The sequence below is a fragment of the Acidovorax sp. YS12 genome (assembly GCA_021496925.1).
In the GTDB taxonomy this organism is placed as follows: Bacteria; Pseudomonadota; Gammaproteobacteria; order Burkholderiales; family Burkholderiaceae_C; genus Paenacidovorax.
On the sequence record CP053915.1, the window covers coordinates 2,210,285 to 2,266,413 of the forward strand.

Here is a 56,129-nt window from a genome sequence, read left to right on the forward strand (position 1 = left end):
GGTGGCTGTTCTCGCCGTAGCGCAGGTCCTGGATCTTGGTGAAGATGCCGTTGCTCTGCGCCGGAAACAGGGTGCGCGCGGGCACATAGGTTTCGGACAGTTTCTCGGCCTCGAACTGGAGGGAGGACAGGTAGTCGCTGATGGCGCCGTCGTACTGCGCGATGCGGTTGAACGCCGCCACCGACAACGCGAAGCGCAGCTTGTCGGAGAGCTTGCCGCCGCGTTGCAGTTCGGCCAGCACGGCCTCGTACTGGTCGGCCGAGGTGATGACGCCCACATCTTTCCAGTTCTTCGCGGCGCTGCGCACCATGGCGGGGCCGCCGATGTCGATGTTCTCGATGGCATCGGCCAGCGTGCAGCCGGCCTTGGCCACGGTGGCCTCGAACGGGTAGAGGTTCACCACCAGCAGGTCGATGGTGTCGATGCCGTGCTCCTTCAAGGCCGCCATGTGCGCGGGCAGGTCGCGGCGCGCCAGCAGGCCGCCGTGCACCTTGGGGTGCAGCGTCTTCACGCGGCCATCGAGCATCTCGGGGAACTGCGTGACCTCGGCCACCTCCGTGACGGGCAAGCCCTCCTTGGCCAGCAGCTGGGCGGTGCCGCCCGTGGACAGCAGGCGGATGCCCAGGGCGTGCAGCGCGCGAGCGAACTCGACGATGCCGGTTTTGTCGGAGACGGAGATCAGTGCATTCATGGCGGTGGTGGCTTCTGGTTTCAAATAAAATCGCGCTCCAGCGCCCGCCCAGCAAGCGCCAGAAGCTATCAAACAAATAGCATCAAAGCAGGTTGTGCAGCGTCAGCTTCTTGCGCAGCGTGTTGCGGTTCAGGCCCAGCCACTCGGCCGCGCGCGACTGGTTGTTGTCGGCCTGGCGCATCACCACTTCGAGCAGCGGTTTTTCGACCAGGCGCACCAGCATGTCGTACATGCCATCGGGCGTCTCGCCGTCCAGGTCCTGGAAGTAGCGCAGCAGGCTTTCGCGCACGCATTCTTCGACGTTGATGTGGTTGGCGCTCATGCGCAGAGTCCCTCTTGTTCTTCGTGAAGCGCTGCGGCCGCCGTGGCCGGCAGCCGGTCCATGCGCTGCCCCAGGCCGGCAAAGTAGGCCTGCACGGCCTGCCACTGGGCGCCGCAGTCTTCGATGGTGTTGATGTGCTGGCGCAAGGCCTCGCCGCCCGGCAGGGCGCGCACGTACCAGGCGATGTGCTTGCGCGCGCTGCGCACGCCCGTGGCTTCGCCATAGAGCTGGTAGTGGTCCTGCAGGTGATCGAGCAGCAGGCGCTGCACCTCGGCCACCAGCGGCGGCGCCAGGTGCTCGCCCGTGGCCAGGAAGTGGCCGATCTCGCGGAAGATCCAGGGCCGCCCCTGCGCGGCACGGCCCACCATCAGCGCGTCGGCGCCGGTGGCGGCCAGCACCGCGCGGGCCTTTTCCGGGCTGGTGATGTCGCCGTTGGCCACCACCGGCACGCGCACAGCGGCCTTCACGGCGGCGATGGTGTCGTACTCGGCCTCGCCCCGGTAGCCCTGCTCGCGCGTGCGGCCATGTACGGTGAGCATCTGGATGCCCACGGCCTCGAAGCGGCGCGCCAGTGGCACGGCGTTCTTGTGCTGCTGGCACCAGCCGGTGCGCATCTTCAGCGTGACGGGCACGTTGCGCGGCGCGCAGGCGGCCACCACGGCCTCGGCGATCTGCACCGCCAGGGCCTCGTTCTGCATCAGGGCGGAGCCGGCCCACTTGTTGCAGACCTTCTTGGCCGGGCAACCCATGTTGATGTCGATGATCTCGGCACCGCGGTCCACGTTGTAGAGCGCGGCCTCGGCCATCATGGCGGCGTCGGTGCCGGCGATCTGCACGGCGATGGGGCCGCTCTCGCCCTCGTGGTTGGCACGGCGCGAGGTCTTGAGGCTGGCCCACAGGTCCTTGCGCGAGGTGACCATCTCGCTGACCGCGTAGCCCGCGCCGAGCTGCTTGCACAACTGGCGGAACGGCCGGTCCGTCACGCCCGCCATGGGGGCGACGAACAGGCGGTTCGCCAACGGGATATGGCCAATGTGCAGGGCGGGCATGTGGGGCGGGCAGGCAGGGGAGGCGGGATTGTACCTGCCCAAAATTTCAGCAACTGAAATCGGCGCGCCGCAGGCCGCGAGCGCCGCGCGCGGCCGCTTCACCGCACCGGCAGATCGAAATAGCGGTCGGGGTAGGGTTCGTCGCGCAGCGTGAAGTGCCACCACTCCTCGGGCAGATTGCGCCAGCCGTGGCGCTCCATCAGCGCACGCAGCCAGCGGCGGTTGCGCTGCACGTCGGGGGACTGGTCGGCGTCGTCGGTGTGCGAGTGCGCGTCGAACAGGTCGAACGGCGTGCCCATGTCCACCTCGGCGCCATCGGCCAGCGGCCCGAGCAGCACCTGGCGCGCGCGCAGTCCGTCGGCCACCACCAGCGTCAGGTCCACCGTGCTGCCCCGGCTGTGCCCCGAACGCGCGGCGATGTAGCCACGCTGGAACAGCTCCTCCTTCGGCACGCGCGGGTAGTAGGCGGGCTTGGTGCGCTGGTCGGCCAGGTCGTTGCCCCAGCGCACGAAATCGTCCACGGCCTGCTGCGGGCGGTAGCAGTCGAACACCTTGAGCCGCAGCCCCAGGGGCTCCAGCTCCTGCTGCACGGCCCGCAAGGCCTGCGCGGCGGGCCGCGCGAGCCAGCAGGCCGGCGCCGCATAGCCGGCGACGGGGCGGCCCATGAAGTTGTCCACCCCGTGGTAGCGCATGTCCTGCTGCACCCCCGGGGCCACGGCGGAGAGCGGCACCAGATCGGGCGCCTCGGGACCGCGCGTCGCGCAGCCCGCCAAGGCCAGCGCCAGCACGGCAGCGGCGGCGCGCGGCAGGGCCCGGGTTGCAAAGGGGGGGTTGCGCATGGTTCGCCTCCTGTGTGTTGTGATGCCAGCGCGCACCATACAAGAAGAAACGCCGCCGCGCCCCTAAACTTGCGCCCCTATGGAACTGTGGATGCACCAACTGCTGCACTGGCTGGCCCTGCCGCAATTCGGGCTGGGCACGGTGTTCGTGGTGTCGTTCATTTCGGCCACGCTGCTGCCGCTGGGCTCCGAGCCGGCCGTGTTCGGGCTCATCAAGCTCAACCCCGGGCTGTTCTGGCCCGCCATCCTGGTGGCCACCGCGGGCAACACGCTGGGCGGCGCCGTGAGCTGGTGGATGGGCCTGGGCACGCACAAGGTGGTGGACCGCGCCGCCGGCCACCCGACGGAGCTGCGCGCCCTGGCCTGGCTGCGCCGCTTCGGCCCCAGGGCCTGCCTGCTGAGCTGGCTGCCCCTCGTGGGCGATCCGCTGTGCGCCGTGGCCGGCTGGCTCAGGCTGCCCTTCTGGCCCTGCGTGGCCTACATGGCCGTGGGCAAGTTCCTGCGTTACCTGGTGATGACGACGGCGCTGCTGTATGTGTGGCCGGGTGCGGTGGCGTAGCGAATTTGATAGCTACCAGCGCTTGGCTGGCAAGGGCTGGAGGGCTTTTTGCCCCCAAACGTGCAGCAGCCGGATGGTGAATGAATGGTAGGCCGTGCTGGGCTCGAACCAGCGACCAAAGGATTCAAGTTTGCGCGGGTTTCCCCGCTCCTTGGACTATCTCACCGCCCACAGCCGGACTGTTGGGGCGCCGGGCGCTCGCGGGACGCTTATCGGAGGGGCTCCTCACGTCCTAGTCTCTGCACCTTCCCGCCTACCGGTCTTGCGACCTGCCCTTCGGCGGGCTTGGCTCAAGGTTGCCGTGGCTTGCGCTGTAGGGTTCCTTGAATTCACCCGGTTTTCCGATGGGGCTCTCGCCCCATGGTCACCATTTTGATGAGTCCTCTGCTCTAACCAACTGAGCTAACGGCCCATTCATACCAAAGCTGCGGATTGTACGTGCAAGGGAACCTCTGCACGAATCGCCGCGCCGCGTGCATCTGCGGGCTCGGGCGGTCTGCCGCGTTGCAAATCCTCGCCATAGCTACCGCTATGGCTGTGGTTTGCGCCTTGCAGCCCATCCCGATCCGCAGCGCACGCTTGCCGCGCGATACATGCAGAAGTTCCCTAGCGCCTGTGGCTCAGGGCATTGGTGACCAGCTTGGACGTGATATCGACGATCTCGATCATCCGGTCGTAGGGCATGCGCGTGGGCCCGATGACGCCCAGCGTGCCGACGACCTGGCCATCCACCTCGTAGGGCGCGCTGACGACCGAGAGGTCCTCGAACGGAACCACCTGGCTCTCGCCGCCGATGAAAATGCGCACGCCCTCGGCCTGGCTCGACACATCGAGCAGGCGCAGCAACTGCGTCTTCTGCTCGAACAGGTCGAACGCGCGCCGCAGGTTGTGCATGTCGCCCGCGAAATCGCTCACCGACAGCAGGTTGCGCTCACCCGAGATCACCACCTCGTCCTGCGCCTGCGACAAGGCCTCGGAGCCCACGCTGACGGCCGCCTGCATGAGCGCCGCCACTTCGCCGCGCAGGCGCTCGACCTCCGTCTTGAGCCGCTCGCGCACCTGCTCCATGGCCAGCCCGGCGTAGTGCGCGTTCAGGACGTTGGCGGCTTCCACCAACTGGCCCGGCGCGTAGTCCACATCCGTGAAGATGACGCGGTTCTGCACGTCGCCCTCGGGCGAGACGATGATGACCAGCAGGCGCCGCTCGGACAGCCGCAGGAACTCGATGTGCCGGAACACCGAGGTGCGCCTGGGCGCCATGACCACGCCGACGAACTGCGAAAGGCTCGACAGCAGCTGCGCCGCGTTCGCGATCACTTTCTGCGGCTGCTCGGGCGCCAGTTCGGGCGCGACCAGCTGGTTGCGCTGCACCGTCAGCATGGTGTCGACGAACAGCCGGTAGCCCCGGGCCGTGGGCACGCGCCCGGCGGAGGTGTGCGGGCTGACGATCAGCCCCAGATCCTCCAGATCGGCCATCACGTTGCGGATGGTGGCGGGCGACAGCTCCAGGCCGGACGCCTTGGACAGCGTGCGGGAGCCGACCGGCTGCCCATCGGCGATGTAGCGTTCCACAAGCGCTTTGAGCAACAACTTGGCGCGGTCATCCAGCATGTAATGATTTTAATGATGTAATTTCAGCATGATGCCCCGCTTCCACCATGTTGCCCTGATTGGGAAATACCAGACCACCGTGTCTGGCACCGCGGCCAGCAGCTCGCGCGATGTGATGGAGGAAATCGCCCATTTCCTGGAACGCCAGGGCTGCGAGGTTTCGCTGGAAGCCGAAACCGCCGCCAACACCGGCATGGCCCACTACAACGTGCTGGACGCCGACGCCATCGGCGCACGCTGCGACCTGGGCCTGGTCGTCGGCGGCGACGGCACCATGCTGGGCATCGGCCGCCGCCTGGCCCGGCACGGCACCCCGCTGATCGGCATCAACCAGGGCCGCCTGGGCTTCGTCACCGACATCCCGCTGGGCGACTACCAGGCCACCCTCACCCCCATGCTGCAGGGCCAGTACGAGGAGGATTCGCGCCCGCTGATGCAGGCGCGCGTGATCCGCGACGGCGACTGCGTGTTCGAGGCCCTGGCCATGAACGACGTGGTGGTGGCCCGTGGCGCAACGGCCGCGATGGTGGAGCTGCGCGTCGAGGTCGATGGCCACTTCGTGGCGAACCAGCGTGCCGATGGCCTCATCGTGGCCTCGCCCACCGGCTCGACGGCCTACTCCCTCTCGGCGGGCGGCCCCATGCTGCACCCCTCCGTGGGCGGCTGGGTGCTGGTGCCGATCGCGCCGCACACGCTGTCGAACCGCCCCATCGTGCTGCCGGACAGCACGGAGATCGCCATCGAGCTGGTGGGGGGCCGCGACATCAGCGCCAACTTCGACATGCAGTCGCTGACCTCGCTGCTGCACGGCGACCGCATCCTGGTGCGGCGCTCGGCGCACTGCGTGCGCTTCCTGCATCCGCGCGGGTGGAACTACTTCGCCACCCTGCGCAAGAAGCTGCGCTGGAACGAAGGGGGATCCTGACCATGGCCCTGCGGCGGATTGCGTTGCGTGACTTCGTGATCGTGCAGGCCCTGGACATCGACCTGCACGCGGGCTTCACGGTGCTGACCGGCGAAACGGGCGCGGGCAAGTCGATCCTGATCGACGCGCTGCAGCTGGCCCTGGGCGCGCGCGCCGACACCGGCGTGGTGCGCGAGGGCGCGCGCCAGGCCGACATCTGCGCCGAATTCGACAGCCCCGGCCACCTGGCGGCATGGCTCGAAGAAGGCGGCTACGAGCAAGGCGACACGCTCCTGCTGCGCCGCGTGATCGACACCCAGGGCAAGAGCCGCGCGTGGATCAACGGCAGCCCCGCCACGGCCACGCAGCTGCGCGCGCTGGGCGAGCACCTGCTCGACATCCATGGGCAGCACGCCTGGCAAAGCCTGACGCGCCCCGAGTCCGTGCGCGCGCTGCTGGACGCCTACGCGGGCGCCGCCACCCACAAAGTCCGCCAATGCTGGTCCGCATGGCGCGCAGCGCAGCAGGCCCTGGCGCAGGCGCGCGCCCAGCAAGGCACGCTGCAGCGCGAACGCGAGCGCCTGCAGTGGCAGATCGGCGAGGTCGAGAAACTCGCGCCCGGCCGCGACGAATGGGAGGAGCTCAACACCCGGCACACGCGGCTGTCGCACGCGCGCGCGCTGGCGGACGCCGCGCAGGAGGCCCTGACGCTGCTGGAGAACGACCACATCGGGGTGCTCGGCAACCTGGGCCGGGCCCACCACCAAATGGCGCAGCATGCGCACATCGACCGGGAATTCCAGGGCATCGCCGAGACGCTCGCCTCCAGCCTGGCGCAGGTCGAGGACGCGCGCCATTCCCTGCACGGCTACGCGCGCCGCACCGAACTGGACCCGCGGCAGCTGGAGGAACTGGACACCCGGCTCGCCCAGTGGCTGGGGCTGGCCCGGCGCTACAAGCGCCCCCCGCAGGAACTGCCCCTGCTGCTGCAGGGCTGGCAGCAGGAACTGCAGCAACTGGACACGGCGGCCGACCTGGAGCAGCTCGAGGCGCAGGAGCAGGCCCGCGCCCAGGCCTACGACGCCGAGGCCCGGCAGCTTTCCAGGCGCCGCGCCAAGGCCGCGCCCCTGCTGTCGCGTGCCATCACCCAGGCCATGCAGGGGCTGGGCATGGCCGGCGGCGTCTTCGCGGTGCAGGTGGAGCGCGCTGCGGAGCCCGCGCCCCACGGCCACGACCAGGTGGGGTTTCTCGTTGCCGGGCACCCCGGCATGACGCCCCGCCCCATCGGCAAGGTCGCCTCGGGCGGCGAGCTGTCGCGCATCTCGCTGGCCATTGCCGTCACCACCAGCCAGTTGGGCGAAGCGCCAACGCTGATCTTCGACGAAGTGGATTCCGGCGTCGGCGGCGCCGTGGCCGAGACCGTGGGACGGCTCATGCAGCAGCTCGGCAGGGACCGGCAGGTGCTGGCCGTGACGCATTTGCCGCAGGTGGCCGCCTGCGCGGACCACCACCTGGTCGTCGCCAAGCAGCGCAGCGCGGCGGGCACTGCCAGCACCGTCACCCCGGTGGAACAGGAAGACCGTGTCCGCGAGGTGGCGCGCATGCTGGGCGGCGAGCGGCTGTCCGGCACCACGCTGGCGCATGCGCGCGAAATGCTCCTGTCCTCCGACACCAACCCGCCGAGGTGATCGCCATGGCCCTTGAAATCGTCCTTCTCACCGGCATGTCGGGCTCGGGCAAATCCGTGGCGCTGCATGCCCTCGAGGATGCCGGCTACTACTGCGTGGACAACCTGCCGCCGGAGCTGCTGTCGCCCTTCGTCGCGCTGGAACACCAGCACCACGGCAACCGCGTCGCCATCGCCATCGACGCGCGCAGCGCCACCGGCCTGCCGCAGTTGCCGCAGCAGATCGCCCAGCTGCGCGGCCAGGGCGTGGTCATCACGCCGCTGTTCCTCGATGCCTCCACCGGCACCCTGGTACGGCGCTTCTCGGAAACCCGGCGGCGCCACCCTCTCACAAAGGACCACGCGCAGTCGGAACGCAAGGCCCTGGTGCAGACCATCGAACTCGAGCGCGAACTGCTGGCCGGCCTGCGCGAGCAGGCGCACGTCATCGACACCAGCACGCTGCGCGCCCCGCAGCTCCAGAGCACCATCAAGAGTCTGGTGGCCACGCAGGCCGGGCAGCTCACCCTGGTGTTCCAGTCCTTCGCGTTCAAGCGCGGGATTCCCATGGATGCGGACTACGTGTTCGACGTGCGGATGCTGCCGAACCCGCACTACGAACCGGCCTTGCGCGCGCTGACGGGGCAGGACGCGCCCGTGGCCGGCTTCCTGCGGCAGCAGCCCGAGGTGCTGCGCATGCAGGAAGACATCGCGCTGTTCCTCGACCGCTGGCTCGACGCGCTGGCGCAGAACCACCGCAGCTACGTCACGGTGGCCATCGGGTGCACGGGCGGCCAGCACCGCTCGGTGTACCTGGTCGAACAGCTGGCGCAGCGCTTCGGGCCGCAATGGACGACGCTGCGCAGGCACCGCGAGCTGGACTGAGCAAAATATGAGGCAAATTGGCCTCCATCCCTTATCCAGCAAGCGCTAGCAGCTATCAAAAAAGAAGCTGAAGATCACAACCCTTCGAGCAGCTTGCGCACGGGCGCGGGCAGGCCCAGCGCCGGCCAGTCCGCGGGCCCGTACCACCCGCCTTGCGCCGGCGGCGTGTCCGTGTCACCAGGCACCAGCACGGGGTGCAGGTGCAGGTCCATGTGCGTCAGCACATGCAGAAATGCGGGCAGGTGGCGCACCCCCGGCCTGCCCTCGGCCCACGCCAGCGCCGCGGCGCTGTCGAACACCGGCGGGCAATACAGGCCCGCCCAGATGCCGGTCATGGGACGGCGCTCCAGCCAGATGGCGCCCGCGGCGTTGCGGCGCAGCAGCAGCCACCATGACTGCGCGCTGCGCCGCAGCTTGCGGGTGCGCACGGGGTACTTTTCCGGGTCGCCGGCGCGCCGCGCGGCGCACACCTCGTCCAGGGGGCAGAGGCCGCAGCGCGGCTTGCGCGGCAGGCACCAGCCGGCGCCCAGGTCCATCAGCCCCTGGGTGTAGCGCGGCATGGCGTCGTCCAGATCGTCCACGGGCAGCAGATCCTGCGCATGCGCCCACAGCAGGCGCTCGTTGCGCGCCGCTGCGAGGTCTTCGCCGAAGGCCAGCACGCGCGTGAGCACGCGGCGCACATTGGCATCCAGGATCGGCACGCGCTGCGAGAAGCAGAACGCCGCGATGGCCCCGGCCGTCGAGCGCCCGATGCCCGGCAGCGTGGCCAGCGCCTCGGCCGTTGCCGGAAACACCCCGCCATGCACGGCCACGACCTGCTGGGCGCAGCGGTGCAGGTTGCGCGCGCGGCTGTAGTAGCCCAGGCCGCTCCACAGCGCCAGCACGTCGTCTAGCGGCGCGGCGGCCAGGGCCGCCACGTCGGGAAAGCGCTGGAGGAAGCGCGGGTAGTAGTCCAGCACCGTGCTCACCTGCGTCTGCTGCAGCATGATCTCGGACAGCCACACGCGGTAGGGGTCGCGCGTTTGCTGCCAGGGCAGGTGGTGGCGCCCATGGGCGGCCTGCCACCGCACCACGCGCGTGGCGATGTCCATCACGGGGCCGGTCATCAGGCGGCGGGCTCTTGCGCGTTCGCCGCGGGCACCGCCAGCAGGCGCTGGGTGAACTCCGCCAGACGCTGCTCCAGCTGGCGCAATGCGTCTTCCGACGCCTCGATTTCACCCAGGCGTTCGTCCAGGCCGCTGGCGGCGTGCTGGATGCGGTCCACCGCCTCGATGCGCCGCGCAAAGCTGCGCTTGCGCTCGCGCAGCTGGGCGTCCAGCTGCGCCGTGGCCGACTTGCTCCACAGCTCCAGGTCGTTGGCAACCGAATCGAACACCGTGCGCAGCCGCATGGACAGCGCGCGCACCAGGCGCTGGGAGAACTCCGGCTGCGCCAGCTTCAGCGCATTGCCCATGCCGAGGTACTGCACATGGCCCTGCTCAATCTTGGCGATGTCCTGCAAGAAGCCGTCCAGCGCGGGCACGTCGGCCACCTGCAAGGAGAAGCCGAACTCCGCGTTGAGCTGCCGGAACGTGCCATCGAGCATGGCCTGGATCTCCGTTCCCGAAGCCTGCGCCTTGGCGATGATCGTGCGCAGGCGCGCGAAGGTTTCCTCGTACACCTTGCGCACGCCCAGCTTGATGCCGCGCTGCTGCAGGGTCTGCGCCAGATCGGCCAGCTCGGCCTTCAGCGCGCGGGCGCCCAGCTGGTGGAACAGGTCGCGCAGCAGCTTGAGGTGCACCGCGCGCACCGCCTGGATCTTCGCCGCGCTGGCGTCGAATTCATGCTGCTCCTGCTCGATGCGGCCGCGCATGGCCCCGATCACCGAGGCGTTCTTGCCGCGCAGGCTGCGCAGCTCCAGCATCTGCTCGTCCAGGTCGCGCCGGCGCACGTTGATCACGCGCTCGGTTTCCGCGCGCAGCCCGGCCACCCCGGTGGCCACGGCCGTGCGCAGAATCGCCTGCCGCTGCCCCATGATGCCCTGCGCCAGCGCCTCTTCCAGCTCTGGCAGGCCGCTGGATTCGAGCAGCAGGTCGTTGCAGGTGATCTTGGCCACCAGGCCCTTCTGCGCCGAAATGGGCACCACCCGCTCGCGCGGCATGGCCAGCATCTCCGCCACCGTGGCGCACTGGCGTTCGAGCTGGGCCTGCACCTGCTCCGCGGAGTTCAGCGCGTCCCACAGGGTGTCGATCTTGTTGAGCACGACCCAGCGGCCTTCGGCCTGCCCTTCGGGCGCGGCCAGGTGCTCGCGCCATATCGACAGGTCGGAACGGGTCACGCCGGTGTCCGCCGCCAGGATGAACACCACGGCATGCGCCTGCGGGATCAGGCTCACGGTCAGTTCCGGCTCGGCGCCGACCGCATTGAGCCCCGGCGTATCGAGGATGACCAGCCCCTGCTTGAGCAGGGGGTGCGGCATGTTGATCAGCGCATGGCGCCACATCGGCACCTCGACCATGCCCTGCGCATCGGCCATGGGGTTTTCCTCGGGCAGCTCGTCGTGCCAGAACCCCAGGGCGCGGGCTTCCTCCTGGGTCACCCGGCGCACCTCGGAGACCTTCTCCAGCGCCTTGCCGACCTGGTCGGCATCGTTCACGTCGAGCGCCAATTGCACCCAGTGCTCGGGGCGCAGGCGCCATTCCGCCAGCCCCTGCGCCTGCAGGCGCGTCTCGATCGGCAAAAGGCGCAGGCAGGGCGCAATCTCGGGGTCGTAGCCCAGCTCCGTCGGGCACATGGTAGTGCGCCCCGCGCTGGCCGGCATGATGCGTCGGCCATAGTCGGCGAAGAAGATGGCGTTGATCAGTTCGGACTTGCCGCGGGAGAACTCCGCGACGAAGGCCACCATCACCTTGTCGCTGCGCACCTGGGCTTCGAGGCGCTGCAGCCGTTCCTCCACGGCGGCATCCATCAGGTCGTTGGCCCGCATCCATTCCGACAGTTGCTTGAGCTGCTGCGCAAACGCACGCCGCCACGCGCCGTGCTGATCGAATTGCTCGTTGAATGAGGGTCCCACTGTGTTCCTGGAGTTAGACGTCCAGGCCAAGGCTGGAGCCGCCAAAATATAGCATCGCCCATGGGCTGCCGGCGCAGCAGCTATGGACGCTGGCAGCGCGGACAAAAAAAGCTGCTGCGCTGCCCCTGCTTGAGGCCGTGGATCGCGCCGCCGCATGCCAGGCAGGGTTCCCCCGCCCGCCCGTACACCCGCGCGGCCAGCTGGAAATGCCCCGGATTGCCAGACGCGCTGGAAAAATTCCGCAGCGTGGAGCCTCCTTGCTCCACCGCCAGCGCCAGCACGTCCCGGATCGCCTGGTGGAGCCGGCGCATGCGCACATCACCAATCGCCGCCGCGGCCACCGTGGGCCGGATGCCCGCGAGGAACAGCACCTCCGACGCATAGATATTGCCCACGCCGACAACCACCTTGCCGCCCAGCAGCACCTGCTTGACGGGCGCGCGGCTGGCCCGCAGCCCGGCGCGCAAGGCCTCGAAGGTGAAGGCGTCGGACAGCGGCTCCAGCCCCAGCCCGCCCAGCAGCTTTTGCGCCACGGCGGCGTCCTCCGATTCGGCGAACACTACGGCGCCGAAGCGGCGCGGGTCGTTCAAGCGCAGGACACCCTGGCTGGTGACCAGATCGAAGTGGTCATGCCTGCCTGCGGGCGGCAGGCCGGGCGCGAAGCGCAGGCTCCCCGACATGCCCAGGTGCACCAGCAGCAGCCCCGCGCTCAGGTCGACCAGCAGGTACTTGCCGCGGCGGCGCACGCCCCGCACCCGCTGCCCCACGAGGTGCGCGGGACTGCAGCCCAACGGCCAGCGCAACGGCTTGCCCGGCACGGCCGCCATGATTTGCGCACCGGTGATCTCCGACGCGAAACTGCGGCGCGTCACTTCGACTTCTGGCAACTCGGGCATGGCGATGGCTTGGGAAAAATGCGGCGGGGCTTGGATTATTATGGGTCGATGCTGCATTTTCTTCGCATCCGGCATCTGTCCTGGGCCCTGTCCCTCTTTCCGCTGGCCGGCTGGGCACAGCCCGCCAGCCCCCCGCCAGCCAGGGCTGCCGGGCTCCCGCAGGCGGTCAGCGAGGCCCTGAACGCCGAGCTGTTCTACGAAGTGCTGCTGGGCGAACTCTCCACGGGTGCCGGAGACCCCGGCACGGGATACGCGCTGATGCTGGAGGCCGCCCGCCGCAGCAACGACAGCGCCCTGTACCGCCGCGCGGTGGAAATCGCCCTGCAGGCGCGCTCCGGAGACTCGGCCCTGGCTGCGGTACGCACCTGGAAAAACGCGCAGCCCCAGTCACGCGACGCCAATCGCTTCCAGTTGCAGATCCTGGTGGCCCTGAACCGCACCGGCGACACGGCGGAGCCGCTGCGCCAGGAACTGGCGCAGACGCCCACGCCGAGCAAGGCCGCCGCACTGCAGTCGATACCGCAGTTCTACGCCAGAACCAGCGACAAGGCCCTGGCGGCATCAGTCGTGGAGCAAGCCCTGCAAGACGAGCTGAACGACCCGGCGCTGAGCTCCATCGCCTGGAGCACCGTGGGCCGCATGCGCCTGGCCGCCAACGACCCCACGGGCGCACTGGCCGCGGCGCAGAAGGCGCAGGCGCTGTCGCCCTCGGCCGACAACCTCGCCCTGCTGGCGCTGGAGCTGGTGGCCGAAGGCGTCAGCGCCGCCGAACCCATCGTGACCCGCTACTTCGAGGGACACACTGCGCCGGAGATGCGCCTGGCCTATGCCCGTTCGCTGATAGGCCAGCAGCGCTACGCCGAGGCCGCGGTGCAGCTGGACATCCTGACCAAGGACAAGCCGGACCTGCCCGATCCCTGGCTGCTGCAAGCCACGCTGCAGGTGCAGGACAACCGCCTGGACGAGGCGCAGGCCTCCTTGCAGCGCTTCACCGCCCTGGCCGAACAACTGCCGCATGAAGAAGCGCGCCAGGCTGGCCTGACCCAGGCCTATTTGCTGCACGCCCAGATCGCCGAGAAGCGCCAGCGGTTCGACGAAGCCGAGGCCTGGCTGGCACGCATCGACAACAGCGACGAACTCTTCAGCGCCCAGGTGCGGCGCGCCTCGCTGCTGGCGCGCCAGGGGCGCCTGTCGCACGCGCGCGCCCTGATCCAGAGCCTGCCCGCCGCGACCCCCGAGGACGAGCGCATGAAGCTCTCCGCCGAAGTGCAACTGCTGCGCAACGCCCAGCAATACCAGGATGCCTATGAGCTGCAAGGCCGGCTGGTGGCGCTGGCCCCGCAGGACAACGACCTGCTCTACGACCAGGCCATGCTGGCCGAGAAGGCCGGCCACCAGGACATGATGGAACAGCTGCTGCGCAAGATCATCGCGCGCCAGCCTGACTACCACCACGCCTACAACGCGCTGGGCTACGTCCTGGCGGATCGCGGCGTGCAACTGGAAGAGGCCAGGCAACTGATCGAGAAAGCCCTGGAATACGCCCCCGGCGACCCCTACATCACCGACAGCCTGGGCTGGGTGCAATTCCGCCTGGGAAACCTGCCGCAGGCCCTGCAACTGCTGGAGACAGCCTACAAGAAGCGGCCCGACGCGGAGATCGCCGCCCACCTGGGCGAAGTGCTGTGGGCCCTGCAACGGCAGGACGACGCACGCAGCATCTGGCGTGAAGGGCTGCGACAGAGCGCCGACAACGAGGTCTTGCAAGGCACGCTGCGGCGCCTCGGGGTCCAGCCTTGAGATGGCTCGCCTGCTGCGCCGTGGCGCTGCTGGTACTGGCCGGCTGCGCCCAGCCGCCCCGGCTGCCCGCCAGCACCCAGGACACCTGGAGCGGCCGCCTGGCGCTGCAGGTGGAAGACCCGTCCGCGCAGTCCTTCAGTGCCAGCTTCGACCTGCGCGGCAGCCCCGAAACCGGCGAGCTGTCCCTCTACAGCCCTTTCGGGTCGATGCTGGCCCGCCTGACGTGGGCGCGCGACATGGCCCGGCTGGAGCAGGACGGCGCGGTGCGCCAATCCCCCTCGCTGGAAGACTTGCTGCAGGAACTCACCGGCAGCCGCCTGCCCGTGGCCGCGTTGTTCGACTGGCTGCAAGGGCGCGCCGCCGCTGCCGAAGGCTGGCACGCCGACCTCGGCGCGGCAAGCCAGGGGCGGGTCGTGGCCCAGCGGCTGCAGCCGCTGCCGCGCGCCACGCTGCGCATCGTTCTCGACCGTTGACCCCATGCAAGCGCTTTACGACCTGCCGGCCCCGGCCAAGCTCAACCTTTTCCTGCACATCACGGGACGGCGCGCCGATGGCTACCACCTGATGCAATCGGTCTTCATGCTCATCGACTGGTGCGACACGCTGCACATCGAGCACAGGGCCGATGGCCGCATCACCCGCGAAGACCTGGGCACAGGCCCCGCCCTGCCGGCGGAGGACCTGATCGTGCGCGCGGCGCGCGCCTTGCAGGCCGCCACGGGCTGCAAGGCGGGCGCCCACATCGGCGTGGCCAAGCGCATTCCCGCCCAGGCGGGCATGGGCGGCGGCTCCTCCGATGCCGCCACCACCCTGCTGGCCTTGAACAGGCTCTGGAACCTGCGGCTCGGCACGGCCCAGCTCCAGGCCATCGGCGTCCGGCTGGGCGCCGACGTGCCGTTCTTCCTGCGCGGCGCGAACGCCTGGGTCGAAGGAATCGGTGACATAATCTCGCCGCTCGAAACACCGCATGGGCTGCCGTCCAGCAGGTTTCTTGTGGTCAAGCCCGAGGCAGGCCTGGATACGAAAACCATTTTTTCGCATCCGGATCTGAAACGCGATTCGGACAGTGCTACAATAGCGAGCTTTGCTGCAGATCACTATGGCTTCGGCCAAAACGTCTTGCAGACCGTAGCACAAGCCCTGTGCCCGGAGATTGGCCAAGCCATCGCATGGCTGGCATCGAAGGGACTGCGGGGCAAGATGACCGGGTCTGGAAGCGCAGTGTTCGCACAAATGCCGCATGCGGTGGATTTGTCCGATGCAGACAGCAAATGGCAAGTCAAAGTATGCGATAATTTGAGGCTTCATCCTTTGGCAGGATGGGCGTCAGATTGAAAGTTTTCGGTGGGCCGTCGCCAGACGGTCAACCAGTGTAGGGGAGTCGCCAAGTTGGTTAAGGCACCGGATTTTGATTCCGGCATGCGAGGGTTCGAGTCCTTCCTCCCCTGCCAAATACCTTTGCGGTCACGCAACATCTCAACGGCGCAGACGAGACGCTCATGCAAGCCACCAATCCCGATTTTCTGGTCTTCACCGGCAACGCAAATCCTGGCTTGGCGGCCGAGATCGCTGCCTATCTGGGCTCGTCCCTGGGCGCCGCTGACGTCGGCCGCTTTTCCGACGGCGAAGTCACCGTCGAGATCAAGCAGAACGTGCGCACGCGCGACGTGTTCGTCGTCCAGTCCACCTGCGCGCCGACCAACGACAACCTGATGGAACTGCTGATCATGGTCGATGCGCTCAAGCGCGCCTCGGCCGAACGCATCAGCGCCGTCATCCCCTACTTTGGCTACGCGCGCCAGGACCGCCGCCCGCGCTCCACGCGCGTGCCGATCTCGGCCAAGGTGGTGGCCAACATGCTGCAGGCCGTGGGCGTGAACCGCGTGCTGACCATGGACCTGCACGCCGACCAGATCCAGGGCTTCTTCGACATTCCCGTGGACAACATCTACGCCTCGCCCGTGCTGCTGGGCGACCTGACGCAGAAGAACTACGAAGACCTGATCGTCGTCAGCCCCGACGTCGGCGGCGTGGTGCGCGCACGCGCGCTGGCCAAGCAGCTCGGCTGCGACCTGGCCATCATCGACAAGCGCCGCCCCAAGGCCAACGTATCGGAAGTCATGCACGTCATCGGCGACATCGAGGGCCGCAACTGCGTGATCATGGACGACATGATCGACACCGCCGGCACGCTGGTGAAGGCCGCCGAGGTGCTCAAGCAGCGCGGTGCCAAGAAGGTCTACGCCTACTGCACGCACCCGATCTTCTCGGGCCCGGCCATCGAGCGCATCGCGCAGGGCTCGGCGCTCGACGAGGTCGTGGTCACCAACACGATTCCCCTGTCCGACACGGCCAAGGGCTGCGGCAAGATCCGCCAGCTCTCCGTGGCGCCGCTGATCGGCGAGACGATCCAGCGCATCGCCTCGGGCGAATCGGTCATGAGTTTGTTCTCGGAATAAGCGCCCCTCCAGGCGCTGTTGCGGGTTCACCGCCCGGGCTTGCTGCCGTGAAGGCGGCAGGCCCTTTTTGTCAAACGGGGACCGGCTGGTCGCGGCCGCCCCAACCAGGAGTTACACCATGAAATTCGTCGCTTTTGAGCGCGCCAAGCAGGGTACGGGTGCGAGCCGCCGTCTGCGCAATGCCGGCAAGACCACCGGCATCGTCTACGGCGGCACCGCCGAGCCCCAGGCCATCGAGCTAGACCACAACGCCCTGTGGCACGCCCTGAAGAAGGAAGCCTTCCACTCCAGCATCCTGGAGATGGAAGTGGCCGGCCAGACCAGCAAGGTCGTTCTGCGCGACGTGCAGTACCACCCCTTCAAGCAGCTCGTGCTGCACGTGGACTTCCAGCGCGTGGACGACAAGACCAAGATCCACCTGAAGGTGCCGCTGCACTTCGAAGGCGCCGAAGGCTCGCAGGCCGTCAAGGTCGAAGGCTGCACGGTCACGCCGCTGCTGCACGAACTGGACGTGGTGTGCATGCCCTCGCAACTGCCCGAGTTCATCACCGTGGACCTGAGCCAGCTGAACTCCAAGTCCACCCTGGGCCTGCAGGCGATCAAGCTGCCCAACGGCGTGAAGGCCGTGGTGCGTGGCTCCAACAAGAACCCTGCGCTGATCTCGATCAAGCTGCCCGAGGTGGTGGTCGAGGCTGCTGCCGCTGCCGCCCCCGCAGCGGCTCCGGCCAAGAAGGGCAAGAAGTAATCTCTGCCCCCGCGCGGCTGCCGGCCACCACGGCCCGGCAGCCCGCACCCGCCAGCGGCCCACCTCGTGTGGGCCGTTTGCTTTGGGAAAATGCCACACCATGATCAAACTGTTTGTCGGACTGGGCAACCCGGGCCCCGAGTACGAGGCCACGCGCCACAACGCGGGCTTCTGGTGGATCGACGCGCTGGCGCGCGAGCTGGGCGCCACCCTGGTGCCCGAGCGCGGCTACTGGGGCCTGGTGGCGCGCACCAGCGTGCAGGGCGAGAGCCGCTGGCTGCTGCAGCCGCAGACGTTCATGAACCTCTCGGGCAAGTCGGTGGCGGCCCTGGCGCGCTTCTTCAAGATCCAGCCGCACGAGATCCTGGTGGCGCACGACGAACTGGACTTCGCCCCCGGCCAGGTCAAGCTCAAGCGCGGCGGCAGCCACGGCGGGCACAACGGCCTGCGCGACATCCACGCCCAGCTCGGCTCGCCCGACTACTGGCGCCTGCGCATCGGCATCGGCCACCCGGGCGCGAAGGCCGAGGTGGTGCACTGGGTGCTGAAGAAGCCAGCCCCCGACCAGCGCGCCCTGATCGAGGACAGCATCGTCCATTCGCTGCAAGCCAAGGACGCGCTACTGGCGGGCGACATGGAAAAAGCCACGCTGCAGATCCACACCACCAAGCCACCGCGCCCCAAGCCACCACGCCCCGCCGGGCAGGATTGAATATTCTTTTGATAGCTGCCAGCGCTTGCCCCATAAGGGCTGGAGGCCAAAAAGACTAAAAAATCACCCTGGCACGCGCTGCAGCCGGTGGAACTTCTGCCACAGCGTCTCGCGGCTTTCCGTGTGCTGCGGATCGACGGGAATGCAGGCCACGGGGCAGATCTGCACGCACTGCGGCTCGTCGAAATGGCCGACGCACTCCGTGCACTTGTGCGGGTCGATGTCGTAGTGCGGCTCGCCCAGGGAGATGGCGTCGTTCGGGCACTCGGGCTCGCACACATCGCAGTTGATGCACTCGTCGGTAATCATCAGCGCCATGGGGTCTCCTGGCACGGGCTCTCGGGCTTCATAGGGGCGCCATTATCCCGCCGTGCCGGCGCCACCGGCCCGGGCATGGTTTTGCCGCTATCCTCGGGCCGCGCCATCCGCCCCGCCCTGCTTGCCCCATGTCCCGGTTCTTCCTGCAACGCCTTGCCACCTTCGCCGCCACGCTGGCGGTGGCGTCGCTCGTGGTCTTCGGCGTGCTCGAAGTGCTGCCCGGCAACGCCGCGCAGACCCTGCTCGGGCCCGACGCCGACCCCGAGGCCGTGGCCGCGCTGGCGGCCCAGCTCGGGCTCGACCAGCCGGCCTGGCAGCGCTACCTGCAGTGGGTGCGCGGCCTGCTCACCGGCGCGCTGGGCGACAGCCACGCCTACGGCAGCCCGGTGGCCGAGCTGATCCTGGAGCGCCTGCAGCTCACCGTGCCGCTGGCCGTGCTGGCCATGCTGCTGGCGGCCGCGCTGGCGCTGGGCGCGGGACTGTACGCCGCCGCGCACCACCGGCGTCCCGGCGACTGGGGCCTGATGGGCCTGGCGCAGATCGGCATCGCCCTGCCCAACTTCTGGTTCGCCATCCTGCTCATCCTGCTGTTCGCGGTGAAGCTGCAATGGTTCCCGGCCGGGGGCTTTCCCGGCTGGCGCGCCGGGGACGGCGGCGGCCTGGGGCCGGCGCTGCACGCGCTGGTGCTGCCGGCGCTGTCGCTGGCCGTGGTGCAGGGCGCGATCCTGGCGCGCGTCACGCGCTCGGCCGTGCTCGACGTGCTGCGCGAGGACTTCGTGCGCACGGCGCGCGCCAAGGGCCTGTCGCCGCGCGCCACGCTGTGGCGCCATGTGCTGCGCAACGCGCTGGTGCCCGTGGTCACCGTCATGGGGCTGCAGTTCGCCAGCCTGCTGGCGGGCACCATCGTGGTGGAGAACGTGTTCTACCTGCCGGGCCTGGGCCGCCTGGTCTTCCAGTCCATCGCCAACCGCGACCTGGCCGTGGTGCGCAACTGCGTCATGCTGCTGGCCGCGCTGGTAGTGGCGGTGAACTTCATCGTCGATGTGCTGACCGCGCTCATCGACCCGCGCATCGCCGAACGGCATGACTGAGCGCGCCACACCCGCCCGCTGGCTACGGCGCCTGCGCGGCCAGCCCTCGCTGCTGCTCGGCGGCCTGCTCACGCTGGCGCTGCTGGCCACGGCCGCCGTGTCGCTGCTGTGGACGCCGCCCGGCGCCTACGCCATCGCCATGGACGCGGCGCTCCAGCCCCCTTCCGCCGCGCACTGGCTGGGCACCGACGCCTACGGGCGCGACGTGGCGGCGTTGCTGCTGGCCGGCGCGCGCAGCACGCTCACCGTCGGCGCCGTGGCGGTGGGCATCGGCCTGGGCGCGGGCGTGGCCCTGGGGCTGCTGGCCGCGGCCCTGCGCGGCTGGGTGGACGAGCTGGTGATGCGGCTGGCGGACTTCACCTTCGCCTTTCCCGCCATCCTCTCGGCCATCATGCTGACGGCAGTCTTCGGGCCGGGCATGGTGAACGCCATCATCGCCATCGGCATCTTCAACGTCCCGACCTTCGCGCGCGTCACGCGCGCCGCGGCGCAGGGCGTGTGGGCGCGCGACTACGTGCGCGCCGCCCGCGCCTGCGGCAAGGGCCGCTGGCGCATCACCTGGGACCATGTGCTGCCCAACATCGCCCCGCTGCTGACCGTGCAGGCCACCATCCAGTTCGCGCTGGCCATCCTGGCCGAGGCGGCGCTGTCGTACCTGGGCCTGGGCACGCAGCCGCCAGAGCCCTCGTGGGGCCGCATGCTCAGCGAGGCGCAGACGCTGATGTACCAGGCGCCGCTGCTGGCGGTGTGGCCCGGCGCCGCCATTGCCCTGGCCGTGCTCGGGCTGAACCTGCTGGGCGACGGCCTGCGCGACCTGCTGGATCCGCGCCTGGAACGCTGACGCATGGTGTAAAAAGACGGCCCGGCGCCGCACGCGGCGCCCTCCGAGACCCCGCAGAAAGAACAACGCATGAAGTGGAACCGCCGCTCCCTCCTGGCTGGCAGCACGCTGGCCGCCGCAGCCGCCACCACCGGCCTCGCGCCGCTGGGCGCCTGGGCCCAGGGCAGGAAAGACACGCTGACGCTGGCCCTGGTGCTGGAGCCCCCGGGGCTGGACCCGACGGCGAGCGCGGCCTCGTCCATCGCCGAGGTGGTGCTCTACAACGTGTTCGAGACCCTCACCAAGATCAACCCCGACGGCAGCGTCTCGCCCCTGCTGGCCGAGAGCTGGGAAGTCTCGCCCGACCTCAAGACCTACACCTTCCGGCTGCGCCGCGGCGTGGCCTTCCACAACGGCGCGCCGTGCAATGCCGCCGCAGTGAAGTTCTCCTTCGAGCGCGCCGGCGGCGACAAGAGCACCAACAAGGACAAACGCACCTTCGCCAACCTGCGCGCCCAGGTGGTGGACGAGCACACCGTGGTGCTCATCAACCAGGACATCGAACCCGACCTGCTGTTCCTGCTCGGCCAGGCCACGGCCATCATCGTCGAGCCCAAGAGCGCCGCCACCAACGCCGCCAGGCCCGTGGGCACCGGCCCCTACCGGCTCGACCACTGGGCCAAGGGCAGCGCGGTCACGCTGGCGCGCTGGGACGGCTACCGCAACCCCGGCGGCGCGCGCATCCGCCGCGCCACCTTCCGCTTCATTCCCGACCCGGCGGCGCAGGTGGCGGCGCTGCTGGCGGGCGACGTGGACGCCTTCCCGCGCGTGACGCCGCGCGGCATCGAGCAGTTCAAGGCGCATCCGCGCTTCCAGGTCATCGTCAGCGGCTCGCGCGCCAAGACCATCCTGGCCATGAACAACGCGCGCAAGCCGCTGCAGGACGTGCGCGTGCGCCGCGCCATCGCCGCCGCCATCGACCGCAAGACCGTCATCCAGGCGGCGGCCGACGGCCTGGGCGTGCCCATCGGCAGCCACTACGTGCCGGGCGCCTTCGGCTACGTGGACACCACCGGCATCAACCCCTACGACCTGGACAAGGCGAAAAAGCTCATCGCCGAGGCCGGCGTCAAGACCCCGCTGCACCTCACCATGACGCTGCCGCCCGCGCCCTACGCGCGCCAGGGCGGCGAGGTCATCGCCGCCGAGCTGGCCAAGATCGGCGTCACCGTGAAGCTGCAGAACGTGGAATGGGCGCAATGGCTCAGCGGCACCTACGGCGCCCGGAACTACGACCTGACGCTGATCTCGCACGTCGAGCCGTTCGACCTGGGCAACTTCGCCAAGCCGGGCTACTACTGGGGCTACCAGTCGGAGCGCTTCAACGCGCTGTTCGAGAAGATCCAGAACACCGCGCGCCCGGCCGACCGCGCCCGCCTGCTGGGCGACGCCCAGCGCCTGCTGGCCGAGGACTGCGTGCACGCCTTCCTGTACCAGCCGCAATGGGTCACCGTCGCGGCCAAGAACCTGCGCGGGCTGTGGAAGGACATGCCGGTGTTCGTCAACGACCTGTCGGCGCTGTCGTGGGGGTGAGGCGCGGCACCGGCTCCGCTATACCTTTAATAGCTTGTAGCGCTTTCCACTCTTGGATTTCAGGTAGAAAACAGCCCCAAACTGCTGCCTGACAAGCGCCACCAGCTATCAACAAAATAGCACCGCTAGCGCTGCACCGTCGCCAGCCGCACCGCCAGCCCGAGGAACACCAGCCCGGCCAGCCGGTTGAGCACCCGCTGCGCGCGCGCCGAGCGCTGCAGCAGCGTGCCGAAGGCGCCCGAGAAACAGGCGATGGCCCCGAACACCAGCAGCGTGGCGAGCATGAACACGCAGCCCAGCACCATGATCTGCTGCGCCACGCCGCCGCGCGCGGGGTCGGCGAACTGCGGCAGGAAGGCCAGGAAGAACACCAGCACCTTGGGGTTCGTCAGGTTCATCACCACGCCGCGCCCCACCATGCGCCAGGCACTGTAGCCCGGCCCGCCCTCGGCCGGGGCCGCTGCGCCGCCGCCCACCGGGGCGCGCAGCGCGCCCCAGGCCAGCCAGGCCAGGTAGGCCGCGCCCACGAACTTGAGCAGCGTGAACGCCAGCGCCGACGCGGCGAACACCGCCGCCAGCCCCAGCGCCACCGCCGTGGTGTGCACCACCAGGCCGCAGCACAGGCCCAGCACCACGCACATGCCGGCGCGCCAGCCGCGCTGCGCGGACTGCATGAGCACGAAGAGGTTGTCCGGCCCGGGAGAGAGGCCCAGCAGGACGGAGACGCCAAAAAAGGCAACCAGGGTTTCGATCGAGGGCATGGAGGACGGCAAGCAGGCAACAGGGCAAAGCGGCATTGTCACCGCATGGGAATCACGTACACCCGTTTGCGCGGCTGGCACCCGGGGCCGTCGAAGGGGCCGCCGTCGCGCTCCCAGCCCTCGCCCGGCGAGACCTGGGCGCAGGTGCGCGCGCCGTCGATCTTGCTGCGCCACCAGTACCAGGGCGCGGGCGCGGCCTGCGCCGCGCCCCAGGCCACGAGCGCCAGCAGCGCCAACGCGCGGGCCAGGGGAAAACGGCGAAGGAGAGGACCGGGGAAAGGTGTCATGGCAGCATCTTCGCATCCACCGCGCGCAGGAAGGCCTCCACCGCCTCGGTATAGGGGCCATCACGCCCCAGGCTGGCGTTGATCTCGCCGTGCGAGAGGTCCTGCCCCAGCACCTGCACGCGCATGCCCAGGGCCCGAGCCTGCGCCGCGAAACCCTCGGCCTGGGCGCACGCCGCGCGGCGCCGCGTGGAGCACACGGCCAGCAGCGGCGCGCCCGCCTGGCGCAGCTGCTGCACGGGCGACACCAGCGCCCACTGCGCCGGGTCGCTGCCGAAGGCAGCGTCGTACAGGCGCAGGTGCGGCCGGTGCATGGCCTCGGCCACGTCGTACACGGCGCTGTCGAGCGCCACGGTGGCGCGCACCGGCCTGGCGCCCTGCGCCTGCCACAGCGCGGGCGCGGCGGCGAGCAGCGCCACCAGGTGCGCCCCGGCCGAATGCCCCATGGCCACGAAGCGCCCGGGCTGCGCGCCCCACTGCGGCGCCAGGCGCTGCGCCTGGGCCAGCGCACGCGCCACGTCGCGCGCCTGCTCCAGCGGCGCGGCCTCGGGCAGCATGCGGTAGTTGACCGACACCAGCACCACGCCCTGCGGCACCCAGCGCGCCACCTTGTTATGCACCACGCTGGCGTGGGCCTTGTCGCCCACGCGCCAGGCCCCGCCGTGCACCATGAACAGCACGGGCGCATCGTGCGCATGCGGCGGCAAGTACACGTCCATGCGCTGGCGCGGGTGCGGGCCGTAGGGCTGGTCGCGCAGCACGCGCACCGACGCGGGCAGGGGCGCGACCGCCACGGCGGCGTCCATGCCATCGTCGCCGTCCAGGGCCGCGCCCAGCGGCCCGGCCTGCGCCACGCCACAGATTGCAACGAGCAGGGCCCAGGCGGCCCCGCGGGTCAAGAAGGAAATGGATGCCATACCCGTGCGGTGGAGTAAGGAAGATGGCGCATTCTGCGGCGCGCCGGTGGCGCTACCCTGCCGCCTTGCACAGCGCAATACCCTTTTCCGGCTAGGCACCTCCCCGATACAGGGAATTTGCGCGCCGATCAACCCTACTTAGCATGGGGCCATGATGAAAACCACGATGACTCCCTTCTCCTGGCTCGCGGGCCTGGCCGCCGTGCTGGGCGCCGGCGCCGCCCTGGCGGCCGACGCCCCCGCCACCGTGCAGCTCGCGGGCCGCCCCGTGCCGGACGTGGCCGCGCTGCCGCCCGGCCACTACAAGGACCTGGTGCAGTACGGCCACGAGCTGACCACGCGCACCTTCGCCCACATCGGCCCCGAGGTGGGCGACGTGCGCAAGCGCTTCGCCGGCAACAACCTGGCCTGCGCCTCGTGCCACCAGCAGGCCGCCACCAAGCCCTTCGCCATGCCGTGGACGGGCGTCGCCGCCACGTTCCCGCAGTACCGCGGGCGCGAGGACGACGTCAGCACCGTCGAGGAGCGCGTCAACGGCTGCATGGAGCGCAGCATGAGCGGCAAGGCGCTGCCGCTCGATTCGCGCGAGATGAAGGCCTTCGTCACCTACATCTCGTTCCTGTCGCGCGGCATCCCGGTGGGCGCCAACGTCGAGGGCGCGGGCATGGTGCAGAGCAAGATGCCCAACCGCCGCGCCAACCTGGAGGCCGGCGCCAAGGTGTACGAGGCCAAGTGCGCCGTGTGCCACGGCCCGGACGGCCAGGGCGTGCGCGCGGGCAAGCCCGGCGACGCGCAGGGCTACGTGTTTCCGCCGCTGTGGGGCCCGGACACCTTCAACAACGGCGCGGGCATGAACCGCCTGGCCATGGCCACGCGCTTCGTCAAGCACAACATGCCGCAGGGCACGAACTTCGACGCGCCGCAGCTCAGCGACGACGAGGCCTACGACGTGTCGGCCTACATGCTGTCCAAGCCCCGGCCCGAGAAGGCCAACCTGGAGGCCGACTTCCCCGCGCGCTGGAACAAGCCGGTGGACTCCGCCTTCCCGCCCTACATGCTGGGCGCGCCGGCGGACCAGCACCGCTTCGGCCCGTTCCCGCCGCTGGCCGAGAAGCAGCGCCAGATGGCCGACAAGATCAAGGCCGAGGTGGCCGCCGAACGCGCCAAGGCGCAGGCCAGGTAACAGCCCTGCGGGGAGCCGCTCTCGAAACAGGAGCTGCCAGCGCTTGACTGGTCTTGCGTTGAGGATTGAATTCCTTCAAAAGCAAGGCGAATCAAGCGCTGGCAGCTCTCTTTTTCGCAGCACTCACCGCCCATGCCAAGGCAGCAGCCAGCGCTCCAGCCAGCGCAGCAGCGCGTCGAGCAGCAGCGCGATGGCGCCGATGACGAAGATGCCCATGACCACGATGTCGGTGCGCAGGAAGTTGGAGGCGTTGAGCACCATCTGCCCCAGCCCCTGCGTGGCGGCCACCATCTCGGCGGCGACCAGCGTGGTCCAGGCGAAGCCCATGGCGATGCGCAGGCCCACCAGGATGTCGGGCAGCGCCGCGGGCACGATGGCGTGGCGCAGCAGCTGCCAGCGCGTGGCGCCGAGCGAGCGCAGCGCGTTCACCTGCTCGGCGCTGGCGTTGCGCGTGCCGGCGCGTGCCGCCAGCGCCATGGGGGCGAAGCAGGCCAGGTAGATGAGCAGCCACTTCGCCGCTTCGTCGATGCCCAGCCAGATCACCACCAGCGGCAGGTAGGCCAGCGGCGGCAGCGGGCGGTAGAACTCCAGCAGCGGGTCGAACACGGCCTGCGCCCAGCGGTTCACACCCATGGCGATGCCCACCGGCACCGCCGTGGCCACGGCCAGCGCGAACGCGCCGAACACGCGCAGGCAGCTCCACTGCGCATGCACCCACAGCGCGTCGCCGCCCTGGATGTCGCCGCGCCAGGCCTGGGCGAAGGCGTTCAGCGCGGCCTCGGGCGCGGGCAGGAAAAGCGGCGGCACCCACTGCAGCGCGGTGGCCAGCCACCACAGCGCCAGCCAGCCGGCCACGCACAGCAGGCTCCACAGGCGCGGCGTGCGCGGGCGGTGCGCGCGGAACGGCGCCACGGCCGGCAGCTCCGCGGGCGGCTGCGCGGTTTCCGGGGCGGGTTCGTGCGGGATGGCGCCATCCATGGCAAGAAATCGGCCTCTGGCCCTTATGGGGTAAGCGCTAACAGCTCTCATTTTGATAGTCAATGATGCGGATTCACGCGGGAACCAGCGAGGCTTCGGAGATGGCGGCCATGAGCTGCTCGCGCATGGCGATGAAGGCGGGCAGCGACTTGACGGCGCGCGCCGGCGCGCCCGCCAGGTAGCGGCGCCCGAAATCGACCGCCAGGCTCTCGGTGATGCGCCCGGGGCGCGGGCTCATGACGATGATGCGCGAGGCCAGGAACAGCGCCTCCTCCACGTCGTGGGTGATGAAGAACACCGTGCGCCGTGTGGCGCGCGGCGCGGCCCACAGGCGCAGCACCAGTTCCTGCAGCGCCTCGCGCGTGAACACGTCGAGCGCGCCCATGGGCTCGTCCATCAGCAGCAGGTCGGCGTCGCCCGCCAGCGCGCGCGCGATGCCCACGCGCTGCTGCATGCCGCCCGAGAGCTGCCACGGGTAGGCCTGGGCGCGCTCGGCCAGGCCCACGCGGGCGAGCTGCTCCAGCGCGATGCGCTGGCGCTCGGCGCGCCCCAGGCCGCGCAGACGCAGGCCCAGGGCCACGTTGTCCAGCACGTTGAGCCAGGGCATGAGGGCGTGCTTCTGGAACACCACGCCGCGCTCGGCGCCCGCGTCCCGCACGGGCGCGCCGTTCCAGGCGATGTGCCCGGCCGACGGCGCGGTGAAGCCGGCGATGGTGTTCAGCAGCGTGGTCTTGCCGCAGCCCGAGGCGCCCACGGCGACGACGAACTCGCCCGGGGCGATGTCCAGGTCCACGCCGTGCAGCGCCAGGGCGCGGTGGCCGGCCGGCGCGCCCTCGTAGCGCACCGACAGGCCGCGCACCATCAGGCCCTGCGTGCCCTCACTGGCCTGCGGCATGGCGCACCCAGGTGTCGTTCACGCCCGCCGCGTAGTCGGGCAGCACCTGCTGCACCGCGCCCTGCGCCTGCAGGAACTGCGCCGTGGCCGCGAGCGACTGCGCCACCACCGACTGCCTGCCGCCGCCGAGCCAGCGCGCGCTGGCCTGCTCGGCCGGGGGAATGAAGGCGTAGAGCGCGAGGCTGCCCGGCACGCTGGCGGCCTCGGCGCCGGACCACTTGGCGATGGCCTTGACCTCGGCGGAGTCGGCCGTCCAGGCGCCGGGGTTGCGCGTGTAGCGCTGGTCGGCCTCGGCCAGCACCTTGACGAAGCGCGTGAGGAACTCGCCGTGCGCCTGCGCGAAGTCGGTGCGCACGGCCAGCGCGTCGAACGTGGCCTTGCCGGTCTGCGCGGCAATCTCGCCCGAGGTGGTCAGCACCTGGCCGCCCTGCTTGAGCTTGGCCAGCACCGGGTCCCAGACGAAGGCGGCGTCGATGTCGCCGCGCTCCCAGGCGGCCAGGATCTCGGGCGGGCGCAGGTTGAGGATCTTCACGTCCCTGGCCTGCACGCCCGCCGCCTGCAGCGCCACCAGGGCATGGAAGTGGCTGGTGGAGACGTAGGGGATACCGATCTTCTTGCCCTTGAGGTCGGCCAGCTGGCGCGCGCCGCTGCCGTTGCGCGCCACCAGCGCCTCGGCGTGGTGGATGTTGTCGGCCACCCAGAACACCTGGATCGGCACGCCCTGCGACAGCGCGGCGGCGAACGGCGCCGAGCCGGCCTCGCCGATCTGGATGGCGCCGCTGGCCAGCGCGCGCGTCACCTCGGCGCCGCTGCCAAGCTTGCGGTACGCCACCTTGTAGCCGGTGGCCTTTTCCACCGCCTGGGTCTCCTGCGCGTAGCGCCAGGGCAGCACCATGTCCTGGTAGCCGATGACCACCTCCTTGGGCGCGCCCTGCGCCTGGGCCAGCGGCAGGCCCGCGCCCCACAAGGCGGCAGCGGCGGCCAGGGCCAGAGTGAAACGGCGTGAGCAGGAAAGGCGGCGAAGGGTCTGCATGGTTCTTCTGAAAGCAAGGGAAAAAGAGGCTTTCAGTCTAGGAACAAGCGCGCCGCTTGCATGCGCCCGATTCGCATGAGCACATGCGCAAAACGCGCAACGCAGCGCCGCCGGCTTCACGGCGGGCCGTCGTCCTCCAGCTCCTGCGGCGCGGCCCGCAGGATGAGCCGCGCCAGGTCGGCCGCGTGGCCCGAGCCGGTTTTCTTGGTGATGCCCTGGCGGTGCACGTGCACGGTGTGGTCGCTGATGTCGAGGCGCCGCGCCACCTCCTTGTTGCTGTGGCCCAGCGCCAGCAGCCGCGCCACGTCGCGCTCGCGCGGCGTCAGGCGCTGCAGCACCGCCAGCGCCTGCGCCTGGCGCGCCTGGCGCTGCTGAGCCTGCACGCTGGCGGCCACGGCGCGGTTGAGCGCATCGAGCAGCGCCTGTTCGCGGAAGGGCTTCTGCAGGAAGTCCACCGCGCCGCCGCGCAGCGCCTGCACCGCCTGGTCCACGTCCCCGTGTCCGGTCATGAACACGATGGGCATGTCCGGCCGGTCCTGCAGGCGGCGCTGCAGCTCCAGCCCGCTCATGCGCGGCATGCGGATGTCGAGCAGCAGGCAGGTGCCCTGCGGCACGGGGGCGGGCGCGGCCAGGGCGAAGGCCTCGGCCGAAGGGTGGCCCACGGCGTCGAAGCCCAGGCCTTCGACCATGAACAGCAGCGAGCGCAGGAAGTGCGCGTCGTCGTCCACCACGTGGATGCGGGGCGGGGGGGCGGCCGTCATGCGTCGGGCTCCCCGGTTCCTTCGGCGGCTGCGCCGGCCAGCGGCAGCAGCAGCGCCATGCGCATGCCGCCGCCCTCGGCAGGCGGCACGGGCCGCGCGTGCAGCGCGCCGCCGTGCGCTTCGGCAATGCCGCGGCTGATCGACAGGCCCAGGCCCAGGCCGCCGGGCTTGGTGGTGTGAAACGGGGTGAACAGCAGCGCCTGCGCCTCGGGCACCAGCGGCGGACCGTGGTCGCGCACCGCGAGGCAGAGGCAACCGTCCTCGCTGCCGATCTCGACCACGATGGGCAGCGCCTCCTGGCCCGCGGCGCGGTGCACGTCGCGCGCGTTCTGCAGCAGGTTCAGCAGCACCTGCAGCAGTTGCTGGGCGTCGCCGCACACGCGCAGCTTCCCGGCGCCGGGGGCGCAGGCCACGCGCACCGCCTGCGGCTGCCCGCCCGCGAGCAGCGCCAGCGCCTGCTCGACCAGCGCGCGCGGCGCGATGGCGGCACGCTCGGGCACGCGCTTGCGCGCCAGCGCACGCACGCCGCCGATGACGCGCGCGGCGCGCTCGCTCTCGTGCGCGATGTCCTGCAGCGCGCGCTCCAGGTCCTGCGGCGCCAGGCTGCCGCGCGCGGCGCGCCGGCGAAGCGCCGCCGCGTAGTTGGCGATGGTGGCCAGCGGATGGTTCAGCTCGTGCGCCAGCATGGCCGACAGCTCGCCCAGGATGGACAGGCGCGAGAGGTGCCCCAGCGCCTCCTGGTGCTGCGCGTTCTGGCGCGCCAGGCGCTCGCGCTCGTGCAGGCTGTGCGTCAGCTCGGCGGTGCGGCGCTTTACCAGCACCTCCACGCGCAGCAGGTAGGCGCCGCCCGCCAGCGCCAGCGCCAGCAGGGCCGCGGCCACACTCCAGTAGCGGCGCAGCAGCGCCTGCAGGCGCGTTTCGCGCAGGAACATGTAGGGCTCGACCTGCAGCACGCGCAGCACATCGTGCACGCGCTGGTAGTCGGCCGGCACGGTCCACACGCTGCCCGTGGCGTCACCGCCGCCGGGCTGGGCCAGCAGCGCCAGCAGCACCTGGCGCGACAGCTCGGGCGGCGTGCCCGGCAGCGCCGCGAAGGCCCAGCCCGGGTACAGCGGGGTGGACGTGCGGCAGCCGGGCAGCCCCGCCGCCGCCGTATCCTGCGGCGGCGCGGCGGGCACCACGCGCAGCGCGCCCGCAGGCACCGTGCCCTGGCGCTCCCACTGCTCCAGCACGCAGGTGCGCAGAATGCCGGCGTCGGCCTCGCCCGCGAGCACGGCCTGCGCCACGCGCTGCATGGGAAAGCCGGTGAACACCGGCGCCAGCCCGCCCGCCTCGGGGTCGATGCCCTGGCGCAGCCACTCCACGGCGGCCAGCTGGTAGCCGCCAAAGGCCTCCTCGGCCACGGCGGCCACGCGCCAGCCGCGCATCTGCCCCAGGCCCGCGGGCTGCACCGGCGCATCGGCGCGCACCACCACCGCCGAGCCCACGGCGTGCGCCGGGTCGCCCTGCGCCGCCGACTGCGTGGCGATGCGCGAGGCGCCGTGGCGCGCCTCCAGCGTCACGTAGTGGCCGGGGTTGGTGACCACGAAGTCGAGCTCGCCCTGGGCCACGGCGTCTTCCAGCGCCGCCGGGTCGAGCGCCTGCAGGCGCACCGGCACGCCGCCCAGAGCCTGCTCCAGCGTAGCGACCAGGGGCTGCCACAGGCGCCGCGTGTCCTCGCCCTCCAGCACCGAGAGCGCGCCGATGCGCACCTCGGCCCGGCCGCCCGGCAGGCCGCCGCCCTGCGCGGGCAGCGCGGCGGCGCACGCCAGCCACGCCAGCGCCCGCAGCAGCCCCCGCTGGCGCCGCGCACGAATATCCCCTTTTTTCATGCGGAAATTATAGAAAGCGCCCCGTCCCCGCAGGCCGCCTCTGGGATTGCCCCAGGAAACAAGCCAAAACGGCAGCAAACCCTTACACAGAAAGCGCAAGCAGCTATGAAATCAGAAGCGAGTGGCTACCCCAGCGCGAGCGCCACCACCCCCGCCGCGATGAGCACCGCCCCTGCCAGCCGGGCCAGGCGGTCGCCCTCGTTCAGCAAATGCCCGCCGATCAGCGCCGCGAACAGCATCGACACCTCGCGCGCGGGCGCGACGTGCGACATTGGCGCCTCGCGCATGGCGTACAGCACCAGCACGTAGGCCACCGGGCTCACCACCGCCACCAGCAGCGCGAAGCGCCACTGCACCGCCCACAGGCTGCGCGCCGTGGGCAGATCCCGCAGCACGGCGGGCGCCAGCACCGCCACGCGCACGAAGTTGCCCATGTAGTCCACCAGGATGGGCGACATCAGCAGCACCTTGACGGCGTAGCCGTCCACCACGGTGTAGGCGGCGATGAAGGCGCCCGTGAGCAGGCCGTAGGCCATGCCGGCGTGCACCCGGGAACGCGCGGCCGGGTCGTGCGTGGCGCGCAGCAGCGCCGGCCCGCCGGCGATCAGGAACACGCCGCCCACCACGCCCGCGATGCCCAGCCCGCCGAGCCAGGACAGCCGCTCGCCCAGCAGCGTGATGGCGACGAACGACGACAGCAGCGGCCCCGAGCCGCGCGCCAGCGGGTAGACCACGGTGAGATCGGCGCGGCGGTAGCCGCGCAGCAGGATCACGTAGTACAGCACGTGCAGCAGGCCGCTGGCGACGATGAAGGCCCACTCGCGCACGCCCCACAGCGGCACGGCATCGCGCCCCAGCCACCAGCCCAGGGGCGCCCACACCACCATCATCAGCGCCGAGGTGAAGAAGGCGAAGCGCGCATCGCCCCCGGCCTTCTTGGCGGCGATGTTCCAGCCGGCATGGATGAGGCCGGCCAGGAGGATGAGGGCGAAGGCGTCGAGGGCCATGGCACAAAGCAAAGGCCGCAGCGGCGCGGGGCCGGCTGCGGCTGCGGGGCGTGTTCAGCGAAGGGGGGCGGATCAGGCCCGGCCGATGACGCTGGCCGTGGCCATGAGTTCTTCGAGCAGCGCGAACGACACCTTGCCCGATGCGGCGTAGGGGTCGAACTCGGGGCGCTCGGAGTACTTGAGCACGATGGAGTGGTTGAGCTTGGCCAGGTTGACCTGGCCCATGGTCCAGCCGCCGAAGCGGCGCTCGCAGATTTCCTCGAAGGCCAGCAGTTCCACGTCCTTGTGGCGCGCGTCGCGCTGGATGTGGCCGTACAGCTCGCTCACGGCCGCGCGGCCGCCCTCGATGGCCTGCAGGAAGATGCCGCCGCCGTAGCACAGCACGCCGGTGATGCCGCTGGCCGGGTTGTGCAGGCGCGACTGGGTAAGGATGGCTTCGATGGCCGCGGGCGACGTATCGACGGCGCGGCTGACGTAGAGCAGGCGAACCAGCATGGCTTTCAGGTCCTTCCGGGAATGAGCGACAGGAACTCGCGGCGCAGCGTCGGGTTGGTGAGGAACACGCCGCGCATCACGGAATTGATCATCTTGCTGTCCATCTCGCGCACGCCGCGCCAGGACATGCAGAAGTGGCTCGCCTCCATGACCACGGCCAGGCCGTCGGGCTGGGTCTTTTCCATGATCAGGTCGGCCAGTTGCACCACCGCCTCCTCCTGGATCTGCGGGCGGCCCATGACCCAGTCCACCAGGCGCGCGTACTTGGACAGGCCGATGACGTTGGTGTGCTCGTTGGGCAGCACGCCGATCCAGATCTTGCCGATGACGGGGCAGAAATGGTGGCTGCAGGCGCTGCGCACGGTGATCGGGCCGACGATCATCAGCTCGTTCAGGTGCTCGGCGTTCGGGAACTCGGTGATCGACGGGGCGTTCACGTAGCGGCCCTTGAACACCTCGCCCAGGTACATCTTGGCCACGCGCCGCGCCGTGCTCTGCGTGTTGTGGTCGCCCTCGGTGTCGATGACCATGCTGTCGAGCACGCCCTGCATCTTGGCCTCGACCTCGTCGAGCAGCGCCTCCAGCTCGCCGGGGTTGATGAACTCGGCGATGTTGTCGTTGGCATGAAAGCGCTTGCGCGCCGCCTGCAGGCGCTCGCGGATCTTGACGGAGACGGGGACGCCTTCGTCCGGCGCCGGGGAGGGAGGATCAAAAGACATGGCGGCATGGTACCAGCGAATGCCAGACCTGGTTTTTTAGGCGTTTTAGGGCACAAACGCCCATGCAGAAAGCGCCGCAAGCTACGAAATAAGGAGCAAAACACATCCACCCGGGGCCCGCACGCGCCCCCTGTGTATGCTGTCGCGCCACAACAATGCACACGAAGGAAAGTGCGCCATGCGCGACCAAGAGGGAGAAGCAGGAGAAGCAGCCGCCAGGGCGCCACGCCACCGTTTCTGGCAATCGCTGGGGGCTGGCTTGCTGCTGCTGGCCTGTATCTGTGTGGGCCTGGCCCTGTGGAGCAGCCAGCGCCAGGCAGCCATCCAGGGCCCGTGGGGCTTGGCCGTGCTGCCGGGAAACCAGGTCTGGCTGAGCGTGAACGATGCGCTTTGGCGGCTCGACGCACAAGGGCGGCGCCAGCAGATCGTCCCAGCGGCACAGGCAGGGCTTGCGGGCAACGCGGGCATTCTGGCGGCGCACCCCGAGGGGCATCTGGTGGCCTGGTCGCGGCACAGTCCCGTGCTGCATGTGCTGTCCGCCGCCGACGCGCGCCCCCTGCGCACCATCACGCCCGCCTGGCCCGCGGCGCTGCAGCGCCATGGGGACAACGCCATCCGCTTCGCATTCGCGCCCGACGGACGCGTGGCCATTGCCACGGGCGGCGGCCACGCCGTGGCCCTGTTCGGGCCGCAAGGCCAGCACCTGGGCACCACGCCACTGGACACGTACCGCTTCACCAACGGGCTGTGGTGGGAGGACGGGCACTGGTGGACCACGGATACCAACCGCCCCGCCCTGGTGCGCCTGGACGGCGCGCACATGGCGCCCGGGCAACGCATCGAACTGCTGGAGCAGCAGGCGCACTGGCGCTTTCTGGAAGAGGCCATCGCGGCCTACCGCCCGCCGGGCGCCACCGAGACCCCCGCGGGCACCACCGTGCGGCTGGACGGCGGCATGCAGGCTGGCCATGTCGTCGATGTCTGGCCCGATGGCCGGCAAACCGCCTACCCCCTGCCGCCCGGGCAATCGGCGCTGGAGCCGCGCGCATTGGCGCGCCTGAACACCGATTTGCTGGTCGTGGACGGCGCCAGCTTCCGCATCCTCCGGTACGGGCCGGATCGCCAATGGCTGGGCGAATGGGGCGATGGCGCCGTGCGCGACGCGCTGCAGGCACAGCATGCGGCCGTGGGCGGATGGCGGGCCGGGTACTACGTGGGCCTGGCGGGCGCCGTGCTGTGGTTCGCGCTCGGGCTGGCCTGTGCGCTGCGCGCCCAGAAGATCCAGGCCCAGGCGCAGTTGCGCGCGCACCGGCCCGACCTGGCGCAGCGCCCCCGCGACACCCTGGGCATTGCAGGCCAGGCGCTCCCCTCCACATGGCGGCAGGCCCGCCTGCTCCTGCGGCTGAATGCGCCCTTCCTGCCCTGGATACTGCTCGCCTGGCTGCTGCCGCACGCCTTGCGCGACCTGTTTCCGCTCCTGCTGGCCGGCCGTCCGGCGCGCGTTGCGCTGGCCGTGCTGCTGCCCGTGCTGATGCTCCCAATCCTGGTGTGGCTGCTGCGTGACGCTGCGCAGCGCAGCCAGACGGAGCCCGCATTCGAGCCCCTGGGCAACCTGCGTGCCCTGCGGCTGCTGGCCCGGCCCGGCCTGTTCTGGCCCCATAGCCAGGCCGGCGAGATGCCACGCGAGACGGTGATGCTGGGGCTGCGCTGGGTGGTGCTGACGAACCAGCGCCTGCTGGTCTTCAAGGCCAATGCGCGCGATGCGCGGCTGAGCCTGGCCTGCCCGCGGGGCGCAATCCGCAAGGCCCAGGCCGTCGCGCTGCGGCACGGGCCGCGCTGGTACCACCGGCTGCAAGGCTGGCTCGTTCCTGGCGCTGCGTACCTGCGGCTGGCGCTTGCCGATGGCCGCACGGTCGAAGGGATCGCCTCGTGCGCCCAGACCGCGCACCGCCTCGCCGCCCTGGTGCGCAACGCGCCTGCGCCCTCGGCCCCGCCAGCCCCGCAGCACGCCGCCCCTGCGGACCGGCGGCGCGCCCTCCGGGACACCCTGGCTTCACTCGCCCTCCCCGGAATAGGGCAATACCTCCAGCGCAGGCGCGGCACAGCGCTGCTGCTTTTCACCATCTGGGGAGCGCTCCTGCTGCCTTCCGCCTATGTCGCATGGGCGGCCTGGTGGCCCGCCAAGGACGTGTCTTCGACCGTGCGCCTGCAGTTGGCCCTCACGCTGCTGACCACCCACCTGCTGGCAGCGTGGGATGCGTGGCGGCTGGCGCCTGCGGCGAAGAGCGGTCAATAGCGGTTGCCCGTCACCCAGAGCGCGGCCCGCATGAGCGCGTGGGCCACCTGGTCGAGCATGCGCTCGCGCCAGGGGCGCTGCTCGAACTGCTGCGCGTCCACCCGCCGCCCCGCCGTGTGCATGGCCTGGCGCAGGCGCTGGCGCAGTTCGCTGGCGAAGGCCTTGTCACGCACCACCACGTTGGCCTCGCGCGCCAGCAGCAGCGACAGCGGGTCGAGGTTGCTCGACCCCACCGTGGCCCAGGGGCGGCGCCCGTGGGCATCGATCACGGCCACCTTGGCGTGCAGGAAGCTGGGCTCGTACTCGTGGATCTCGACCCCGGCGCGCAGCAGCGCGCCGTACACCGGGCGCGCCGCGTGGTACTGCATGAAGTATTCGTAGCGCCCCTGCAGCAGCAGTTGCACGCGCACGCCGCGCCGCGCCGCCAGCACCAGCGCGCGGCGCAGCTTGCCGCCGGGCAGGAAGTAGGCGTTGGCGATGATGATCTCGTGCTGCGCGCTGGCGATGGCGCGGCGGTAGGCCTGCTCGATGCGGCCGCGGTTGCGCAGGTTGTCGCGCAACAGCAGCGCAGCGCGCATGCCCAGGCCGCGCTGGCGGAGCGGCGCGCCGACGCCAGCCTCGCGCAACGCGTGCACGGCTTCGGGCAGGTGGTACTGGCGCGCATCGCGCACCGCCTGGATGCGCCACCACAGCTGCTCCATGGTGGCCTGCGCCTGCGCCACCAGGGCGCCTTCGGCGCGCACGGCGAAGTCGAAGCGCGGCGCCTGCAGCGTGCCGAAGTGCGGGTCGTGGTAGTCGTCGAGCACGTTGATGCCGCCGCAGAACAGCACCTGCCCGTCGACCACGCACAGCTTGCGGTGCAGGCGCCGCCAGCGCATGGGCAGCAGCAGCCCCAGCGGCCCGAGCGGCGAGTACACGCGCACCTGTACGCCAGCCGTGCGCAGGCGCTCGTACCACGGCGCGGGCAAACGGCCTGTGCCCACGCCATCGACCACCAGGTTGGTGCGCACGCCGCGCCGGGCGGCGCGCATCAGGGCCTCGGCCACCTCGGCGCCGGAGCCGGTGGTGTCGAAGATGTAGGTCTCGAACAGCACCGAGTGGCGCGCGCCGTCCATGGACTGGGCCAGGGCCGGGAACAGCTCGGCCGCGCCCTGCAGCAACTGGACGCGGTGGCCGGCTCGGAACTGGGGTGCGGTGCGCTTCACACTTACCAACGGAATTCGGCGATCAGTGGCAGGTGGTCGGACATGCGCCACCAGATACGCCCGCGCGGCGCGTGCAGGCCCAGCGGAGTCAGGCCGCGCACGTAGACGTGGTCGAGCTGGGTGATGGGCAGCCGCGCGGGGTAGGTGAAGGCGCGGTGCTCCTCGTACTCGTGCAGGCCGAAGCCGCGCAGCATGTGCTGGATGCGCGAGCCCCAGTCGTTGAAATCCCCCGCCACCACCAGCGGAGCGCGCAGCGGCACTTCGCGCTCGATGAAGCGCTGCAGCTGGTGGATCTGGCGCACGCGGCTGCCCGGCACCAGGCCCAGGTGCACCACGATGACGTGCACCGGGCGGCCCTGGAACATCACCTCGACGTGCAGCAGGCCGCGCTGCTCGAAGCGGTGGTCCGACATGTCCTCGTGCTGGTGCCCGAGCACGGGCCAGCGCGTGAGCAGCGCGTTGCCATGCTCGCCGTGGCGCGTGTAGGCGTTGGTGCGGTACACGGCTGCGTAGCCCTCGGGGGCCAGGTACTCGGCCTGGGGCACGGCAGGCCAGCGGTCGAAGTAGTGCTGCTCCTTGTGGTTGAGGCGGCGCACTTCCTGCAGGCAGACGATGTCGGCGTCGAGCTGCTCCACCGCCAGCCCGAGGTTGTGGATCTCCAGCCGCCGCGCCGGCCCCAGGCCCTGCACGCCCTTGTGGATGTTGTAGGTGGCCACGCGCAGGATGTCGGAAGACGCGGGGCGCTGGAGCGCGAGTGCAGGGGTCATGGCGTGGTCATTCGTGGCAGCAGCAAAATCGCCTCGGCGTTGGAGGGCGAGGTGCAGCGGTCGGCCGCCTCGCGCCAGTCCAGCCAAGCATATGCCGTGTGTTCGCGGGGATTCAAGGCCACGGCCTGCCGCGCGGGTACCTGCAGGCCGAAGACCCGCTCGGTGTTGTGCCACACGCCGGGCGCGTAGCGGTGCTGCCACTGGGGATAGATGGTGTAGACGTTCTCCAGCCGCCAGTCGCGCAGCACGCAGCCCGGGGCCTGCGCGTCGATGCCGGTTTCCTCGCGCACCTCGCGCGCCGCCGTGGCGGCATAGGACTCGTGCGGCGCATCCTTGCTGCCGGTGACCGACTGCCAGAACGGCTCGGCCGAATCGGCGCGGCGGATCAGCAGCACGTCGAGCGCTGGGGTATGCACCACCACCAGCACCGATTGCGGGATCTTGTACATGGCGTGGTGCCCGGGCGCATCAACGGCTGGCGGCGCGGGTGGGCACGGGCGGCGGCAGTGCCTTGGCCTGCAGCACGCGCGCCTGGGCCACGAGCTGGTTGTGCGCGTCCAGGAAGGCGGCGGCGATCACCTTGCCCTCGTTGGTGTTGCTCCACCCGGCGCCGGCGCCCCCGCCCAGGCGGCCCAGCACCAGCCCGCCCACGCCCAGGTCGGTGGTGCGCGCGGCACCCGTGGCGGCCGCCACCTGTTCGGTGGTTTCGTTGTCGGACAGCAGCAGCGCGGTCTGCGCTTCCTTGAACTTGACCTGCTCGACCAGGCCCGCCAGCCCGGCGATGTCGCGCAGCACGGGAACCATGGCGATCACCCCGGCCAGGCCACGCCCGGCATCCTGCTCGCTGAAGGTGAGGCTGGGCGTGAGGGTGTACTGCGCCTCGTAGCCCTTGCCCTTGGCCACCGTGGACTGGGGGCGCAAGATGCCCGCGTCCTTCAGGTCCTGCTCCTGCACCGTGCCACGCAGGCCTGCGCCGCGGTCCACCACACGAAAGCAGCCGCTTTGCTGCGCCAGCAGCTTGATCAGCGGCACCGGCGAGGCGGGCAGATGGTAGCCGCTGCCCACGGTGTAGCCGTTCGGGTTCTCGGCCAGCGCCACGGTGGCCACGGGCGCATCGCAGCGCTGCAGCTCGCGGGCCGCGTTGCGGGCGCCTTCAGGCCCGGCCGAGCCGCTGACCACGGAGCCGCCCTGGCCCAGCTCGGTTTTCTTCTCGCCGCAGGCGGCGAGCAGCAGCACGCACAGTGCGCTGGGCACGCAGGCCCTCAGCCACGCCATGCGCCGCTCCATGCCGGGACGGCCCAAGGCCGCCATGTGAAAAGCTGTTGGTTCATCACGCATCCCCAGAAAACAAAGGGCGCCACCAGGGCGCCCTTTGATTGTGCATGCAAGGCTCCGCCTTACGCTGCAGCCACCGGGTTGCGCAGACGGATATGCAGCTCGCGCAGCTGCTTTTCGTCCACGGGCGAAGGCGCCTGGGTCAGCAGATCCTGCGCGCGCTGGGTCTTGGGGAAGGCGATCACGTCGCGGATCGACTCGGCGCCGGTCATCAGCGTGATGAGGCGGTCCAGGCCGAAGGCCAGGCCGCCGTGCGGGGGCGCGCCGTACTGCAGCGCATCGAGCAGGTAGCCGAACTTGGCGCGCTGGTCTTCCGGGCCGATGTTCAGGGCGGCGAACACCTTGGCCTGCACGTCGGCGCGGTGGATACGCACCGAGCCGCCGCCCAGCTCCCAGCCGTTGAGCACCATGTCGTAGGCCTTGGCGATGCACTTGCCGGGATCGGTGTCCATGAGGTCCTCATGGCCGTCCTTCGGCGACGTGAAGGGATGGTGCACGGCCACCCAGCGGTCTTCTTCCTCGTCGTGCTCGAACATGGGGAAGTCCACCACCCACAGCGGCGCCCAGCGGTTCTCGAACAGGCCGCTCTTCTTGCCGAATTCGCTGTGGCCGATCTTCAGGCGCAGCGCGCCGATGGAATCGTTGACGATCTTTTCCTTGTCGGCGCCGAAGAAGAGCAGGTCGCCGTCCTGCGCGCCGGTGCGCTTGAGGATCTCGGCGATGGCCGCGTCATGCAGGTTCTTGACGATGGGCGACTGCAGGCCATCGCGGCCCTTGGCGGCTTCGTTGACCTTGATCCAGGCCAGGCCCTTGGCGCCGTAGATCTTGACGAACTCGGTGTACTGGTCGATCTCGCCACGGCTGATGGCGCCGCCGCCCGGCACGCGCAGGGCCACCACGCGGCCACCCTTGGTGGTGGCGGGGGCGGAGAACACCTTGAAGTCCACGTCCTTCATCACCTCGGTCAGCTCGGTGAACTCGAGCTTCACGCGCAGGTCGGGCTTGTCGGAGCCGAAGCGGAACGCCGCGTCCTGGTAGGTCATGATGGGGAATTCGCCCAGGTCCACGTCCAGCTGCTGCTTGAACACCTCGGTGATCATGCGCTGGAAGATGGCGCGGATTTCCTCTTCGTTCAGGAACGAGGTCTCGCAGTCGATCTGCGTGAACTCGGGCTGGCGGTCGGCGCGCAGGTCTTCGTCGCGGAAGCACTTGGTGATCTGGTAGTAGCGGTCGTAGCCGGCCACCATCAGCATCTGCTTGTAGAGCTGGGGCGACTGCGGCAGCGCGAAGAACTGGCCGTCGTGCACGCGGCTGGGCACGAGGTAGTCGCGCGCGCCCTCGGGCGTGCTCTTGCCCAGCATGGGCGTCTCGATGTCGATGAAGCCTTCCTTGTCGAGGAAGTTGCGCACCTGGATCGCCGTCTTGTAGCGCAGCATCATGTTGCGCTGCATGTGCGGGCGGCGCAGATCCATCACGCGGTGCGTGAGGCGCGTGGTCTCGGACAGGTTCTCGTCGTCCATCTGGAACGGCGGAGTGACGGAGGCGTTGAGCACCACCAGCTCATGGCACAGCACTTCGATCTGGCCGCTCTTGAGCTTGTCGTTGGTGGTGCCGGCAGGGCGCGCGCGCACCAGTCCCTTGACTTGCACACAGAACTCGCCCCGCACGTCTTCGGCCACCTTGAACATCTCGGGGCGGTCCGGGTCGCACACGACCTGCACGTAGCCTTCGCGGTCGCGCAGGTCGATGAAGATGACACCACCGTGGTCGCGGCGGCGGTTCACCCAGCCGCACAGGGTAACGGTTTGGCCCATCAGGGCTTCGGTCACGAGACCGCAGTAGTGGGAGCGCATGGCCATGTGGAGTCTTCCTGCGCCCAGGAGGGGCGCGACGTTTGTTATCTGGAGTGGGCGAGTGCGGCGGGCTCGGGCGGAGCCACCACACCCATGGAGACGATGTATTTGAGCGCGGCGTCGATGCTCATGTCGAGTTCGATGCAATCGCTCTTGCGCAGGATCACGAAATAGCCGCCGGTGGGGTTGGGCGTGGTGGGCACGTACACGCTCACGTACTCATCGCGCAGGTAGGCCGCCACCTCGCCCGAGGGCGAGCCGGTGATGAACGCCACGGTCCACACGCCCTCGCGCGGCCACTGCACCAGCACCGCCGTGCGGAAGGCATTGCCGCTCTCCGAGAACAGCGTGTCGGACACCTGCTTGACGCTGGAGTAGATCGAGCGCACCACGGGAATGCGGCTGACCAGCCCGTCGCCCCACGCCACCAGCTTGCGCCCGGCGAAATTGCTGGCCAGCGCGCCCACGGAGAGCAGGATGAGCAGCGTCAGCAGGACGCCGAAGCCGGGAATGTGGAAGCCCAGCAGTTTGTCCGGATGCCAGGCCTCGGGCAGGATGGCCAACGTCTGGTCCAGCGTGCCGACGATCCAGTTCAGCACCCAGGCGGTGATGACGCCGGGCACGATGACCAGCAAACCGGTGAATAACCACTTGCGCAGGGCAGCCATGCCTATCCTTCAGGAGGTCAATCTGCCTTCGAGGCAGCGGGGCAGGATGCGCAGGCGGCCGGTGCTGCCGCGGGCGCCGCGGCCTCCTCGCTCTTGGCGCCTGTCGCGGGGGCACTGCTGCCGCTGCCGCCACGGAAGTCCGTGACGTACCAGCCCGAGCCCTTGAGCTGGAAGCCGGCGGCCGTGATCTGCTTGGAGAACGCCTCGGCGCCGCAGGCGGGACACTGCGTCAGCGGAGCGTCGGAGATTTTTTGCAGCACATCCTTGGCATGGCCACAGGCGCCGCATTTGTAGGCATAGATAGGCATACGGGAGGAAACGGTGCTTGGGAAAAACCCTCGATTATAGGATGCGCCTCGTTTTCTGCAGGGCGTGCCCTGTCACTCCACGCCCGCGATGGCGTGGTGGCTGGCGGGCCGATGGTGCACCCATTGCGGCACCAGGGACCCGGCCACCATGCCCACCACGGCGGCGAGAACGCCCGCCAGTTGCTGCGGAAAAGCTTCATGCAGCGCCGGTGTGCCCATGAAGAGCACCCACACGCCAATGCCGAGCACCGTGGCACACAGCGCACCCTGCGTGGTGGCGCGCTTCCAGTACAGGCCGAAGACCAGCGGCACGAACGCACCGACCAGCGGCACCTGGTAGGCGCCGGAGACCAGCTCGAAAATCGGCGTGCCCTCCATCTTGATGGAATAGGCCAGCACGGCGATGGCGAACACCAGGACGCTGATGCGCATGATGCGCAGGTTTTCCAGGTCGCTGATGTACTCGGGGCGGAACTGGCGCCAGATGTTCTCGGTGAACGTGACGCTGGGCGCGAGCAGCGTGGCCGACGCGCACGACTTGATGGCCGACAGCAGCGCGCCGAAGAACAGCACCTGCATGACCACGGGCATCTTGTCCATCACCAGCGTGGGGAGCACCTTCTGCGGGTCGTCCTCCAGCAGTGCCGCCGTCTGCTCCGGCATGATGAGCAGCGCGCTGGCCACCAGGAACATGGGCACGAAGGCGAACAGGATGTAGGCCGTACCGCCGATCACCGTGCCATGGGTGGCCGCCTTTTCCGTGTTGGCCGACATCACGCGCTGGAACACGTCCTGCTGCGGAATGGAGCCCAGCATCATGGTGATGGCCGCACCGAAGAAGAAGATCATCTCGTGCCAGGTGGGTTCGGGCCAGAAGCGGAACATGTCGCGGCTCACGGCCAGGTCGATCACCTTGCTAGCACCGCCCGCCATATCAGCTGCGAAGACCGCCAGCACCACCAGCCCGACCACCAGGATGATCATCTGGATGAAATCGGTCACCGCCACCGACCACATCCCGCCCCAGAGCGTGTACACCAGGATCGAGAGCACGCCGATCGTCATGCCCCAGGGAATGCTGATCAGCCCGCCCGACAGCAGGTTGAACACCAGCCCCAGCGCCGTGACCTGGGCCGAGACCCAGCCCAGGTAGCTGAGCATGATGATGAGCGAGCAGATCACCTCGACTGCACGGCCGTAGCGCTCGCGGTAGTAGTCGCTGATGGTCAGCAGCGTCATGCGGTAGAGCTTGGCGGCGAAGAACACGCCCACCAGCACCAGGCACAGGCCGGCGCCGAACGGATCCTCCACCACTGCGTTGAGCCCGCCCTTGATGAACTTCGCCGGCACCCCGAGCACGATCTCCGAGCCGAACCACGTGGCGAACGTGGTGGTGATGATCATGTACATCGGCAGGTGGCGGCCGGCGATGGCGAAGTCGGCCGAATTCTGCACCCGTCTGGCGGCCCACAGGCCGATGCCGATGGTGACGAACAGGTAGGCAATCACCATGATGAGCAACACGCTGGTACTCCTTGCGAGGTCAGGATGGAGGTTGGGGGATGGAGGCCGGAGTCAGAAGACGTAGAAACGCAGGTAGAGCTGCAGCCCCAGCAGCCCGAGCACGAAGCCCACGCCGCCGTACATCAGGGCCTGCAGCAGCCGGTTGGTGCGCTGCTGTGCCTGCAGCAGTTCGCGCAGCAATTGCGGCTGCGCCTGCGGCTCCTGGCGCAAATAGCCGTGCAGCAGGCGCGGCAGCTCGGGCAGCAGCTTGGCGTAGTGCGGCGCCTGGTCGCGCAGCTCGCGCAGCAGGCGCTGGGGGCCGAGCTGGTCGAGCATCCACTTTTCCAGGAACGGTTTGGCCGTGCTCCACAGGTCCAGGTCGGGGTCGAGCTGGCGGCCCAGGCCCTCGATGTTGAGCAGGGTCTTCTGCAGCAGCACCAGCTGCGGCTGGATCTCCACGTTGAAGCGGCGCGACGTCTGGAACAGGCGCATCAGCACCATGCCGAGCGAGATTTCCTTGAGCGGCCGGTCGAAATACGGCTCGCACACCGTGCGCACGGCCGCCTCCAGTTCGTTGACGCGCGTTTCGGGCGGCACCCAGCCGCTCTCGATGTGCAGCTCCGCCACGCGCTTGTAGTCGCGGCGGAAGAAGGCCGTGAAGTTCTGCGCCAGGTACTCCTTGTCGACCTCGGTCAACGTGCCGACGATGCCGAAGTCCAGCGAGATGTAGCGCCCGAACGTCATGGCGTCGAGGCTCACCTGGATGTTGCCCGGGTGCATGTCGGCGTGGAAGAAGCCGTCGCGGAAGACCTGGGTGAAGAAGATCGTGACGCCGTCGCGCGCCAGCTTGGGGATGTCCACGCCCGCCTCGCGCAGGCGCCCGACCTGGCTGATCGGCACGCCGCGCATGCGCTCCATCACCATGACCTCGGTGTGGCAGAAGTCCCAGAACACCTCGGGCACCAGCACCAGGTCCAGCCCCTCCATGTTGCGGCGCAACTGCGCGGCGTTGGCGGCCTCGCGCATCAGGTCGAGTTCGTCGTGCAGGTAGGTGTCGAACTCGGCCACGACCTCGCGCGGCTTCAGGCGCTTGCCGTCGGCCGAAAGGCTCTCCAGCCAGCCCGCCATCATGCGCATCAGCGCCAGGTCTTTCTCGATCACCGGCAGCATGCCGGGGCGCAGCACCTTCACGGCCACGTCGCGCTGCACGCCGTTGCGGTCGCGGACGACGGCGAAGTGCACCTGCGCGATCGACGCGCTGGCCACAGGCTCACGCTCGAACGTAATGAAGACCTCGCCCAGCGGCTTGCGGAAGGCGCGCTCGATCGTCGCCACCGCAATCTGCGGATCGAACGGCGGCACGCGATCCTGCAGCAGCGCCAGCTCGTCGGCGATGTCGGGCGGCATCAGGTCGCGCCGGGTGGAAAGCACCTGCCCGAACTTGACGAAGATGGGCCCCAGCCGCTCCAGCGCCTCGCGCAGGCGCTGGCCGCGCGGTGCCTCCAGGTTGCGGCCGACCGACACCAGGCGCGCCAGCAAGCGCAGCCAGGGATGCTCGAAGCTGGACAGCACCAGCTCATCCAGCCCATAGCGCAGCACCACCCACACGATGGTGGCGCCACGGAAGACACGGCTCATGACGGCGTCCGGTCAGGGGGTTGCGGGCCCGCGCGCACGCCCGTGAACTGGGAGACGAAGGCGCCCAGCGCCTGGGCCACGCGGCGCGCGCCCTGGGTGATGGCGTGGGCGGGCGCATCCCCCACCAGGCGCGCCAGGTCTTCCTCCAGATCCCAGCGCACATGGTCCACGAGCCAGTTGATCTCGCCCGCCAGCTGCACGTCGCCCTGGATGCGGATGGTGGGCCTGTCGCCGCGCAGCGCCGTTTGCGCCAGCGCCAGCGGGGAGGTTTCCGTCACGACGATCTGCAGATCGGGCTGCGCGCCCGGCGCCGCCACATTGAACAGCCCGGCCGGCGTGACCTGCAAGGCCATGGAGAACTGGCGCCACTGCACACGCGCGACCCGGCCGGACTGGCCGAGCAGCCGGCCCATGGCCTCGCGCTCCTGCATCAAGACATGGTTCAAGAGCAACACGACGCGCTGCTGCACCTCATGCACCATCCACTGCGGCGGCTGCGGCCCCGCCGCGATGCGTTGGACGAGGTTTTCCAGAAATGAAAAAGGGGACTGTGTTGCCATAGCCCCCGATTATTCCCCAGGACGGTATCGCCCTGGTTTTTGTGGCACCCGTGTTACTGCAGCGCCTGCAGGCCCGCCACCAGCCAGCCGCTGCTGCCGCTCTTCGGCTTGGTCATGTTCCAGACTTCACGGAAGGGGCTCAGGCCGGCGCCCTGCTCCTCGCGGATCATGCCGGAGAACTCGACGCTGGCCATGTAGTCGCCGCCGAGATCCTCGATGCCCAGGAGCTGGGCGTCGATCACGTCGACATCGGTGCGGTTCGGGGCGTCGCCGCGGTGCTGGTCGCGCTCGGAGAGCTGGGCGCGCACTTCCGTCAGCAGTTCGTCAGTCATCATGGAGCGCAGCGTGGAGAGGTCGCCACGGTCCCAGGCGCTTTGCAGCGTGACGAAATTGCGCTTGGCGGCGGCCAGAAAGCCCTCGGTGTCGAAGCCCTGCGGAATGCCCCAGTTCTGCGAACCGGCCAGCGCCGAACCGATGACCACGCCGCCCGCGGCAGCACTCGCCATTTGCGGGCGCGCGGTCTCGAACGCCGCGCCCTGGCTCTCCCACGGACGGGCCGAGGCGTCGTTGCCGACCTTCTCGGGGTTGTACTGGCGCGCCACGGGCGCATCCACCGGCGCGCCCGCGCCCTGGAACGCGAACGGCGCGCCGCCCGCGCCAGCGGGCTTGCGCGAGCGCATGACCATGCCGATGACGGCGAACGCCGCCAGGGCCAGCAGGGCGATCAGCAGGATGTTGCCGAACGCCGCGCCCAGGCCGAGCGAATGGGCCAGCCAGGCCAGGCCCAGGCCGGCGGCCAGGCCGCCGAGCATGGCGCCCCAAGGCTTCTTGGGCGCGGCGGCCGCAGGGCTGGCAGCGGGCGCCGCAGGCTTGGCGGCGTTTTGCGCGGCCGCGTTCTGCGCGGGTGCCGCAGGCGCTGCGGGCGGCGTGCCGGCTTCGCGCTGGGTGACATTACTGGACTGCTTGCCCATGGACTTGCCGCCGCCCATGCGGCGGGCGTCGGCATCCATATGGGCCATTGCCAGCAAGGCGACCAGAACCATAGACCACAAGTTTTTCATGTCGATTTCCGCTTTCTATAAAGAGTCGAGGGGTATTCAGCCGTTCAGCACTTGATGCCCACATGCAGGGCGACAACGCCGCCCGTCATGTTGTGGTAATCCACGTGCCCAAAACCATTGTGTTGCATGAGCGTTTTTAGTTCCTCCTGGCCCGGGTGCATGCGGATGGATTCGGCCAGGTAGCGGTAGCTGGCATCGTCGCCCGCCACCAGCCTGCCCAGCCGGGGCAGCACGTTGAAGGAATACCAGTCGTAGGCCTTTTCCAGCGGCTTGGCGACTTTCGAGAACTCCAGCACCAGCAGGCGCCCGCCAGGCTTGAGCACGCGGCACATCTCGGCGATGGCACGGTCCTTGTGCGTCATGTTGCGCAGGCCGAAGGCGACGCTGACCAGGTCGAAGTGGCCCGTGGGAAAAGGCAGCTTCTCGGCATCGCACACCAGGGTGGGCAGCAGCACGCCCTTGTCGATCAGGCGGTCGCGCCCCACGCGCAGCATGGCTTCGTTGATGTCGGTGTGCACCACGCGGCCGGTGGCGCCGACCTTCCTGGAGAACGCCAGCGACAGGTCGCCCGTGCCGCCCGCGATGTCGAGCACCTGGTCGCCCTCGCGCAGGTTGGCCACCATGACGGTGTAGGCCTTCCAGGCGCGGTGCAGGCCGCCGGACATCAGGTCGTTCATCACGTCGTACTTGGACGCGACGGAGTCGAACACGCCGCGCACGCGGCGTGCCTTGTCCTGTTCATCGACGGTTTCAAAACCGAAATGCGTGCTGCTCATGGGAAGAATCCTAGGGGCGTACCGGCCCCGCGTACAGCGACAACCCCGCACCTTCATGGGGCATCGTCGCCAAATGGAGAAAAAACGGCGTTTGGCAGCCCTCAGTGGCTACCGCAGCCCCCGCCCTTTTGCGGCCGGGGGGCCATCGGCGCGTCGCGGTCGGCGCCCGCGTCCTGCAGGCGCTGCAGGTAGCGCTGCCAGAGCTGCGCCTGGTCGCGCCCGAGTTCGTGCAGATAGGCCCAGGTGAAGATGCCGCTGTCGTGGCCGTCGGAAAACACCGGCTTGACGGCGTAGTGGCCCACGGGCTCCAGGCCCACCAGCGTGACGTCGCGCTTGCCGGTCTGCAGCACCTCCTGCCCCGGGCCGTGGCCCTGCACCTCGGCCGAGGGCGAATACACGCGCAGCAGCTCGAACGGAATGCGGTAGGCCTCGCCACCGGCGAACACGACTTCGAGCACGCGCGACTGCGCGTGCACGGTCAGCGCTTCAGGTACGGGCGCACTGGAATCGGCCATGGCGTCACCTCGAATATTTCAAGTAAAAACAGGCTCCAGCGCTTATCCAGCAAGCGCAAGCAGCTATGAATTGGATAGTGCATCAGCCAGCGCGGCGTCCAGCGCGGGCAGGCGCGCGGCCAGCGCTGCCTCCTGCGCCGCGTCGCGCGCGCGCTGCGGCGCGGCCCAGACGGGCGCGGGAAAGTGGCTGTCCCAGGCGAAGCGCGCGATCACGTGCCAGTGCAGGTGCGGCACCACGTTGCCGAGCGCGGCCAGGTTGACCTTGGCGGGCGCAAGCTGCGCGCGCAGCACCTGCTCGACACGGGCCACGGCCTCCATGCAGTGGGCCCGCTCGGCAGGCGACAGGTCGGAGAACTCCGCCACATGCGCGTTCCAGACCACGCGGTAGAAAGCCGGAAAGCCGGCTTCGTCGGCACGGATCAGGCGCAGCGTGCCGCCGCGCCAGACCAGCGTGCCGCCGTCCGTCTCGCACAGGGCGCAGGTCATACCAAGACTCTTTCGATGCCGCCCGCGTTGGCGCGCCGCACGTACTCGGGCAGCCAGTCCGCGCCGAGGATCTGGCGCGCCATCTCGATGACGATGTAGTCGGCTTCGAGCAGGCCGGTGGACAGGTCGTCCTGGTAGCGCGAGATGCCCTGCAGGCAGCTCGGGCAGCTGGTCAGGATCTTGATGTTGTCCTGCGCGCCCACGGCACCGCTGGCGCGCAGTTGCGCCTCGCCCTTGCGGATTTCCTCGGTCTTGCGAAAGCGCACCTGCGTGGAGATGTCCGGCCGCGTCACGCCCAGCGTGCCCGACTCGCCGCAGCAGCGGTCGCTCTTGAGCACCTTGTCGCCCACCAGCGCGCGCACGGTCTTCATCGAATCGCCCTGCTTCATGGGGTTGTGGCAGGGCTCGTGGTACAGGTAGCCGCCCTGCCCCTCGGGCAGCTTGATGCCCTTTTCCAGCAGGAATTCGTGGATGTCCACGATGCGGCTGCCCGGGAAGATCTTGTCGAACTCGTAGCCCTGCAACTGGTCGAAGCAGGTGCCGCAGCTCACCACCACGGTCTTGATGTCCAGGTAGTTCAGCGTATTGGCCACGCGGTGGAACAGCACGCGGTTGTCGGTGATCATCTTCTCGGCCTTGTCCTGCAAGCCGCTGCCGCGCTGCGGGTAGCCGCAGCACAGGTAGCCCGGCGGCAGCACGGTCTGCACGCCCGCGTGCCACAGCATGGCCTGCGTCGCCAGGCCCACTTGCGAGAACAGCCGCTCCGAGCCGCAGCCGGGGAAGTAGAACACCGCCTCGCTGTCGGCCGTGGTGGCGGCCGGGTCGCGGATGATGGGCACGTAGTCCTTGTTCTCGATGTCGAGCAGCGCGCGCGCCGTCCTGGTCGGCAGGCCGCCGGGCAGCTTCTTGTTGACGAAGTGGATCACCTGCTCCTTGAGCGGCGCCGTGCCCACGGTGGCGGGCGGGCGCGCGGTCTGCGGGCGGCTCATGCTGCGCAGCGCGTCCACGGCCAGGCGCTGGGCCTTGAAGCCGACGTTCACCATGCCCGCGCGCAGCAGGTTGATGGTGTCGGGGCTGGTGGCGTTGAGCATGGCCATGGCCAGCTTGTTGCCAGGGCGCAGGCTCTTCTTGCCCATCTTCACCAGCAGGCTGCGCATGGCCATGGTGACGTCGCCGAAGTCGATCTTCACCGGGCACGGCGTGTAGCACTTGTGGCAGACGGTGCAATGGTCCGACACGTCCTCGAACTCCTGCCAGTGCTGGATGGACACGCCCCGGCGCGTCTGCTCCTCGTACAGGAACGCCTCGGCCAGCAGCGAGGTGGCCAGGATCTTGTTGCGCGGCGAGTACAGCAGGTTGGCGCGCGGCACGTGCGTGGAGCACACCGGCTTGCACTTGCCGCAGCGCAGGCAGTCCTTGACGCTGGCGACGATGCTGCCGATGTCGCTCTGGCGCATGATGAGCGACTCGTAGCCCATCAGGCCAAAGCTCGGCGTGTAGGCGTTGGTCAGGTCGGCAAAGCGCAGCGAGCGGCGCGCGGGAGTCTTGGCCAGATCGGCCTCCAGCGCCCGTCCATCCTGCGCTGGCAGCTCCTGATTTCGCAGCAGCTTGCCGTCGTTGAAGCGCCCTTGCGGATCCACCCGGCGCTTGTACGCGGCGAACGGCGCCAGTTCTTCGTCGGTCAGGAATTCCAGCTTGGTGATGCCGATGCCGTGCTCGCCCGAGATCACGCCGCCCAGGCCGCGCGCCAGCACCATGATGCGCGCCACGGCCTCGTGCGCGGTTTGCAGCATGTCGTAGTTGTCGCTGTGCACGGGGATGTTGGTGTGCACGTTGCCGTCGCCCGCGTGCATGTGCAGCGCCACCCACACGCGGCCTTTCAGCACGCGCTGCTGCACCTCGCCCAGCGCCCGCATCAGCGGCTCGAAGTCGCTGCCGGTGAAGATATTGCGCAGCGGGTCGCGGATCTGCGCCTTCCAGCTCGCGCGCAGGCGGTGGTCCTGGAGCTGCGGGAACAGCTCCTCCACGCGCCGCAGCCAATCCTGCCAGAGCGCGCGCGTCTCGCGCACCTGGGCCAGGGCCAGGGCCAGCTTTTCCTCCAGCAGCTCGGGCGACGGCGGCTCGCCGCCCGCCTCGGGCTTGCCCAGCGGCAGCTCGCCGCGCGTGAGGAAATCCTCCAGCGCGTCGGCCAGCGCGATCTTGTTGCGCAGGCTCAGTTCGATGTTGATGCGCTCGATGCCGTCGGTGTACTCCGCCATGCGTGGCAGCGGGATCACCACGTCCTCGTTGATCTTGAAGGCATTGGTGTGGCGGCTGATGGCTGCGGTCTTCTTGCGGTCGGCCCAGAACTTCTTGCGCGCTTCGGCGCTCACGGCCGTGAAGCCCTCGCCCGAGCGCGAGTTGGCGATGCGCACCACCTCGGCGGCGGCGCGGGCCACGGCGTCGGGGTCGTCGCCCACGATGTCGCCCACCAGCAGCATCTTGGGCAGACCGCCGCGCTTGCTCTTGGTGGTGTAGCCCACGGCGCGCAGGTAGCGGTCGTCCAGGTGCTCCAGGCCCGCCAGCAACACGCCCGAGCGCTTCTGCTCGGCGAACATGAAGTCCTTGATCTCGACGATGCTGGGCACCGCCTCCTTGGCCGAGCCGAAGAACTCCAGGCACACGGTGCGCGTGTGCTCGGGCATGCGGTGCACGATCCAGCGCGCGCTGGTGATGAGGCCGTCGGTGCCCTCCTTCTGCACGCCGGGCAGGCCGGAGAGGAACTTGTCCGTCACGTCCTTGCCCAGCCCTTCCTTGCGGAAGGTCTTGCCGGGAATGTCCAGGCGCTCGGTGCGCAGCGGCGTCTTGCCGTCGGCCTCGAAGTACGCCAGCTCGAAGCTCGCCACCTCGGCGTCGTGGATCTTGCCCAGGTTGTGGCCCACACGCGTGACTTCGAGCCACTGCGCATCGGGCGTGACCATGCGCCAGCTCGCCAGGTTGTCCAGCGCTGTGCCCCACAGCACGGCCTTCTTGCCGCCCGCGTTCATGGCGATGTTGCCGCCGATGCAGCTGGCCTCGGCGCTGGTCGGATCGACGGCGAAGACGAAGCCCGCGCTCTCCGCCGCGTCGGACACGCGCTGCGTTACCACGCCAGCCTCGGTCCACACCGTCGCCACCTCGCGCTCCAGGCCGGGCAGGCGGCGCATTTCCACGCCGCCCATGGCTTCGAGCTTCTCGGTGTTGATGACGGCGCTGCGCCAGGTCAGCGGAATCGCGCCGCCGGTGTAGCCCGTGCCGCCGCCGCGCGGGATGATGGTCAGCTCCATCTCGATGCAGGCCTTGACGAGCTGCGCCATCTCGGCCTCGGAGTCGGGCGTGAGCACGACGAAGGGGAACTCCACGCGCCAGTCGGTGGCGTCGGTCACGTGGCTGACGCGCGACAGGCCGTCGAACTTGATGTTGTCCTTGGCCGTGTGGCGCGCCAGGCGCCGGGCGACGCGCTTGCGCATCTCGCCCACCTCGGCCAGCGTGGCGTCGAACTCGGCGATGGCGCGGCGCGCCGCGTCCACCAGCAGGCCGACGCGGCGGTCGCGCTCGGGGTCTTCCTGGGGCAGACGGCGCTTCTCGATCTCGGCGATGCGGTGGCGCATGGCATCCACCAGCAGCCGGCGCCGCGCGGGCGTGTGGATCAGGTCGTCCTGCAGGTACGGGTTGCGCTGCACCGCCCAGATGTCGCCCAGCACCTCGTACAGCATGCGTGCCGAGCGGCCGGTGCGGCGCTCGCGGCGCAGCTGGTCGAGCACGTCCCAGGCCGGAGCGCCAAGCAGGCGGATGACGATTTCCCGGTCGGAAAACGAGGTGTAGTTGTACGGAATCTCGCGCAAGCGCACGGGCTCGGCGCCCTGGGCCTGCTGCAGGGCTGCCAGCTCTATCGGAACATTCATGGGGTCAACCTGGGATGGGCGCGCGGCGCGCCCTCGTGCCTCGGGGGTGCGATTTTAAGGGCGCGGCCATGCGGCGGTGGCCGCGCCTAGGGACAGCACACTAGCCCCCCGGCCATGTGGCCCGCCCCCTCCCCATGGCGGCGGGCGCGGCCCGCAGCGCGCATGCGCGCTCGCCCCATACGATGGAAAATCGCCTCCAGCGCTTACCAGCCAAGCGCTGGCAGCTATCAAATAAGGAGCTTTCAGCCCCCTCTTTCGCGGCCGAAGCCGCGAAAGCGCCCGCTCAAGCGCCGCGCCTGCGCAGCGCCCCCAGGCTGAACAGCCCCAGCACACCCGCCAGCAGCGCCAGCGCCCACTCGCCCAGGGTCGGGATGGCCGTTGCGCCACCGGGCGCGGCGGCTGGCACAGCCACGCCGCCCAGCGCCTCGATCACGCTGTCGTCCACGAGGTCGTCGTCGCCCGCGCCGCCGTCCAGGAACGTCAGCGTCACGGTGTTGCCGCTGATGACCGCGCCGGGGAACGGGAACCAGTGCGGCTGCGGGTCGTCCGCCGTCTTGCCGTACCGGTAATAGACCGCGCCCGGCGGCAGCGGCTGCGGGTAGGTCAGCACCACGGTGGCGGCGCTGCCCTTGGCGCCCAGCTCCAGCCGCAGGCGCACCAGGCCGTGCGGCAGCGTCACGCCCGGGGGCGGCGGGGTGCCGGTGCTGGCGGTGGTCTGCGTGCTGGCATGGGTGATCTGCCAGCCGTTGGTGGTGGGCGGCGCCAGGGTGATGGGCTGGCCCGCCTGCGGCCCTTCGGGTACGGGCAGGACCGTGGGCGCAAGCTTGAACGTGGCGCTGACGGTGCAGGCGGCCGTGACCGCGCCGGTAGTGAAGGTGCTGCCCGACAGGCTGCCGCCGCAACTGCTCGTGACGGCGTCCACCACATAGCCCGCGGCGGGCGTGACGGTGAAGCTGGCCGTGGCGCCATAGGCCACGGTCTGCGCCGCGCCGATGCCGCCGTTCGCCCCCGCGCTGGGCGTGACGGTGTAGCCGCGCGGCGCCTGGCAGGCGGTGGCGGTGTCGGCGGTGCAGCTCCAGCCCCAGGAGGTGGTGCCGCCCGCCACGGCGCTGGCCGTGCCCGTGTTGCACAGGGCGGAAGCGGGGGCGCTGGCCAGCAGCGGGGTGCCACCCGTGTTGTGGGCGCTGCCGCAGGCGCCGGCCACCGGCACGGCGGCGGTGGTGAAGGGCACCTTCTGCGCCGGCGCGCTCAACGGGCCGGAGGCGTCGGCCACCAGGTAGAAGTCGTAGTCCGTTTCAGGGCTCAGGCCGCTGATGGGGAAGCCGGCCGGGGTATCGGCCTGCATGGCGCCGCTGCCCAGGGCCACGGGCGTCACGCCGCCGTAGGGGGCCTGCGCCTTCACCTGCGCGGGCGTGGGCGGGGTGCTGCCGCGCGGCACCACCAGCCAGTACCCGGTGGCATCGCGGTTGCTGGTGCCCTTCATGGCGGCGCTGGTGGTCGTGGGTGTGCCCGAGAGGGCGACGGCGCTCAGGACGGGCAGCGCGGCAAAAGACGGGCCGCCGCGCACGAGGCGGACGTAGGCGGGGGTGCTGCGGGCGCTCTGCACGATCGCGCCCGTCACGATTTGCACGTCCCACACGATGGTCGGCACCATGCCGGCAGCAGGCGAACTCGAGTGGACATACCCGCCCTGCGGGTCTCCCGGAAAAGCCACATCATTGATGGCGGGGGAGCCCCGGCATTCCTCGACCAGGCTGAGCAGTTCCTTGATATTGGGCAGGCGCCAGTCGTTGTGGCCAGCAAAGTTGTGGCTTGCGGCAAGGGCCAGCGCTTCATTCCAGGTAAAGTTTTTTTGGCTGGGGGCGCCAGTGCAGCCAGCACCGTTGTTTTCAAAGCCTTCGAGGCACTGCTTCCACGTCAGCCCGGTGCGGGTGTCGGTCACGGTGCCATCGCCATGCACGGTATAGATGGCGTCGGGGTTGCTGGGGACGAAGTTGGGGGAGCACGTGACGGCCTGCGCCCAGGCGGGCAGCAGGCACAGCCCGGCCCAGGCAAGATGCATGCGGTTCATGGGGTAATTCCTGTGGGAAAAGGGGCGTGAAGGGGCGGGGTCGGTGGGGTTTGCGCGGAAGGCGGCCAAAGTCACGGCCCCGAGCGCACCAGCCGGACGAGAAGACCGAATTCATCTCCGCTGGCGTCGACCAAACCGTTGCGGAAATCGATGGACCACGCGCTGTTCACGGCGTAGCGCTTACCCGTCCAATAAAGGGTCGGAGGGTTGGAGACCGCAGGCACGGTGTTGGGGAAAAACACCGGGTCGATGATTGGGTTGAAGCGCCCCAGGTCGGCAATGCCGTACAGCTCCTTGACAGTGGGCATGCGCCAGTCGGAGACGCCACACAGGCCCGCTGCGTTCACGTCCTGCACAAATTTCTCGGTGTCGCAGCGGTTCGTTGCCGAGCCGAGGCAGGCGGCCCCGCTGCTGGTGCTGCTGCCGGCGCCAGACGTACCTGGGCTGCCGCCATTGGTGGTGGCGTCGGTGCTGTACCAGTAATAGGCGTGGCCCGCATAACGCAGGTGGCTGGGGTCATCGACCTTGACCTCCCAGACCAGGCCCGTGACGTTGTCCTTGGTGCAGGCCCATTCATCGTTGCCTGCACCCAGGGTGGGGTTGGCGGGGCAGGTGCCCTGGCCCGCCAGTTGGCCGCTGTTGCAGACCTTGCTGAAGTCGAAGCCGTTGGCGATGCCGTTGTTGGGGGCGCTGGCGCCCACCTTGGTGAGCGTGCCATCGGCGGCGGCCTTGTCGCGCCCGTAGTGGCAGTCCTGCCCGGCGGGATCGTTGGGGTCGCAGGTCGTGGCAATGGTGTTGGAGGCGTTGCCGCTCCCGGTGATGCCGGTGTCGTTGAGGGGCTGGGTCTGTGCCTGCGCCGGCGGCAGGCCCGCCAGGAGCAGGGCGGTCAAGGAAGGGATCAGAAAACGCATGGTGCGTGCCTTTGGTCGCAATCGAAAGGCGCGCACGGTAACAAGTCGAAACCCGCGAAGATTGCACTGGATTGCAGCGCCCGCCCGGCCCTCAAGACACTCCGGTCGCAAGCAGCCGCTCCAACGCCCCAAGGCAATGCCAACAAGCGGCAGAAGCTATTAAAAACGAAGCAAAACGGCGGTGCGCACATGCCGCTGTGCGCGGTGCCGGCCCTCGCGCCGGGTCAGGCGCAAGGGCCGGTTCTCCGGCGCCGCCTCAGCAGCCGCGCCTGCGCAGCGCGCCCAGGCTGAACAACCCCAGCACACCCGCCAGCAAAGCCAGCGCCCATTCGCCCAGGGTCGGAATGGCCCGGGTGTCGGCGGGCACGGGCGCTCCCAGCAGCGCGAAGCCGCCCGGGTCGGTGATGGTGCCGCCCACGGTGTCGCTGTCGCCCAGGCCGTTGTCGGTCAGCGTCAGCGTGGCGCTCAGGCCATCGGGGGCGAGCACGGCCTTCTGTGCGGGCAGTTGGTACCAGTGCGGCTGGGTGCAGGCGTTGCCCCGGCAGCCGTTGTAGCCGTCGGGCGTGGGGCCGTACTTCATGTAAACCGCGCCCTGGGGCACGGGGCTGGTGAAATGCAGCGTCACGGTGGCATCGCTGCCCGGGGCCCCGCTGTCCAGGTTCAGCGCCAGCACGCCGGCGGGGAAGCTCGTGCCTTGCGGGGCGGCCGCGGGAGGCGTGGCGCTGAAGCTCGCGCTATTCACCTGCCAGCCATTGGTGGGGGCGGAGACGGAGCCCTTGCCGCCGCCCGCGTTGGCCCAGGGAGCCTGGCAACTGGCCGGGGTACCGCCGTTCTCGCCCTGGCACTGCCAGGTGTACTGGCCGCTGGCACTGGAGGCGGCGCCGGGCGTGCCCGCGCTGCACAGGTTGGCGGCAGGGGCCGTGGCCTGGGCCTGGCCGGCCGCCGCGCCGCAGGCGCCGTCGACCGGGGCAGCGATGGTGACCGGGGTTTGCAGCTGCGGCGCGGCGTCGTAGTTCGCGTTGCCCGCCTGGTCTGCCGCGATGGTGCAGGTACCGCCGGCCAACATGGTGACGGTGTTCTGCGCCACGGTGCAGACCGCCGGGCTCTGGCTGGTGAAGGTGACCGGGTTGCCGGAGCCGCCGCCCGTGGCCTGCACGGTGAACTGGCCGCCCTGCGCATACACCACGGACGCGGGCGTGGTGGCGAAGCCGGTGATGGCTTGCGCGGCCTTGTTCACGGTGTGGTTCAGGCTGCCGCTGGCGCTGTGGTTGGCCGCGTCGCCCGCGTAGCTGGCGGTGATGGCGTGTGCGCCCACCGCCAGCGCGGGGGCGGCGCAG

The 56,129-nt window shown here is 69.7% G+C and carries 53 protein-coding genes and 1 tRNA gene (2 of these 54 running past the window's edge); 16 read left to right on the forward strand and 38 right to left on the reverse strand.

What is annotated here, in order from left to right; genetic code table 11:
• The 4 genes from purH to YS110_10100 form a co-directional block, all read right to left on the reverse strand.
• A protein-coding gene (gene purH, locus YS110_10085; protein ID UJB65073.1) for a bifunctional phosphoribosylaminoimidazolecarboxamide formyltransferase/IMP cyclohydrolase crosses the window boundary here: on the reverse strand, positions 1-691 show its beginning. The gene continues 908 nt to the left of window position 1, outside the view; 691 of the gene's 1,599 nt are visible here — the first part of the coding sequence; the start codon lies at positions 689-691; the stop codon falls past the left edge of the window.
• Positions 692-773: 82 nt separating this feature from the next.
• The gene (locus tag YS110_10090; protein ID UJB65074.1) at positions 774-1,013 is read right to left on the reverse strand and encodes a Fis family transcriptional regulator; all 240 of its coding nucleotides are present in this window, start codon (positions 1,011-1,013) and stop codon (positions 774-776) included.
• Positions 1,010-2,053, reverse strand: coding sequence for a tRNA dihydrouridine synthase DusB (gene dusB / locus YS110_10095; GenBank protein ID UJB67414.1), 1,044 nt, complete (start codon positions 2,051-2,053; stop codon positions 1,010-1,012). Before dusB ends, YS110_10090 begins: the two co-directional genes overlap by 4 nt.
• Positions 2,054-2,160: 107 nt before the next feature.
• The gene (locus YS110_10100; GenBank protein UJB65075.1) at positions 2,161-2,901 is read right to left on the reverse strand and encodes a M15 family metallopeptidase; all 741 of its coding nucleotides are present in this window, start codon (positions 2,899-2,901) and stop codon (positions 2,161-2,163) included.
• 91 nt (positions 2,902-2,992) lie between these two features.
• Between YS110_10100 and YS110_10105 the strand changes: the two genes are divergently transcribed.
• A complete protein-coding gene (locus YS110_10105) occupies positions 2,993-3,460 on the forward strand; it encodes a DedA family protein (protein ID UJB65076.1) in 468 nt (155 codons plus the stop codon).
• A 606-nt stretch (positions 3,461-4,066) separates the two neighbouring features.
• Here YS110_10105 and hrcA read toward each other — a convergent pair.
• Entirely contained in the window at positions 4,067-5,071 is a 1,005-nt protein-coding gene (gene hrcA / locus YS110_10110) for a heat-inducible transcriptional repressor HrcA (GenBank protein UJB65077.1), read from the reverse strand.
• Positions 5,072-5,099: 28 nt separating this feature from the next.
• Between hrcA and YS110_10115 the strand changes: the two genes are divergently transcribed.
• From YS110_10115 to rapZ, 3 genes are read left to right on the forward strand one after another with little or no spacing between them, the layout of a single operon-like run.
• Positions 5,100-5,996: an NAD kinase gene (locus YS110_10115; protein ID UJB65078.1), complete on the forward strand. Its 897-nt coding sequence runs from the start codon at positions 5,100-5,102 to the stop codon at positions 5,994-5,996.
• A 2-nt stretch (positions 5,997-5,998) separates the two neighbouring features.
• Positions 5,999-7,663, forward strand: coding sequence for a DNA repair protein RecN (gene recN / locus YS110_10120; protein ID UJB65079.1), 1,665 nt, complete (start codon positions 5,999-6,001; stop codon positions 7,661-7,663).
• Positions 7,664-7,668: 5 nt separating this feature from the next.
• Positions 7,669-8,526: an RNase adapter RapZ gene (gene rapZ, locus YS110_10125; GenBank protein UJB65080.1), complete on the forward strand. Its 858-nt coding sequence runs from the start codon at positions 7,669-7,671 to the stop codon at positions 8,524-8,526.
• A gap of 74 nt (positions 8,527-8,600) precedes the next feature.
• On the opposite strand, the gene mutY is transcribed toward rapZ, so the two are convergent.
• The 3 genes from mutY to mutM form a co-directional block, all read right to left on the reverse strand.
• On the reverse strand, positions 8,601-9,632 hold the full coding sequence (mutY, locus tag YS110_10130) for an A/G-specific adenine glycosylase (GenBank protein UJB65081.1): 1,032 nt from the start codon (positions 9,630-9,632) through the stop codon (positions 8,601-8,603).
• The gene (locus tag YS110_10135; protein ID UJB65082.1) at positions 9,632-11,578 is read right to left on the reverse strand and encodes a dynamin family protein; all 1,947 of its coding nucleotides are present in this window, start codon (positions 11,576-11,578) and stop codon (positions 9,632-9,634) included. The genes mutY and YS110_10135 overlap by 1 nt, the downstream gene beginning before the upstream one ends.
• 80 nt (positions 11,579-11,658) lie before the next feature.
• The gene (mutM, locus tag YS110_10140; protein UJB65083.1) at positions 11,659-12,474 is read right to left on the reverse strand and encodes a bifunctional DNA-formamidopyrimidine glycosylase/DNA-(apurinic or apyrimidinic site) lyase; all 816 of its coding nucleotides are present in this window, start codon (positions 12,472-12,474) and stop codon (positions 11,659-11,661) included.
• 18 nt (positions 12,475-12,492) lie between these two features.
• Here mutM and YS110_10145 point away from each other — a divergent pair, with 18 nt between their 5' ends.
• The 7 genes from YS110_10145 (at position 12,493) to pth (ending at position 18,190) form a co-directional block, all read left to right on the forward strand.
• Positions 12,493-14,274 carry a tetratricopeptide repeat protein gene (locus YS110_10145; protein UJB65084.1) on the forward strand — a complete coding sequence of 594 codons (1,782 nt, stop codon included), beginning with the start codon at positions 12,493-12,495 and terminating at the stop codon, positions 14,272-14,274.
• Entirely contained in the window at positions 14,271-14,747 is a 477-nt protein-coding gene (locus YS110_10150) for an outer membrane lipoprotein LolB (GenBank protein ID UJB65085.1), read from the forward strand. The genes YS110_10145 and YS110_10150 overlap by 4 nt, the downstream gene beginning before the upstream one ends.
• Before the next feature lie 4 nt (positions 14,748-14,751).
• Positions 14,752-15,609 (forward strand): 4-(cytidine 5'-diphospho)-2-C-methyl-D-erythritol kinase, encoded by an 858-nt coding sequence (ispE, locus tag YS110_10155; protein UJB65086.1) that lies wholly within the window; start codon positions 14,752-14,754, stop codon positions 15,607-15,609.
• 39 nt (positions 15,610-15,648) lie between these two features.
• A tRNA-Gln gene (locus tag YS110_10160) sits at positions 15,649-15,725 on the forward strand.
• Between the two features lie 48 nt (positions 15,726-15,773).
• The gene (locus tag YS110_10165; protein UJB65087.1) at positions 15,774-16,733 is read left to right on the forward strand and encodes a ribose-phosphate pyrophosphokinase; all 960 of its coding nucleotides are present in this window, start codon (positions 15,774-15,776) and stop codon (positions 16,731-16,733) included.
• Positions 16,734-16,851: 118 nt separating this feature from the next.
• Positions 16,852-17,478, forward strand: a complete 627-nt coding sequence (locus YS110_10170; protein UJB65088.1) for a 50S ribosomal protein L25/general stress protein Ctc — start codon at positions 16,852-16,854, stop codon at positions 17,476-17,478.
• Positions 17,479-17,578: 100 nt separating this feature from the next.
• Entirely contained in the window at positions 17,579-18,190 is a 612-nt protein-coding gene (gene pth, locus YS110_10175) for an aminoacyl-tRNA hydrolase (protein ID UJB65089.1), read from the forward strand.
• Positions 18,191-18,253: 63 nt separating this feature from the next.
• Here pth and YS110_10180 read toward each other — a convergent pair whose 3' ends face one another.
• The gene (locus tag YS110_10180) at positions 18,254-18,508 is read right to left on the reverse strand and encodes a YfhL family 4Fe-4S dicluster ferredoxin (protein ID UJB65090.1); all 255 of its coding nucleotides are present in this window, start codon (positions 18,506-18,508) and stop codon (positions 18,254-18,256) included.
• A gap of 128 nt (positions 18,509-18,636) precedes the next feature.
• Between YS110_10180 and YS110_10185 the strand changes: the two genes are divergently transcribed.
• The 3 genes from YS110_10185 to YS110_10195 all read left to right on the forward strand — a co-directional run bounded on the left by YS110_10185 (position 18,637) and on the right by YS110_10195 (position 22,012).
• Complete coding sequence (locus tag YS110_10185; protein UJB65091.1) at positions 18,637-19,599, forward strand: ABC transporter permease; 963 nt, start codon at positions 18,637-18,639, stop codon at positions 19,597-19,599.
• Positions 19,592-20,440 carry an ABC transporter permease gene (locus YS110_10190; protein ID UJB65092.1) on the forward strand — a complete coding sequence of 283 codons (849 nt, stop codon included), beginning with the start codon at positions 19,592-19,594 and terminating at the stop codon, positions 20,438-20,440. The genes YS110_10185 and YS110_10190 overlap by 8 nt, the downstream gene beginning before the upstream one ends.
• Positions 20,441-20,509: 69 nt before the next feature.
• Positions 20,510-22,012 carry an ABC transporter substrate-binding protein gene (locus tag YS110_10195; protein ID UJB65093.1) on the forward strand — a complete coding sequence of 501 codons (1,503 nt, stop codon included), beginning with the start codon at positions 20,510-20,512 and terminating at the stop codon, positions 22,010-22,012.
• Positions 22,013-22,137: 125 nt separating this feature from the next.
• Here the strand turns inward: YS110_10195 and YS110_10200 are convergent, their stop codons facing one another.
• Genes YS110_10200 through YS110_10210 form a run of 3 tightly spaced genes read right to left on the reverse strand, consistent with a single transcriptional unit; the run spans position 22,138 to position 23,974 of the window.
• On the reverse strand, positions 22,138-22,773 hold the full coding sequence (locus YS110_10200) for a LysE family translocator (GenBank protein ID UJB65094.1): 636 nt from the start codon (positions 22,771-22,773) through the stop codon (positions 22,138-22,140).
• A gap of 38 nt (positions 22,774-22,811) precedes the next feature.
• A complete protein-coding gene (locus tag YS110_10205; protein UJB65095.1) occupies positions 22,812-23,060 on the reverse strand; it encodes a hypothetical protein in 249 nt (82 codons plus the stop codon).
• A complete protein-coding gene (locus YS110_10210) occupies positions 23,057-23,974 on the reverse strand; it encodes an alpha/beta hydrolase fold domain-containing protein (GenBank protein UJB65096.1) in 918 nt (305 codons plus the stop codon). Before YS110_10210 ends, YS110_10205 begins: the two co-directional genes overlap by 4 nt.
• 151 nt (positions 23,975-24,125) lie before the next feature.
• Here YS110_10210 and YS110_10215 point away from each other — a divergent pair, with 151 nt between their 5' ends.
• Positions 24,126-25,157 (forward strand): c-type cytochrome, encoded by a 1,032-nt coding sequence (locus YS110_10215; protein UJB65097.1) that lies wholly within the window; start codon positions 24,126-24,128, stop codon positions 25,155-25,157.
• 123 nt (positions 25,158-25,280) lie between these two features.
• On the opposite strand, the gene YS110_10220 is transcribed toward YS110_10215, so the two are convergent.
• The 8 genes from YS110_10220 to YS110_10255 form a co-directional block, all read right to left on the reverse strand.
• On the reverse strand, positions 25,281-26,135 hold the full coding sequence (locus YS110_10220; protein ID UJB65098.1) for an ABC transporter permease subunit: 855 nt from the start codon (positions 26,133-26,135) through the stop codon (positions 25,281-25,283).
• Between the two features lie 73 nt (positions 26,136-26,208).
• Positions 26,209-26,997: an ATP-binding cassette domain-containing protein gene (locus YS110_10225; protein ID UJB67415.1), complete on the reverse strand. Its 789-nt coding sequence runs from the start codon at positions 26,995-26,997 to the stop codon at positions 26,209-26,211.
• A gap of 16 nt (positions 26,998-27,013) precedes the next feature.
• Positions 27,014-28,063 (reverse strand): taurine ABC transporter substrate-binding protein, encoded by a 1,050-nt coding sequence (gene tauA, locus YS110_10230; GenBank protein ID UJB65099.1) that lies wholly within the window; start codon positions 28,061-28,063, stop codon positions 27,014-27,016.
• Positions 28,064-28,179: 116 nt separating this feature from the next.
• Positions 28,180-28,824, reverse strand: coding sequence for a response regulator transcription factor (locus YS110_10235; GenBank protein ID UJB65100.1), 645 nt, complete (start codon positions 28,822-28,824; stop codon positions 28,180-28,182).
• Positions 28,821-30,695, reverse strand: coding sequence for a PhnD/SsuA/transferrin family substrate-binding protein (locus tag YS110_10240; GenBank protein ID UJB65101.1), 1,875 nt, complete (start codon positions 30,693-30,695; stop codon positions 28,821-28,823). Before YS110_10240 ends, YS110_10235 begins: the two co-directional genes overlap by 4 nt.
• A 125-nt stretch (positions 30,696-30,820) precedes the next feature.
• Complete coding sequence (locus tag YS110_10245; GenBank protein ID UJB65102.1) at positions 30,821-31,702, reverse strand: EamA family transporter; 882 nt, start codon at positions 31,700-31,702, stop codon at positions 30,821-30,823.
• 72 nt (positions 31,703-31,774) lie between these two features.
• Positions 31,775-32,197 (reverse strand): BLUF domain-containing protein, encoded by a 423-nt coding sequence (locus tag YS110_10250; protein ID UJB65103.1) that lies wholly within the window; start codon positions 32,195-32,197, stop codon positions 31,775-31,777.
• A gap of 5 nt (positions 32,198-32,202) precedes the next feature.
• Entirely contained in the window at positions 32,203-32,916 is a 714-nt protein-coding gene (locus tag YS110_10255) for a GTP cyclohydrolase I (protein ID UJB65104.1), read from the reverse strand.
• 178 nt (positions 32,917-33,094) lie between these two features.
• Between YS110_10255 and YS110_10260 the strand changes: the two genes are divergently transcribed.
• The gene (locus tag YS110_10260; protein UJB65105.1) at positions 33,095-35,212 is read left to right on the forward strand and encodes a hypothetical protein; all 2,118 of its coding nucleotides are present in this window, start codon (positions 33,095-33,097) and stop codon (positions 35,210-35,212) included.
• Here YS110_10260 and clsB read toward each other — a convergent pair.
• From clsB to YS110_10350, 18 genes are all read right to left on the reverse strand, one after another.
• Positions 35,206-36,417: a cardiolipin synthase ClsB gene (gene clsB, locus YS110_10265; protein UJB65106.1), complete on the reverse strand. Its 1,212-nt coding sequence runs from the start codon at positions 36,415-36,417 to the stop codon at positions 35,206-35,208. The two genes, YS110_10260 and clsB, sit on opposite strands and share 7 nt — an antisense overlap.
• Positions 36,418-36,419: 2 nt before the next feature.
• Positions 36,420-37,184, reverse strand: a complete 765-nt coding sequence (locus YS110_10270; GenBank protein ID UJB65107.1) for an endonuclease/exonuclease/phosphatase family protein — start codon at positions 37,182-37,184, stop codon at positions 36,420-36,422.
• Positions 37,181-37,633, reverse strand: coding sequence for a dihydroneopterin triphosphate diphosphatase (gene nudB, locus YS110_10275; GenBank protein ID UJB65108.1), 453 nt, complete (start codon positions 37,631-37,633; stop codon positions 37,181-37,183). Before nudB ends, YS110_10270 begins: the two co-directional genes overlap by 4 nt.
• A gap of 19 nt (positions 37,634-37,652) precedes the next feature.
• Positions 37,653-38,471, reverse strand: a complete 819-nt coding sequence (locus YS110_10280; GenBank protein UJB67416.1) for a curli production assembly/transport component CsgG — start codon at positions 38,469-38,471, stop codon at positions 37,653-37,655.
• 110 nt (positions 38,472-38,581) lie between these two features.
• Positions 38,582-40,378 carry an aspartate--tRNA ligase gene (gene aspS, locus YS110_10285; protein UJB65109.1) on the reverse strand — a complete coding sequence of 599 codons (1,797 nt, stop codon included), beginning with the start codon at positions 40,376-40,378 and terminating at the stop codon, positions 38,582-38,584.
• Between the two features lie 38 nt (positions 40,379-40,416).
• The gene (locus YS110_10290) at positions 40,417-41,040 is read right to left on the reverse strand and encodes a DUF502 domain-containing protein (protein UJB65110.1); all 624 of its coding nucleotides are present in this window, start codon (positions 41,038-41,040) and stop codon (positions 40,417-40,419) included.
• Positions 41,041-41,057: 17 nt separating this feature from the next.
• Positions 41,058-41,348: a zinc ribbon domain-containing protein gene (locus YS110_10295; GenBank protein UJB65111.1), complete on the reverse strand. Its 291-nt coding sequence runs from the start codon at positions 41,346-41,348 to the stop codon at positions 41,058-41,060.
• A 72-nt stretch (positions 41,349-41,420) separates the two neighbouring features.
• Positions 41,421-42,872, reverse strand: a complete 1,452-nt coding sequence (locus YS110_10300) for a sodium:solute symporter family protein (GenBank protein UJB65112.1) — start codon at positions 42,870-42,872, stop codon at positions 41,421-41,423.
• Between the two features lie 51 nt (positions 42,873-42,923).
• The gene (gene ubiB / locus YS110_10305) at positions 42,924-44,489 is read right to left on the reverse strand and encodes a ubiquinone biosynthesis regulatory protein kinase UbiB (protein ID UJB65113.1); all 1,566 of its coding nucleotides are present in this window, start codon (positions 44,487-44,489) and stop codon (positions 42,924-42,926) included.
• Positions 44,486-45,049 carry a hypothetical protein gene (locus YS110_10310; protein ID UJB65114.1) on the reverse strand — a complete coding sequence of 188 codons (564 nt, stop codon included), beginning with the start codon at positions 45,047-45,049 and terminating at the stop codon, positions 44,486-44,488. Before YS110_10310 ends, ubiB begins: the two co-directional genes overlap by 4 nt.
• A gap of 53 nt (positions 45,050-45,102) precedes the next feature.
• Positions 45,103-46,110: a Tim44 domain-containing protein gene (locus tag YS110_10315; protein UJB65115.1), complete on the reverse strand. Its 1,008-nt coding sequence runs from the start codon at positions 46,108-46,110 to the stop codon at positions 45,103-45,105.
• 44 nt (positions 46,111-46,154) lie between these two features.
• A complete protein-coding gene (ubiE, locus tag YS110_10320) occupies positions 46,155-46,886 on the reverse strand; it encodes a bifunctional demethylmenaquinone methyltransferase/2-methoxy-6-polyprenyl-1,4-benzoquinol methylase UbiE (protein ID UJB65116.1) in 732 nt (243 codons plus the stop codon).
• A 101-nt stretch (positions 46,887-46,987) separates the two neighbouring features.
• Positions 46,988-47,401 (reverse strand): DUF971 domain-containing protein, encoded by a 414-nt coding sequence (locus YS110_10325; protein ID UJB65117.1) that lies wholly within the window; start codon positions 47,399-47,401, stop codon positions 46,988-46,990.
• Between the two features lie 63 nt (positions 47,402-47,464).
• Complete coding sequence (locus YS110_10330; protein ID UJB65118.1) at positions 47,465-47,887, reverse strand: HIT family protein; 423 nt, start codon at positions 47,885-47,887, stop codon at positions 47,465-47,467.
• A complete protein-coding gene (locus YS110_10335; protein ID UJB65119.1) occupies positions 47,884-51,810 on the reverse strand; it encodes an FAD/FMN-binding oxidoreductase in 3,927 nt (1,308 codons plus the stop codon). Before YS110_10335 ends, YS110_10330 begins: the two co-directional genes overlap by 4 nt.
• A gap of 283 nt (positions 51,811-52,093) precedes the next feature.
• Positions 52,094-53,881 carry an IPTL-CTERM sorting domain-containing protein gene (locus YS110_10340; protein ID UJB65120.1) on the reverse strand — a complete coding sequence of 596 codons (1,788 nt, stop codon included), beginning with the start codon at positions 53,879-53,881 and terminating at the stop codon, positions 52,094-52,096.
• A gap of 71 nt (positions 53,882-53,952) precedes the next feature.
• Positions 53,953-54,771, reverse strand: a complete 819-nt coding sequence (locus YS110_10345; GenBank protein ID UJB65121.1) for a DUF1566 domain-containing protein — start codon at positions 54,769-54,771, stop codon at positions 53,953-53,955.
• 277 nt (positions 54,772-55,048) lie between these two features.
• Positions 55,049-56,129 carry the 3' portion of an IPTL-CTERM sorting domain-containing protein gene (locus YS110_10350; GenBank protein UJB65122.1) on the reverse strand. The gene runs 1,394 nt beyond the window's last position, so 1,081 of the gene's 2,475 nt are visible here — the last part of the coding sequence; its start codon lies off the right edge, out of view; the stop codon is at positions 55,049-55,051.

Excerpts from the sequence above, each read along its gene's own strand:
- pth (UJB65089.1), top strand. The coding sequence starts at position 17,579 with ATGATCAAACTGTTTGTCGGACTGGGCAACCCGGGCCCCGAGTACGAG.
- recN (UJB65079.1), top strand. The coding sequence starts at position 5,999 with ATGGCCCTGCGGCGGATTGCGTTGCGTGACTTCGTGATCGTGCAGGCC.
- YS110_10245 (UJB65102.1), bottom strand. The coding sequence starts at position 31,702 with ATGGCCCTCGACGCCTTCGCCCTCATCCTCCTGGCCGGCCTCATCCAT.
- YS110_10165 (UJB65087.1), top strand. The coding sequence starts at position 15,774 with ATGCAAGCCACCAATCCCGATTTTCTGGTCTTCACCGGCAACGCAAAT.
- YS110_10115 (UJB65078.1), top strand. The coding sequence starts at position 5,100 with ATGATGCCCCGCTTCCACCATGTTGCCCTGATTGGGAAATACCAGACC.
- mutM (UJB65083.1), bottom strand. The coding sequence starts at position 12,474 with ATGCCCGAGTTGCCAGAAGTCGAAGTGACGCGCCGCAGTTTCGCGTCG.
- ubiE (UJB65116.1), bottom strand. The coding sequence starts at position 46,886 with ATGAGCAGCACGCATTTCGGTTTTGAAACCGTCGATGAACAGGACAAG.
- YS110_10240 (UJB65101.1), bottom strand. The coding sequence starts at position 30,695 with ATGAAAAAAGGGGATATTCGTGCGCGGCGCCAGCGGGGGCTGCTGCGG.
- YS110_10170 (UJB65088.1), top strand. The coding sequence starts at position 16,852 with ATGAAATTCGTCGCTTTTGAGCGCGCCAAGCAGGGTACGGGTGCGAGC.
- YS110_10215 (UJB65097.1), top strand. The coding sequence starts at position 24,126 with ATGATGAAAACCACGATGACTCCCTTCTCCTGGCTCGCGGGCCTGGCC.
- YS110_10335 (UJB65119.1), bottom strand. The coding sequence starts at position 51,810 with ATGAATGTTCCGATAGAGCTGGCAGCCCTGCAGCAGGCCCAGGGCGCC.
- YS110_10205 (UJB65095.1), bottom strand. The coding sequence starts at position 23,060 with ATGACACCTTTCCCCGGTCCTCTCCTTCGCCGTTTTCCCCTGGCCCGC.
- hrcA (UJB65077.1), bottom strand. The coding sequence starts at position 5,071 with ATGCTGGATGACCGCGCCAAGTTGTTGCTCAAAGCGCTTGTGGAACGC.
- YS110_10185 (UJB65091.1), top strand. The coding sequence starts at position 18,637 with ATGTCCCGGTTCTTCCTGCAACGCCTTGCCACCTTCGCCGCCACGCTG.
- YS110_10290 (UJB65110.1), bottom strand. The coding sequence starts at position 41,040 with ATGGCTGCCCTGCGCAAGTGGTTATTCACCGGTTTGCTGGTCATCGTG.
- YS110_10220 (UJB65098.1), bottom strand. The coding sequence starts at position 26,135 with ATGGATGGCGCCATCCCGCACGAACCCGCCCCGGAAACCGCGCAGCCG.
- YS110_10105 (UJB65076.1), top strand. The coding sequence starts at position 2,993 with ATGCACCAACTGCTGCACTGGCTGGCCCTGCCGCAATTCGGGCTGGGC.
- YS110_10250 (UJB65103.1), bottom strand. The coding sequence starts at position 32,197 with ATGCTGGTTCGCCTGCTCTACGTCAGCCGCGCCGTCGATACGTCGCCC.
- ubiB (UJB65113.1), bottom strand. The coding sequence starts at position 44,489 with ATGAGCCGTGTCTTCCGTGGCGCCACCATCGTGTGGGTGGTGCTGCGC.
- YS110_10255 (UJB65104.1), bottom strand. The coding sequence starts at position 32,916 with ATGTCTTTTGATCCTCCCTCCCCGGCGCCGGACGAAGGCGTCCCCGTC.
- aspS (UJB65109.1), bottom strand. The coding sequence starts at position 40,378 with ATGGCCATGCGCTCCCACTACTGCGGTCTCGTGACCGAAGCCCTGATG.
- YS110_10270 (UJB65107.1), bottom strand. The coding sequence starts at position 37,184 with ATGACCCCTGCACTCGCGCTCCAGCGCCCCGCGTCTTCCGACATCCTG.
- YS110_10340 (UJB65120.1), bottom strand. The coding sequence starts at position 53,881 with ATGAACCGCATGCATCTTGCCTGGGCCGGGCTGTGCCTGCTGCCCGCC.
- YS110_10280 (UJB67416.1), bottom strand. The coding sequence starts at position 38,471 with ATGGAGCGGCGCATGGCGTGGCTGAGGGCCTGCGTGCCCAGCGCACTG.
- mutY (UJB65081.1), bottom strand. The coding sequence starts at position 9,632 with ATGACCGGCCCCGTGATGGACATCGCCACGCGCGTGGTGCGGTGGCAG.
- YS110_10235 (UJB65100.1), bottom strand. The coding sequence starts at position 28,824 with ATGACGGCCGCCCCCCCGCCCCGCATCCACGTGGTGGACGACGACGCG.
- YS110_10260 (UJB65105.1), top strand. The coding sequence starts at position 33,095 with ATGCGCGACCAAGAGGGAGAAGCAGGAGAAGCAGCCGCCAGGGCGCCA.
- YS110_10145 (UJB65084.1), top strand. The coding sequence starts at position 12,493 with ATGCGGCGGGGCTTGGATTATTATGGGTCGATGCTGCATTTTCTTCGC.
- YS110_10180 (UJB65090.1), bottom strand. The coding sequence starts at position 18,508 with ATGGCGCTGATGATTACCGACGAGTGCATCAACTGCGATGTGTGCGAG.
- YS110_10200 (UJB65094.1), bottom strand. The coding sequence starts at position 22,773 with ATGCCCTCGATCGAAACCCTGGTTGCCTTTTTTGGCGTCTCCGTCCTG.
- YS110_10195 (UJB65093.1), top strand. The coding sequence starts at position 20,510 with ATGAAGTGGAACCGCCGCTCCCTCCTGGCTGGCAGCACGCTGGCCGCC.
- YS110_10210 (UJB65096.1), bottom strand. The coding sequence starts at position 23,974 with ATGGCATCCATTTCCTTCTTGACCCGCGGGGCCGCCTGGGCCCTGCTC.
- YS110_10100 (UJB65075.1), bottom strand. The coding sequence starts at position 2,901 with ATGCGCAACCCCCCCTTTGCAACCCGGGCCCTGCCGCGCGCCGCCGCT.
- ispE (UJB65086.1), top strand. The coding sequence starts at position 14,752 with ATGCAAGCGCTTTACGACCTGCCGGCCCCGGCCAAGCTCAACCTTTTC.
- YS110_10225 (UJB67415.1), bottom strand. The coding sequence starts at position 26,997 with ATGGTGCGCGGCCTGTCGGTGCGCTACGAGGGCGCGCCGGCCGGCCAC.
- YS110_10090 (UJB65074.1), bottom strand. The coding sequence starts at position 1,013 with ATGAGCGCCAACCACATCAACGTCGAAGAATGCGTGCGCGAAAGCCTG.
- rapZ (UJB65080.1), top strand. The coding sequence starts at position 7,669 with ATGGCCCTTGAAATCGTCCTTCTCACCGGCATGTCGGGCTCGGGCAAA.
- YS110_10330 (UJB65118.1), bottom strand. The coding sequence starts at position 47,887 with ATGACCTGCGCCCTGTGCGAGACGGACGGCGGCACGCTGGTCTGGCGC.
- YS110_10315 (UJB65115.1), bottom strand. The coding sequence starts at position 46,110 with ATGAAAAACTTGTGGTCTATGGTTCTGGTCGCCTTGCTGGCAATGGCC.
- YS110_10325 (UJB65117.1), bottom strand. The coding sequence starts at position 47,401 with ATGGCCGATTCCAGTGCGCCCGTACCTGAAGCGCTGACCGTGCACGCG.
- YS110_10190 (UJB65092.1), top strand. The coding sequence starts at position 19,592 with ATGACTGAGCGCGCCACACCCGCCCGCTGGCTACGGCGCCTGCGCGGC.
- YS110_10310 (UJB65114.1), bottom strand. The coding sequence starts at position 45,049 with ATGGCAACACAGTCCCCTTTTTCATTTCTGGAAAACCTCGTCCAACGC.
- tauA (UJB65099.1), bottom strand. The coding sequence starts at position 28,063 with ATGCAGACCCTTCGCCGCCTTTCCTGCTCACGCCGTTTCACTCTGGCC.
- nudB (UJB65108.1), bottom strand. The coding sequence starts at position 37,633 with ATGTACAAGATCCCGCAATCGGTGCTGGTGGTGGTGCATACCCCAGCG.
- YS110_10295 (UJB65111.1), bottom strand. The coding sequence starts at position 41,348 with ATGCCTATCTATGCCTACAAATGCGGCGCCTGTGGCCATGCCAAGGAT.